Origin of the sequence: Larkinella punicea, assembly GCF_003334855.1 — a bacterium.
Lineage (GTDB): Bacteria > Bacteroidota > Bacteroidia > Cytophagales > Spirosomataceae > Larkinella > Larkinella punicea.
Genome location: NZ_QOWE01000033.1, coordinates 57,672 through 104,909, shown reverse-complemented (window position 1 = coordinate 104,909; position 47,238 = coordinate 57,672). Strand labels below are relative to the sequence as shown.

Annotated in this window: 33 protein-coding genes and 1 pseudogene; 27 read left to right on the top strand and 7 right to left on the bottom strand. The window is 51.4% G+C overall.

What is annotated here, in order from left to right; genetic code table 11:
• Positions 1 to 84: 84 nt before the first annotated feature.
• Complete coding sequence (locus tag DUE52_RS29590; RefSeq protein ID WP_114409725.1) at positions 85 to 684, top strand: alpha/beta fold hydrolase; 600 nt, start codon at positions 85 to 87, stop codon at positions 682 to 684.
• On the opposite strand, the gene DUE52_RS29585 is transcribed toward DUE52_RS29590, so the two are convergent.
• Both DUE52_RS29585 and DUE52_RS29580 read right to left on the bottom strand, forming a co-directional pair.
• Positions 673 to 2,943 carry a response regulator gene (locus DUE52_RS29585; protein ID WP_114409723.1) on the bottom strand — a complete coding sequence of 757 codons (2,271 nt, stop codon included), beginning with the start codon at positions 2,941 to 2,943 and terminating at the stop codon, positions 673 to 675. The genes DUE52_RS29590 and DUE52_RS29585 overlap by 12 nt on opposite strands.
• On the bottom strand, positions 2,930 to 3,580 hold the full coding sequence (locus DUE52_RS29580; RefSeq protein ID WP_114409721.1) for a TlpA family protein disulfide reductase: 651 nt from the start codon (positions 3,578 to 3,580) through the stop codon (positions 2,930 to 2,932). The genes DUE52_RS29585 and DUE52_RS29580 overlap by 14 nt, the downstream gene beginning before the upstream one ends.
• A gap of 277 nt (positions 3,581 to 3,857) precedes the next feature.
• Between DUE52_RS29580 and DUE52_RS29575 the strand changes: the two genes are divergently transcribed.
• The 14 genes and pseudogenes from DUE52_RS29575 (at position 3,858) to DUE52_RS29500 (ending at position 20,667) form a co-directional block, all read left to right on the top strand.
• Positions 3,858 to 6,956, top strand: coding sequence for an RHS repeat domain-containing protein (locus DUE52_RS29575; RefSeq protein ID WP_114409718.1), 3,099 nt, complete (start codon positions 3,858 to 3,860; stop codon positions 6,954 to 6,956).
• A 6-nt stretch (positions 6,957 to 6,962) separates the two neighbouring features.
• On the top strand, positions 6,963 to 7,298 hold the full coding sequence (locus tag DUE52_RS29570) for a hypothetical protein (protein WP_114409716.1): 336 nt from the start codon (positions 6,963 to 6,965) through the stop codon (positions 7,296 to 7,298).
• A gap of 83 nt (positions 7,299 to 7,381) precedes the next feature.
• The gene (locus DUE52_RS29565) at positions 7,382 to 7,600 is read left to right on the top strand and encodes a ParB N-terminal domain-containing protein (protein ID WP_165841059.1); all 219 of its coding nucleotides are present in this window, start codon (positions 7,382 to 7,384) and stop codon (positions 7,598 to 7,600) included.
• A complete protein-coding gene (locus DUE52_RS29560; RefSeq protein ID WP_114409713.1) occupies positions 7,600 to 8,049 on the top strand; it encodes a hypothetical protein in 450 nt (149 codons plus the stop codon). Before DUE52_RS29565 ends, DUE52_RS29560 begins: the two co-directional genes overlap by 1 nt.
• A 192-nt stretch (positions 8,050 to 8,241) precedes the next feature.
• Positions 8,242 to 9,147 carry an RHS repeat domain-containing protein gene (locus tag DUE52_RS32685; protein WP_222930341.1) on the top strand — a complete coding sequence of 302 codons (906 nt, stop codon included), beginning with the start codon at positions 8,242 to 8,244 and terminating at the stop codon, positions 9,145 to 9,147.
• A gap of 23 nt (positions 9,148 to 9,170) precedes the next feature.
• Positions 9,171 to 9,425: a DUF7660 family protein gene (locus tag DUE52_RS29545; RefSeq protein ID WP_114409712.1), complete on the top strand. Its 255-nt coding sequence runs from the start codon at positions 9,171 to 9,173 to the stop codon at positions 9,423 to 9,425.
• A 212-nt stretch (positions 9,426 to 9,637) separates the two neighbouring features.
• Positions 9,638 to 10,549, top strand: a pseudogene (locus tag DUE52_RS29540) (RHS repeat protein); the annotation flags it as partial.
• Positions 10,549 to 11,016, top strand: coding sequence for a hypothetical protein (locus tag DUE52_RS29535; RefSeq protein WP_114409708.1), 468 nt, complete (start codon positions 10,549 to 10,551; stop codon positions 11,014 to 11,016). The pseudogene DUE52_RS29540 and the gene DUE52_RS29535, both read left to right, overlap by 1 nt.
• Positions 11,017 to 11,712: 696 nt before the next feature.
• Positions 11,713 to 12,048, top strand: coding sequence for a DUF6984 family protein (locus DUE52_RS29525; protein WP_114409705.1), 336 nt, complete (start codon positions 11,713 to 11,715; stop codon positions 12,046 to 12,048).
• A 142-nt stretch (positions 12,049 to 12,190) separates the two neighbouring features.
• Positions 12,191 to 12,715, top strand: a complete 525-nt coding sequence (locus DUE52_RS29520) for a hypothetical protein (RefSeq protein WP_114409703.1) — start codon at positions 12,191 to 12,193, stop codon at positions 12,713 to 12,715.
• Between the two features lie 2 nt (positions 12,716 to 12,717).
• Positions 12,718 to 13,008 carry a hypothetical protein gene (locus DUE52_RS29515; protein ID WP_114409702.1) on the top strand — a complete coding sequence of 97 codons (291 nt, stop codon included), beginning with the start codon at positions 12,718 to 12,720 and terminating at the stop codon, positions 13,006 to 13,008.
• Positions 13,009 to 13,169: 161 nt separating this feature from the next.
• The gene (locus DUE52_RS29510; protein ID WP_114409701.1) at positions 13,170 to 15,587 is read left to right on the top strand and encodes an SdrD B-like domain-containing protein; all 2,418 of its coding nucleotides are present in this window, start codon (positions 13,170 to 13,172) and stop codon (positions 15,585 to 15,587) included.
• A gap of 11 nt (positions 15,588 to 15,598) precedes the next feature.
• A complete protein-coding gene (locus tag DUE52_RS29505) occupies positions 15,599 to 16,102 on the top strand; it encodes a hypothetical protein (protein WP_114409699.1) in 504 nt (167 codons plus the stop codon).
• A gap of 11 nt (positions 16,103 to 16,113) precedes the next feature.
• Entirely contained in the window at positions 16,114 to 20,667 is a 4,554-nt protein-coding gene (locus tag DUE52_RS29500; protein WP_114409696.1) for an RICIN domain-containing protein, read from the top strand.
• Between the two features lie 4 nt (positions 20,668 to 20,671).
• Here the strand turns inward: DUE52_RS29500 and DUE52_RS29495 are convergent, their stop codons facing one another.
• A complete protein-coding gene (locus DUE52_RS29495) occupies positions 20,672 to 21,703 on the bottom strand; it encodes a LacI family DNA-binding transcriptional regulator (RefSeq protein ID WP_114409695.1) in 1,032 nt (343 codons plus the stop codon).
• Between the two features lie 394 nt (positions 21,704 to 22,097).
• Between DUE52_RS29495 and DUE52_RS29490 the strand changes: the two genes are divergently transcribed.
• The 5 genes from DUE52_RS29490 (at position 22,098) to DUE52_RS29470 (ending at position 30,830) form a co-directional block, all read left to right on the top strand.
• Complete coding sequence (locus tag DUE52_RS29490) at positions 22,098 to 25,181, top strand: SusC/RagA family TonB-linked outer membrane protein (RefSeq protein ID WP_114409693.1); 3,084 nt, start codon at positions 22,098 to 22,100, stop codon at positions 25,179 to 25,181.
• Between the two features lie 13 nt (positions 25,182 to 25,194).
• Positions 25,195 to 26,610, top strand: a complete 1,416-nt coding sequence (locus DUE52_RS29485) for a RagB/SusD family nutrient uptake outer membrane protein (protein WP_114409691.1) — start codon at positions 25,195 to 25,197, stop codon at positions 26,608 to 26,610.
• 66 nt (positions 26,611 to 26,676) lie between these two features.
• A complete protein-coding gene (locus tag DUE52_RS29480) occupies positions 26,677 to 28,563 on the top strand; it encodes a LamG-like jellyroll fold domain-containing protein (RefSeq protein WP_114409689.1) in 1,887 nt (628 codons plus the stop codon).
• 168 nt (positions 28,564 to 28,731) lie between these two features.
• On the top strand, positions 28,732 to 29,460 hold the full coding sequence (locus tag DUE52_RS29475) for a D-lyxose/D-mannose family sugar isomerase (protein ID WP_114409687.1): 729 nt from the start codon (positions 28,732 to 28,734) through the stop codon (positions 29,458 to 29,460).
• Between the two features lie 11 nt (positions 29,461 to 29,471).
• Positions 29,472 to 30,830 carry a bile acid:sodium symporter family protein gene (locus tag DUE52_RS29470; RefSeq protein WP_114409686.1) on the top strand — a complete coding sequence of 453 codons (1,359 nt, stop codon included), beginning with the start codon at positions 29,472 to 29,474 and terminating at the stop codon, positions 30,828 to 30,830.
• Between the two features lie 58 nt (positions 30,831 to 30,888).
• Here the strand turns inward: DUE52_RS29470 and DUE52_RS29465 are convergent, their stop codons facing one another.
• Positions 30,889 to 31,485 (bottom strand): RNA polymerase sigma-70 factor, encoded by a 597-nt coding sequence (locus tag DUE52_RS29465; protein ID WP_133299982.1) that lies wholly within the window; start codon positions 31,483 to 31,485, stop codon positions 30,889 to 30,891.
• A gap of 149 nt (positions 31,486 to 31,634) precedes the next feature.
• On the opposite strand from DUE52_RS29465, the gene DUE52_RS29460 reads away from it, so the two are divergent.
• The 6 genes from DUE52_RS29460 (at position 31,635) to DUE52_RS29435 (ending at position 43,057) form a co-directional block, all read left to right on the top strand.
• Positions 31,635 to 32,651 (top strand): FecR family protein, encoded by a 1,017-nt coding sequence (locus tag DUE52_RS29460; protein WP_114409684.1) that lies wholly within the window; start codon positions 31,635 to 31,637, stop codon positions 32,649 to 32,651.
• A gap of 202 nt (positions 32,652 to 32,853) precedes the next feature.
• A complete protein-coding gene (locus tag DUE52_RS29455; protein WP_165841058.1) occupies positions 32,854 to 36,264 on the top strand; it encodes a TonB-dependent receptor in 3,411 nt (1,136 codons plus the stop codon).
• 20 nt (positions 36,265 to 36,284) lie between these two features.
• On the top strand, positions 36,285 to 37,793 hold the full coding sequence (locus DUE52_RS29450; protein WP_114409682.1) for a RagB/SusD family nutrient uptake outer membrane protein: 1,509 nt from the start codon (positions 36,285 to 36,287) through the stop codon (positions 37,791 to 37,793).
• A gap of 113 nt (positions 37,794 to 37,906) precedes the next feature.
• The gene (locus tag DUE52_RS29445; protein ID WP_114409681.1) at positions 37,907 to 39,499 is read left to right on the top strand and encodes a 3-keto-alpha-glucoside-1,2-lyase-like domain-containing protein; all 1,593 of its coding nucleotides are present in this window, start codon (positions 37,907 to 37,909) and stop codon (positions 39,497 to 39,499) included.
• Positions 39,500 to 39,570: 71 nt separating this feature from the next.
• Positions 39,571 to 42,567 carry a PVC-type heme-binding CxxCH protein gene (locus tag DUE52_RS29440; RefSeq protein WP_114409680.1) on the top strand — a complete coding sequence of 999 codons (2,997 nt, stop codon included), beginning with the start codon at positions 39,571 to 39,573 and terminating at the stop codon, positions 42,565 to 42,567.
• Positions 42,568 to 42,628: 61 nt separating this feature from the next.
• A complete protein-coding gene (locus DUE52_RS29435) occupies positions 42,629 to 43,057 on the top strand; it encodes an energy transducer TonB (protein WP_114409679.1) in 429 nt (142 codons plus the stop codon).
• 10 nt (positions 43,058 to 43,067) lie between these two features.
• Here the strand turns inward: DUE52_RS29435 and DUE52_RS29430 are convergent, their stop codons facing one another.
• Both DUE52_RS29430 and DUE52_RS29425 read right to left on the bottom strand, forming a co-directional pair.
• A complete protein-coding gene (locus tag DUE52_RS29430) occupies positions 43,068 to 43,904 on the bottom strand; it encodes an ion transporter (protein ID WP_114409678.1) in 837 nt (278 codons plus the stop codon).
• Positions 43,905 to 44,066: 162 nt separating this feature from the next.
• Entirely contained in the window at positions 44,067 to 44,957 is an 891-nt protein-coding gene (locus DUE52_RS29425; protein WP_114409677.1) for a pirin family protein, read from the bottom strand.
• Positions 44,958 to 45,064: 107 nt separating this feature from the next.
• Between DUE52_RS29425 and DUE52_RS29420 the strand changes: the two genes are divergently transcribed.
• Complete coding sequence (locus tag DUE52_RS29420) at positions 45,065 to 45,430, top strand: winged helix-turn-helix transcriptional regulator (protein WP_114409676.1); 366 nt, start codon at positions 45,065 to 45,067, stop codon at positions 45,428 to 45,430.
• A 24-nt stretch (positions 45,431 to 45,454) separates the two neighbouring features.
• On the opposite strand, the gene DUE52_RS29415 is transcribed toward DUE52_RS29420, so the two are convergent.
• Positions 45,455 to 47,125 carry a serine hydrolase domain-containing protein gene (locus DUE52_RS29415; protein ID WP_114409675.1) on the bottom strand — a complete coding sequence of 557 codons (1,671 nt, stop codon included), beginning with the start codon at positions 47,123 to 47,125 and terminating at the stop codon, positions 45,455 to 45,457.
• Positions 47,126 to 47,238 lie beyond the last annotated feature (113 nt).

Sequence of the window (47,238 nt, the reverse complement as noted above, 5' to 3'; positions counted from 1 at the left end):
GAAAACGAACTAAAAAAGAAGAAAAAATAGGGTAATAGTTACCTTTGTCTACTCCTCAATACCACTTATCCACAGTGGCCCAGTTTGCATCGGCGCACACGGCCCAGTATCATCGGTATAGTCACCTATGTCCTGGTTGGGCATTCCATGGGAGGGCTTTATGCCAGAGCGTTTGCGGGTTTCAATCCGAATGACATTGCCGGTTTGGTTTTTATCGATCCAGCCGACTTTACGGAAACAAAAGAAGATTGGAATACCATTTTCAGACGGATCGGGGTTCCTGAAAAGCGAATCGATGAAATGCTATATGCGCGCCTTTATCAGCCAGCAAAGGTTGATTCCGTTCGTTTTGGTCCCTGGAGTGAAGGCCAGGTTTTGGCAGCATTAAGACGAACCGATTTTGCGGAAGTGACCCGGTTACCCGTACCCAATGTTCCCATTTACTTTTTCATAGGGGGCAGATTCGAAGTAGCTCCTGAAAGAAGAAGTACGGATTATGACCATACTAAATTCTTTGAAGTAAGGACCAACGTGAACATAGAAAGGTGGAGAAAGTTCATTTATTCCTCCAGCAAAGGCGGTGCTCTCATCTATCTTTCCAATAGCGGGCATTACTTGCACCGGGACGATGCCAGGGCGGTTATCGGTACGCTAAAAATGCTCCTGGAGAATTTAGGCGGGTAGACCGGTCTGGCGTTGGTACCAATTCTCCAGTTTCGTCATCAACTCTTCCAGTTTGATCGGCTTACCGAGAAAGTCATTCATCCCGGCATCGAGGCATTCCTGCTCGTTTCCTTCCAGGGCATTGGCCGTCAGGGCAATAATAACCGGCTGTTTGACAATCGTTTGCCGAATCAGGCGGGTGGCCTCCAGACCATCCATAACCGGCATCTGCATATCCATCAGGATCAGCCCATATTCTTTCTGGTGGACGGCTTCAAGGGCTTCCTGCCCGTTGTTGGCCAGGTCGGGTTGGTAGCCCAGTTTTTGCAGGATGTGCAGAATTACCTGCCGGTTGATTTGATTATCCTCCGCTACAAGAACATCGAAGGGGTATTTTTTACAAAAATCAATCGATAGCTTTTTCGGGGCAAGCGTCGGCAGACTCGTTGGCTGTTGCTGTTGAAACGCGTTCTGGATGTGTTTGCTGAGAAAATGCTGCCTGATGGGCTTCGTTAGAATCGAAACGAAAAGCTGCCGTTGTTCATCCTTCACTTCTTCTCCGATGGAACTGAGCAGGATAATGGGCATGTGGGCCGAACGCGCCCGGATGTGCCCGGCCAGCATCACCCCATCCATTCCCGGCATCTGCATATCGGTAATGACCAGATCGATGGCGGAGTCGGTAGCCAGCAACTCCAGCGCTTCCTCTCCGGAAGAGGTTAACACCGGCAGCATCTTCCAGGACTCGAACTGGCGTTTCAGGATGGTTCGATTCGTGGCATTGTCGTCCACCACCAGGATTCGTTTGCCCTCCTGGTTTGCCATGTTATAACTGGCGTAGGGTACCGGGCTTTTCGTTCCGGTGCGGGTCTTCATCGTAAAGGAAAAGGTAGAGCCCCGCCCCGGTTCGCTACGAACCAGAATATCCCCCCCCATCAATTGCACCAGTTTCCGGGCGATCACCAGGCCCAGACCCGTGCCGCCGTACTGCCGCGTCGTAGACGAATCCACCTGGGAGAAGGCCTTGAAAAGCCGGCTTACCTTATCAGCCGGAATACCGATTCCCGTGTCCTGCACGTCAAATGCTACATACAGTTGCCCGTCCGCATCTTCTTTTTTCAGCTTCACAAAAATGCAGACTTCGCCCTGTTTGGTAAACTTTATCGCATTTCCAATCAGGTTGATCAGCACCTGCCGCAGCCGCAGCGGGTCGCCCAAGATCTGCCCCGGCACATTTTCATCAATTTCATAAATCAGATCAAGCCCGAGTTTGGTGGCCCGGGTTCCGAACATATCCAGAACATCCTCGATGCACTGACGCAGGTTAAAATCCTCGTTTTCAAGTTCCAGATTACCCGATTCAATTTTTGAAAAATCAAGAATATCGTTGATCACGTTGAGCAACGTATCCCCGCAACTGGCAATAGTCTCGGTAAACATCTGCTGTTCTTCGGACAGGACGGTTTCCTGCAGCAAGCTCACCATGCCGATCACGCCATTCATCGGTGTGCGGATTTCGTGGCTCATCGTGGCCAGGAAAATGCTCTTGGCCCGGTTTGCTTTTTCGGCCTCGTTGCGGGCTCTTTCCAGTTCGAGGTTCGACGCCCGGAGTTGTTCGTTGGTTTTTTTCTGGAGTTCTTCATTGCGTTTTCGCTCCAGCGAAAGGTGGGCTTCCTTTTGCAGTTCCACCATTTCCATTGCCTGGCTGAATTGCAGTTCACTGTATTTCCGGAGCAGATGGGACCACAGGCCGCAAATAAAAAAGATCACGGCAGCCAGCAGAATATGAATGACGAAGGTGGACAGGTCGAAGTAATCCAGCCGGGTAAAATAAATCCCCTCGACCCCGCTGTTCTGTAAGTACCCAAAAACCGCATGATGAACCAGCACAACGATCAGAAACGGGATCTGCAATTTCCATTTCTGGTATGTAATCAACAGCGCACTACCTATAAAGGCAAAAAAATGCATTTCAAACAGCCCATGCATCTGGTAAATAAACTGGGCCATAAAAATCCCGAGCACTGTGCTCAAAACATACTGGTAAAGATCCGACGAAGGCAGAGCTTGTTTAACGGAATAATAGGCCACCAGCGAAAGCCCGCCAACCCCGAAAGCGATCAGCCAGGTGTCGTAAAAACCCGCGAATGCCAGACCAATCAAAAAATAACCGCCTAAAAAATAATTCATCAGGCGGTCGGATCGCTCCTGCACGCCATACAGAAAATCATGAGCAGAACGCCCGGTTGCGACCGGCGTGTGCTGGTTATAATCCATCATCGGTTTTGCAATAAGGCAGACTACAGCCGTAGGCGGTTAAGGCCCGCGGATCGAACGCTTTTGGGAAATCATGCCGCAGCAAGGCGGTCAGGGCCAGTTCGGCGTAGTTGGTTTTCTTGTCCGTACAATACCGGCTCCGGTTGTAATTCCCCCGGTAATAGAGCCGGTGATTTGCATCCAGAATCACGGCCTGAGGGGTAGAATAGACGCCACACCGGGTAGCAACCGACGGATCGACTAAAACCGGGAGATCCAGACCGAATTTTTCCTGAATTTCCTGGGTGGCGTAGACTTTCCTGCTCATGACCACCACGACGAAGTTGACAGCCCGGCCATACTGCCGAACCAGGGTTTTAAAATGGGTCTTGTTAAACCGCGAACACGGGCAATCCGGATTATAGAAATGAAGAAACACCGGTTTGTCAGCCTGCAAGTCCAGCAGTCCATTCAGGGCAATCACCTTTCCGGTCTTTACCGGTTTATACGCTTCGGGGAGCGGAGTTGGTAATTGATAGAGCCAGTCATTGTACCAGAATAAGGCTCCCACGGCTGACATCAGCACCAGCAGCCAGAGCATCACGAAGCTTTTTCTTACCCTATCCTCACTGGGTTTGGTCCGTTTAACGGCAATTCCCATAGCACTAAAAATGAAGTTACGTTCTCGAAAATCCGGTGTGGCAGCTTGATTGCGGGCATTGACCGCCGGGGTGTGGGTAGGGTAATTAGTGCAAAAGCAGTGCCAAGTCGGTTACAAAATGGGCATAAACGTTGACCGTACGCTCGTTTTATGCGGGGTTACGAATACCGCTACCACGGCCTGTTTATCGGGTTATTCTGAAAAACTACATTTTATTTGTATATACAAAAATATAAAATAGATTTGCGTCCTATGATACCTAGCGGTTGCCTCGTATATGATGCGTCAACTTTACCTCATTGGCTGGTTAATTGCCTTATCACATTGGACAACAGCGCAGTCCAACGATCAGAACTATGTCCTGACCCGAACGTATAAAGTTCGGGCGGCTGCCGAAGCGACCGGTATTTCATACAATGGCACGCCCAATCAGGTAGCAACACAGGTGACGTATTTCGATGGTCTGGGGCAACCAACCCAACAAATTGCGGCTTTTGCCGGCAACATTGGCCAGGACCTGATGACCCGCACCGTACACGATGCCTACGGACGCCCCTCGCAAACCTATGCCCCGGTAGCCGCTCCCGGCAACAACGGCGGCTGGGTTAGCAACCCGATCGGAACCTATTACAACTCGGCGGAAGTCTGTTCACCCACGGCCAATTATTATAACCAGTCAGTCTATGAATCTTCGCCCCTCAACCGTCCCACCGAGCAGCGGGCTATCGGCGTAACAACCGGCGTCCGGACTACTTACCAGACCAACACCGCCAATTCCGTGATTCGCTATCAGGTATGGGGGGCCAATTTACGGGACCTGGGCGTGAACGGCTATTACGCAGCCAACACCCTGACGCTGACGGAGGTCAAAGACGAAAACAACACGACGACACAGACGTTTCACGACTCCGAAAAGCGCGTGGTGCTCCGGCGGATGGTGCTGGCAACGGAAAATCTGGATACCTACTACGTCTACGATGAACCCGGCCAACTCCGGTTTGTGTTGCAGCCACAATTTCAGTTGGAAGGTAACCTCGATCGGTTTGCTTTCATGTACCAGTACAACAACCGGGGGCTAGTGATCCGTAAAAAAGTGCCCGGAGCCGGTGAACAAACCATGCTGTATGACAGCCGCGACCGGCTCAGCAGTGTGACCGATGCCCGGGGCATAATTTTTACCCACCAGTACGATGAGTTGAATCGCCCTACCCAGGTGTTGGTTAACAACAACATCCCGATTCAGTACACCTATTACGACAATTACGGTTTTAGCCTCTTTGCCAACGGGGGATTTGTCAATGAATTGGGGCTGACTGCGGCCGATCACTTTGTCAGTAATCCCCAATCCGATTCGCGCAAGGGGCTGATGACGGGCCAATCGGTGCGGCTCCTGAATGCCAGTGGCGGCTACGACAACTGGTACCAAACCGTTTTTTACTACGATAACCGCAACCGGCTCATTCAACAAAACCGGCAATTATTCGGCCTGTCGGGTTCGGCCTATGAACGCATTTCGTACCAGTACGATTTTGCGGGCAAGCGGGTGCTGGAGCGAACGACACAGTATACGGGCAGCATCACCTACCGCATCGACAAGGCCTTTAGCTATGATCAGGCCGACCGGTTGACCCAGGTGCAGCATACGGTTTACGAAAACGGCGTCCTGGTGAAGAGCTACGAACACAGTCGCCAAACCTACAACCAGGTGGGGCTGCTGGCCAGTGAGGAATGGAACACGGGCAACCTGGGTCAGATCTACAAGTACACCGCCCGGGGCTGGCTCTGCGAGCAGCAAAGTACCAAAGGACCCGGTTTTAGCCACACGTTGCAGTACCATCCCAACGGGAACGTCCAGTCGATGAGTGTCAGTACCAACGGCCAGTACAGCGGCTCGCGGAGCTTCACTTACGATCTGGCCAACCGACTGACGGCCACCAGCGGCAGCGGGAGTCTGGGCGGTTTCGACGAAAACAACATCGCCTACGACCGCAACGGCAATATAAAAACGCTAAACCGAACCTGGAACGGTCAGTTGATCGATCAATTGAATTACTTTTACACCGGCAATCAGGTCCACCGCATTGGCGACGGGGGCAACAACGCGCTGGCCGAAAAGGGGTTTGCCAACGCGACCGATTACGACAACGAGCTGCAGTACGATGCCAATGGCAACCTGACCAGCGATGCCAACCGGGCCATCAATGCCATTAGCTACAACGCGCTGAACCTGCCCCGGCAGGTGAATGTCGGCGCCAATTATGTGCAATACGATTACGACGCCCTGGGCCGGAAACGGCGCATGACGGGGCCGGGCGGGGTGGCCACCACCTACGAGGGCGATTTTGAGTACAATGCCAACGGAACGCTGCTGCGGATTGGGCTGGAAGAAGGGCAACTGGTCCGCAGCAATTCAGGCGTCTATGCAGTGCAGTATTACTACCGCGACCACTTAGGCAACGTGCGGCAGGTCGTGAGTGACAACGGGGCGGTCGTCCAGCAAACGGAGTACTACGGTTTTGGTCTGGCGGTAATCCGGCAAGGCGATGTCAACACCAACAAGTACCTCTACAACGGCAAGGAGCAGCAGTTGCAAACGCCCTGGCTGGATTACGGTGCCCGGATGTACGATCCGACAATTGGGCGGTGGAGTGTGGTCGATCCGCTGGCGGAGAACTCCTTGCTGTTATCTCCTTATGCCTATGTAGCCAATAATCCGGCTCGGAATATCGATCCCGATGGGCAGGATTATCTGGACGGCATTCAAGGGCAGTATACCCGCAAGGATGGTTCGGTTGAATCCTATGATGCGGCTGGAAGAACCCAGACAATAACGCGGTTTGAAGGTGGTGGTGGTTCAAACCAATCTGGAGACGGAGATAAAAAGCAGGAAGCACCCATTAGTGGGGCTTATCCCAACGGCACCTTACGTTCTGGGCCTGAACAAAATGCTGTTATTAAAGCTACAGTACCTAAAAAATTTGGCTCGTGGTTTACTCCCGAAGAACAAGCTGCTCAGACGGGTGTTGACATTGGTAGTGCTGTGGAAAGTGGCTTCAGTTTAATAAAAGTCGGAAAGTGGTTAAAATCTTTGTTTGAGTTTAGCAAAATCGCTAAGGGGGGAACAACTGTTTTAGAAGGTGCAGTAAAGAGTAATTATGGTCGGTTTGTAAGTAAAATACCAGCAAATTCTAAAGCCAGTTCATCATTCCAATTATTGGATGACGGTAATTATTTATTTCAAGCGACATCACCAGGTAAAGTACCAGGTTCGAGTGCCTTATATCAGAAATGGGTAAATCCACAAGGCGAAACTTTCAAAATGTTGAAAACAACATTTGCCCCTGATGGAAGTATCATTCATATTAAACCTAAATAATGTGATATGAGAAAAAGGAAAGATATTTTAACAGACTTGATTTGTTTTAACGGAAACTTGACAGAGTTACAAGGTGAATTATCTCAATATTCTTGGGATGTTGAAGAGCCTACTTTGATTATTAGCAAAGCTGATTTTTCTAATGTTATAAAGAAATGCGTTGATGAAAAAATCACTTTTGACGAGTTGGAAAATTGGGCTAATGCAATAGAATGTAGAGATGACTTGGATTTTGAAGTAGAAGAAATGCAGGAAATAATTTTCGAGTTAGCCAGTCCGGAAATCAATGGAGAAATAACGAAGCAACGACTAAAAGAAATTATTAATGAGTTAGCAGAATAACTACTATACCCTGCTAAAAATGGGATGGAAAACGGGAAAAAAGGAGATTTGGAGTTCCCCAACTCCAAATCTCCTTTTTTCCCGTGAAGCAAAGCCTCAATGCTTTTGCAAAGCTTAAAGAGAACATAAAACTTAACGGTGTGCAGGAGTCGATAAAATTTGTTGAAATATTTGTAGTAGATGGCCATCATCGTTTAAGGGCAGCAAAGGAATTAGGAATTCAAAATGTTCCGGTTCAACAAGTAAAATTGCCTTATGCAGGATACAAAACAGTTGAAGATCTAATCTATTCACCTTACTAATGGCTATTTGGCAATATCAACTATTTGTTGTCCCAGAAGAAGAGACCAATTCTTACTTTGGAGATAATTTATTTATCAATAACAATGCATTAAATGAAATTAATTGGTGGAAGTATCGCCAATTAAGCATTGATAATTTCAATAATTTTAAGTCTTTTCTACCATTAAAGCAATCTTGGTCAAGTGACATTATCCTATTTGGAGATGAAAGCTCAAACTGCATTGAACTTTTAATTGACAACAATAGAATTATTGAAATTTCTATAAGAATAGATGTAAGAAATGATTATAAAGAATTCGTATATGCACTTTGTGATTTCGCCCAGACGTATGGCTGTGTATTGTTAAATGATACTTTAAAGGTCCTTAGTTCCACAGTAAAACTGATAGAGCACGACATAATGATCCACCCACTATACAAATTATTTTTAGATAAATTGAATGAATAAATTTTAAAAAAACAACAAAATTCATTCATTCTTATCTTTTTTCGTTAAAAATTTATAAATTAAAGAAAAGCAGGACAAATAGTATTATAAAATATATATATTCACATTACCAAACCGTTCTTTGACATACTGAGATAATGTATTATTTCTGCCGTCGTTTATAAGAAGCGATAACGGGGCGGTGTCCACCAGTTGGCGGTCATCCGGCAAAGCGATGTCAACACCAATAAGTACCTCTACAACGGCAAGGAGCAGCAGTTGCAAACGCCCTGGCTGGATTACGGGGCCCGGATGTATGATCCCACGATTGGGCGATGGAGTGTGGTTGATCCGCTGGCTGATGTGGAACCAAGCTTAACACCGTACCGATATGGCTTCAATAATCCCATCGGGGTAACGGATCCGGATGGGCAGTTTGAGTATTCCGATGGGTATAGCAAACAGGACAGTAAGTATTCGACGGGGTCGATGGAGTTCAGTGGGACTTATCAGGATGGGGATGGCGCCAATAAGGGGGACGGGCCCGGGAAAGGAAAGGGTAGTGAAAGTAAGCCGAAGTTTTCAGACCTAACGGTTAATGAGCAGGCTGCCTGGCAAAAAGCATCGATTGGGGAGCGGTTCCAGGCGTTTGGAGCCGTTGATAAGATTGAACCTTCGTTTGACCTAGAGGCTGCCTTCTTGCCAATAGGCAAGGGAATCAATTTGTTAGGTAAAAGCTTTAAATGGTTAAAATCTTTTCTTAAGACAGGAGCGGATGATATTCTTGTTCTAAGTCCAAAAGAAATCCATTTTATGCAAAGTAGTATAAAAAACGTTACAGGGGAATTTACTGTTTTAGGTAATGCTGAAGCACTAAAAGCAGGAGCCTTAAACCCCAACGTATTAAAAATGAATGTGTGGAAAGACGCTAATGGAAAGATCTGGACACTTGACCATCGACGTTTAGGAGCATTTAGGCTTTCGGGCTTGGAGAAAGCACCAGTTCAGTGGGCTTCTCCAGCACAAGTTCAGAGCCAAATGTGGAAAATGACAACAAAAAATGGTGGCACTTCGGTGAAACTTAAGTTGGGTGATGGAAACAATATAATAATTAAATAACTCTAAATTAAATAATTTAAGGCATGAATGTAGAAGAATTGGTTGAATCAATAAATACCAAAGAGGATTTTATATCCTTTGTTACCGCTTTAATCAATGATTTAAAAAACAATCCTGATACATGGGAAAACAGGACTCTTTTCAACTACCTAGAAGCCCTTCAAAGTTGGACTGAGGATATGGATGGCTATTATTATAATAAGAACATTTCAGTCCCTAAAGATGTTAATTGGAAGTTTTTTGCCAACATACTTATTGCCGCAAAGTCATATGAATAAAATGCTATTGATGCCGATCAATGGCGTATTTAAGTATATTATTTTATCCGGAGTTTACAACTTTTCTAACTTTAAACGACTAATGCGATGTTTACATTCTTTTGAATTTTTGGACTCGAATAAAACGTCAGTAGTGATCCGGGGCTAAAGAATTGTTCTTTGATATAAGTAACAAGCTAACACAATTATAGCAAACGGAGTACTACGGTTTTGGTCTGGCGGTCATCCGGCAAGGCGATGTCAACACCAACAAGTACCTCTACAACGGCAAGGAGCAGCAGTTGCAAACGCCCTGGCTGGATTACTGGGCCCGGATGTATGATCCGACGATTGGGCGGTGGAGTGTGGTCGATCCGCTGGCGGAAAAGATGCCAGCCTGGTCTCCGTATACTTTTTGCTTTGACAACCCCTACAAATATGTTGATAAAGACGGAAAAATACCTTACCCAATTACAATTAGAGCATTTGCACCGTTTAAAGAATTTGGTTTTGGGTTTCATGGCGATGGTCGTGGTTATTCAACAAGTTCAAGTGCAACTGCGAGAATGCACCAAAGAATTAATTTTGATACTGACAAGTCAAGTATTTCTACGAAAGCATGGAGTTCGCCTACATACATGGCATTAGACCCAAGCAATGCCAAAACCGCAACACCATCAGTAGAATTTACAAAAGGCTTTTCAATTAGCGAAAAAGGAGATTCTAAAACTTTTAGATTTGCGACAAGTGCAGCAGCAGCTAATCCAAAAACCCCAGCAGGTACACCCGATATAAACGTATTTTCAGATTTTTCAGTTACGGAAAACAAGAAAGCAGGTACGTTATCTATTAGTGGAAAACTTACAGGCGACAATTTCCCAAGTACAGAAGCATTTGTAACAGACCCAAGTGGTAATAACTTATTTTTAGGAGTTGGGCAAATTGATGCAGGAGTTGGCAGAAATACTGGACCATTTACTGAACTACCGGGAGAAAATAGCACAAATTCAATTACAAACTTTAATCTAACAATTACAACTGATAAAAAGGGAAATTTTACGGGTGTAAAATCTGGTGGCACAACATATAGTATTCCAGATTGGAATAAAAAAATTTCAAATACTCAACCTCAAAGAAAAGAATAATGAAAATATACATAAGTTATTTTTCAACCGCATTTTTTAACTTTTGGCTCATTTCTTTTTATTTAGGGTTTTCAGCAGGCTTTGCCAGTTATATACCAATAGTAGCACTACTAGGAGTTGTTATTTTATTTGTGATAGCTATTCCAATTCTAATTTACTATTTTCGAATTGGTATCATTATAGGATTAATAGCTTGTATAATTCTTTCAGTTCATGGTGTATCCATATTTTGGGGAATTATTGAAGAGGGTTCATTCAATTGGGGCTTATTTATTCTGTCGCCTTTTTTTCTAACTTTAACGAGTATATATTTTTCTCTTAATGCTTTATATGGCACTAAGAAAATATCAAATCTTCCAAAAGATAAAAATATAAAATTAATACTTTCAAGCATTCCAATTATATTATTTACACTCTACCTTATTTTTTATGGAAAATTTTGGAATATAAACGAATTTAAAATATAGTATATGGTAGATCCGCTGGCAAATGTTTATTATGCTTAACACCATATCGGTATTTCGCCAATAATCCGGCTCGGAATATCGATCCCGATGGGCAGGATTATCTGGATGGCATTCAAGGGCAGTATACCCGCAAGGATGGTTCGGTTGAATCCTATGATGCGGCTGGAAGAACCCAGACAATAACGCGGTTTGAGCAAGGAGAAGAGGCTAATAAAAAGCAGGAAGCACCCATTAGTGGGGCCTATCCCAACGGCACCTTACGTTCCGGGCCGGAACAAAATGCGGTTATTAAAGCTACTGTACCTAAAAAGTTTGGTTGGTGGTTTACTCCCGAAGAACAAGCTGCTCAGACGGGTGTTGATATTGGTAGTGCTGTGGAAAGTGGCTTCAGTTTTCTAAAGGTCGGGAGGTGGTTAAAATCTTTGTTTGAGTTTGGACAAGCGATTAAAGGAGAGGCCAAATTTACTATCCAGTTTGGAAAGACAGAAAATCAGATTTATCATGCTTTTCGACATACTGATGCATTAGGTTTGGAAAGAACGATTGTAGAGACAGCGATAAAAAAACACTTTCCGAGCATTGCGTCTAAAATAACCGAAGGAAAGCCTCTAAACTCTATAATAGAAATTGCTGGACAAAGGATACAATATTCAGCGTTCAAGCTTTCAGATGGTACAATAAATATTGGAAGGATCCATGGAGTCAAATAGAAAACCTTCAGTTCAAGAAGAAAGGCTTCTTGAACTATTAGTAAAAAATGCTATAATAGATTTTCCCTTAAACTGGAAGAACAATTTGCTTGTCCGTTCAATGGAGGATGGAAAGATGGGTAGTTTATATTTATATCCAAATGGAGTTTATAATGAGAATAGGAAATTTGATAAGCAAGTTAGTGAATACCAGTTTAAAGATGAAGACAATGTCGAAGTGATAGCTTCTTTATATGTAGACGATAACGGTAATCTACTAGAACTAGATATTTGGAAAACAGATTTTAATCCTTTGATTAATATTCCATATAAACTTGAATAAGTATGAGAAAAATATCTACGACTAAGGAAAATATAGACCTAAAATATGGTTCAGCAAGGCGGAGGATCTGCCCAAATATAGAAAGGTCAATAGAACAGCAAGTATTCGACGGGGTTGATAAAGTTCCGTGGGGCTTATCAGGATGCTGGCGATGGACCAGGCTAGAGATAACCCCGCGAGCAGCAAGAAAAAAGATAAAGTATCCGGACCTTTTCTAAATGAAGCCGGACAACCGATTAATGCCGACGGAAGTGCTTATTTTGATCCAGGTGATCGCACCAATGCCTGGTTGTTTGCTGCCGATAAACGGGATGAAGATGATCCTACCCGGATTATTGATAACTTAATCACCTTATTTAGCCCGACCAAAGTATTAGGGGGATTAGGTCTGTTGAGTAAATCAAATCCTGGTAGTAAGATTGTTGCGGCTAAACAATTAGCTGGAAGGTTAAAATCCATTTCTTCACTTGAAAGCCAAATAGCGAAACATCAATCAAAACTTGATGAGTATATCAAAGATCCAATGAAGTTTGATAACAAAGGTTTTTTAAAAAATGCCCCTAATGATGCTGTGAGACAAAAAATTGTCGAGTCTCGTATAAATCATCTAAAACAGGAGATTCAAATTTTCAAAAACAATATTCAAAAAATAATTAATAACGAGTAATCATGAAAATAAATATTGACAATCTGCAGAAAATAACCTCTATTTTGTTACACGAATTGCAAAAATCTAAGGGAAACGAAATAGAACTAAAAAGCGATTTTTATTGGGATATTTCTTCCGATGAGTTATACAACCCCTATGGTAAGCCTGAAAACCTTTCACTAGGACAATTAACTGATGATCTCGAAGAACTTTCTAGATTAAATATATCTGACGACGCAATTGTCTATGATTTAAAACTTATATCAAATATTTTTAGGGCCTTAAGTATAGAAAATCCAACTGCATTCTGACCATTTGAATATGAGATTATTATAATAAGCTTATAGTAATCTCATTTATTATTTGATTGCACATGCAATAAATTGCAAATTCAAGAACCACAGAACCCGATCTAAATGGTATTTTTCAGCTATCCGCAACACCACAAAACAACATAGAAATCAGATGAACCATGATGAACTATCTATCAACACTGATTTTGCTCCTGTACTCGTCGATCCTATCCGCCCAGATTTCGGGGCGGGTTTGGCAGGACGCCAATGCTCTTAACAAGGCCAAAGGCACAGAACGCCCGGTAAGTTCGGTGGAAGTTAAGGCTTACGGGACTAACGGGCGATTAATCGCCCAAACGACGACGGGGGGCGATGGGACTTACCAATTGGTGGTTCCTCCACACCAGCCGGTACGGTTGGAATTTGGTAATCTGGAAAAAGGCTGGCAACCGGTGGCAAATACACCCCTGGTGCGGTTTGCCACGACACCCGCTGAGGTCAATCTGGTTGTGCAGCACCCTGCCAACCAGTTGGGGGCCAATCCACGGCTGGTTCAGACGGTTTATGTGAACGGCGACTACGGCGATGCGGGTGCCGATTCGCTCACGGCGGTGGTCATAACTGCGGCCTCCGGCGACCCATCCACGCTGAAACGAATCGCCACACCCCGGCAGGTGGGTTCGCTCTGGGGGCTGGCCTATGACCGAACTTCCCAAAGGCTCTATGCGGCCGCCCTGGCGAAACGGCACGCCGGTTTCGGGCCCCTGGGGTCGGGTGGTATCTACCGCCTGTCGCCCGACGACGGAACGGTTTTGCCCTTCATCAATCTCGATGCATTGGGTTTCGCTACGGCTCCGGCTACCCTGAAACGCGATTTGGGCAGTACCATTACGAGTGTCAGCCACGATTCGCTGATGTTCTCCCTGGTGGGCAAGTGCAGCTTGGGGGGGCTGGATGTAACCGACGACGGGCAGATGTTGTTCGTCATGAACCTTTACGACCGTGCCCTGTATGCCCTTCGTTTGCCTGCCGACGGCACATTACCCCAATCCCCGGATGTAAAAAAATTTACACTGCCCCTGACAGCGGGACAATCGGGCGACGCCCGGCCTTTTGCTGTTAAAATATACAACGACCAGGTCTATGTGGGCGTTGTTGAGGATGCCAGCCATTCGAAGCGCGTTGCGGATCTAAGAGCTGTTGTATACCGATTCGATCCGAATGCCAACACGCCTGCTTTTACCGAGGTCTTCAGCACGGCCTTGAATTATCCACGGGGCACGCTCGACTACGGCGTATCCGGGTGGCAACCCTGGACGGATGATTACCGGCAAGCCAGGGTTTCGTCGGCTCCCGACTGGCTCATCCATCCACAGCCTATCCTGGCTGACATTGAATTTGACACCGACGGGTCGATGATTCTCGGCTTGATGGATCGACTCGGACACCAAGCCGGGGATGGACAACTCTTTCGGCCGAATTCGTCCATGCCCTTGATGCCCTACCGGGGTTTGTCAGGAGGAGATATTTTGCGGGTCGCTTTTCGGAATGGTCGCTACGACCTTGAACGAAACGGCGGTGTGGGGGACCAACAGTCGGCTGGCCGTAATAACCGGCAAGGACCCACCGGGGGTGAATTTTACCACGACGATCAGTTTCAGGCTGATGGCATCGTTTGGCACCAGGAAACCGCTACAGGAGGGCTCGCCCTTCTGCCGGAGCAAGGGCAACTGGTCGTAGCCGCCCGCGAACCGGTGCCGGGTCAGTATGTGACGGGCGGTTTTCGCTGGTTTGCCAATCAGACCGGAAGTTTTGTTCGGGGGCAGGCGGTATTTCCGGGCGGGGAGCGGGCCGGTTATTTCTGGAAAACTAACAATGTGGGTGATGTCGAAGTCATCGCGGAAACTCCTCCGCTGACCCTCGGCAACCGGGTCTGGAACGATCGCAACGCCAATGGCCAACAGGATGCCGACGAGCCGGGGCTGCCAGCCATTCAGGTAACGCTCTATCGCGCAGGGAAATTGGCAGGACAAACCCAAACCGATCAAGAGGGGTATTATGCTTTTGATAACCAATCGGCAACCGGTGGTATACAGCCCCTGACGGACTACGAAATCCGCGTACCCCTGCAACAAACCGTTCATTCGGGCCTGAGCTTGCCCGCGCCGGATCGGCGCAAAGCGGTAGCCACCAGCCAGGCTGACCAAATTGACAATGACGCCATTCTGGCCGACCAGACGGCGCTGATCCGGTTTACGACCCCACCAGGGGGCGGGTCAATGCCGGGGTTAGACATCGGGCTTCAGTGTGGTTCCTGTGCTCCCGCCAGCCAGACTGCCGAGCCGGAACGTCTAACGCTCACGCCCAATCCGGCAGGTGTTCAGACGGCCGTACGCTATCGCGGGTATCAGCAAACCGGTGCATTGACGCTCACCGTGTTTGACCTACAGGGCAAGCCCCTGATGACGACTGCCGGCAATTTAACCGATCATCAGTATACACAGACCCTCAACCTGACCAGGCTGACCAGTGGTCATTACGTCGTAACCGTCAGGGAGGGCGATCAGATAACAACCGTTCGTTTCGTGAAACACTAATTTTTATGGGTATGGAACTGCTTTTCAGGAAGGCCAAATACATGGGGCTGGTTATTTTTCTGGCTTTGGTTGGCAGCACGAGCCGATACCGCTCCGGTGATTTTCCCGTGAACCCCGCTCCGTTGGCCAAAGATTGTTTTTCGGGAAAATGGGGCAACGACTTCGTGCTTTGCGATAAGGAACGGAGTGGAAAAAAGGGGAAATCCAATCAAAAGAATCGGCTGGAAGAAGAACTGGTCCTCCAGTTTAAGGGGAAAGACAAAGGGGAACTCAGTTTTTATGATTGCCGGAATACCAAACGAAGTGACCTGTCCATCTCCTTTCATTACGAAGTAGCGAATGAAGTCATTCGCTTCTACTGGGAGGGAAAACCGGATGAGATTGAAACCTACAAAGCTGCTTTCAATTTTCGGGATACGTTTCGTTACGACTGTCGCAAGGATACGCTGGTGTTTACGGACGGTTTTCTGAATAATACGCTTTACCAGGGCAGTACGTATTTTGTGCGCCGTTAATCTTCCCTTCTATGAAACGGTTTCTACTCGTTGCATTGCTGCTGTTTACTACGATCGATGCAGCAAAGGCACAAGGCCAGGTTCCTAATTTACGGCCTTCTTTGTCGCCCCAATCGCCCAATGTAGCATCGCTGGGCCGATTCGGTGAACATCCGGTCAGTTTGAATACGGGAATACCGTCGATCACCGTCCCGGTTTTCGACATCTCGGCGGGCCAGGTGCGGGTTCCGGTCAGTTTCGATTACCATGCCGGAGGGCATAAAGTAACGGATCAGGCGAGTTGGGTTGGCTTGGGCTGGGCTTTAAATACGGGCGGGGTCATTTCACGCAGCGTGACGGGTCGGCCGGATGAACTGTCGGATATTTTGTACTGGCCCGGCGTTCATCCCACCCTGGACCCCAATGTGAGTGGAAATACGGCCTGCGACAACATATTCAATTTCTTTGAACAATATAATAACCGGGTCTACGATTCCGGGTATGATGTGTTTAACCTGACTTTTCCAGGTGGACGGACCCTTAAGTTTGTGCTCATTCCGGACGGTACGGGCAGTGTTGCCACCACCATGCCTTTCGAGCGGGTTAAAATCAACTTTATACAATCCCAAACGGGAACCATCACCGGCTTTACGGTGACCGACGAAGACGGCATCGTCTATACGTTCGACCAGACCGAATCCGTCGCTTTTAACAATGGCAGCGGACAACTCAGCTACACCAGTGCCTGGCAGCTCAGCAAAATTCAGGGAAACCGACCGGATGATCTGGTTCAGTTTTATTATACATCCGTCAGTCATACCAGTACCACCGACATCGTCGATACGCAAACCATTGTGGATCAGACTTCCGGCGATTGCAGTTCTGCCTTTCTGGGCAATCAGAATTTTACTTCTGCTGCGGTCAGTACGTATCATACCACCCGCCAGTTGCAGGAAATCGTTTTTCCGGGCGGGAAACTAACGTTTTCGCCTGAAGTCGCCAATCGGGCCGACATACCCGGTCTAAAGGCGTTGGATTACATTGATGTGTATGGGTTCAACATTATTTCCAACACCTTCCAGCGAATCAAACGGATCGATCTCCAGCAAGGATACTTTCCCGCTACCCAACCTCAGAATTACGGCTATCTGAATGCCCCATTGAAACTCAACGCCGTGTTGATGCAGGATATCAATAATGGGATTATCAGTAAATATCTGTTCGAATACAACATGACCCAGAACCTGCCGGGGACCCAATCGCGCAGCCGGGATGTCTGGGGCTATTTTAACGGAGCCAACAACCCGACCACGCTTATACCGGCCCAAACCGTCAACCTGTACGGTACCGCTGGCTACATGGGTTCGACAACGATCGGTGGAGCCAATCGCTCGTGTAGCGAGCCCCACATGCAGGCCTGGATTCTGAACAAAGTAACCTACCCAACAGGCGGCCATTCCCGTTTTTTCTACGAGTCTAACCGGTATTTTGACCCCGGTACAAACGCAATTCAATTAGCTGGCGGACTTCGGGTGAACCGAATCGAGACCCAGGCATCGGCCAATGACCCGCTTAAAGTCAAAACATACCGCTACGGCTCCGGCGAAAATGGGTACGGAACCCTCAACGTGACCCTGAATAAAAGCAGTTGGTCCAATGTGTATTCCGAACAGCTTCCCCCCGACTGCCGGCAACAAACCCGCGTATTCGGCTCCAATCCCACCTCCAGCATCAGCCCGTTCGACGGCAGCCCGGTTACGTATCCGGAAGTGGCCGAGTATGAAGGCACCTACAACGGTTCGAATGAAAACGGAAAAACCGTCTATACCTTCCGAACCAGTGGTGACGTAACGTTTGGAGTAGGCGGGGGAAATTCCGGACGAACCTATGTCGCCAGTTATCATTGGGACCGGGGCCAACTGCTCACCAGAACGGTTTATAATCAGGCCAACCAGATGCTTCACCGGCAGGTCAATACGTATATGAACCCGATAAAAACAGAACTGGCAAAAGCCGGGGTCCTGATTCTAAAAAACTTGACCTACACGACCGAATGGGCCACCTATTATTCCAATCCCAGAACCCCACCCCCCTGCGACTATCTGCGCAACCAATACGCACCGCCCACCTACTATCCCTGGCCCAAAGGAAACATTCGGCTATTCCGAACCGAGGACTACCAGTACCCTGCGGGCAATGGCAATGCCGTCGCAACCAGTACCGAAACCGTGTACAACGCCGATTACCAACCGGCTCTGCAAACAGTCACAGCCGCTGATGGCAGCATCACTGTCCGGCAGATGCGGTACCCGTTTGACCTCAGTTTCCCAACGCCAGCTTCGGGGCCAACACGTGGCATCCAACTCCTGCGGAATCGGGGACAGCGGAACGTCGTTATTGAAGAATATGCGTACCGCAAAAACTACTCAGCCGATCCAAATCCGTATTTAATCGGGGGTCAATTGAATCTGTTTGAAGAAAACAGCCTCGTTCCGGGGTATGCGCTGCCAAAAGAAACACACCGGCTTCAGGTGATGGATCGTTGCTGTCTGCTGAGCAGCTACGTCCCCTTATCGCTGACAAACAGCACGGCGAACAAAGACAGCCGATACGGGCTGGAGTTGACTTATACGGCCTATGATAGCCGGGCCAATCCGCTGGAATACGTGCTGCGGAATGGTTTGCGTACACGCCTGGAATGGAATGCCTACAATTCTGGACTCGTTCCTTTTTCGGTTTTCACCAGCGAAACGTCCAATTACAATACCGCTGCCAGTTTGACGACCCGCTATGCCTATGACGTTCCGCTCCTGGGTGTAAAAACAACAACCGATCCGAATGGCTTCGCAACCCGGTATGAATACGACTATTTTGGGCGGCTGGATGCCATTCGCGACCACGACCTGAATTTGCTCAAAACCATCGACTACAATTATGCAAACGGCGAACAAAACCCCAAAAAGCTCGCTCCATTTTCAACGGTCAACAGTTCGGTCGGGAGCGGTTGTTTTTTGATTTACAACACCTTGTCCGGCAAAGTATTACAGACGATGAACGACAATACCGTTCAGCAGCAGACGCCGGTCGGCGGGCAAACCAACCAGATCTGGCGATTCGATCAGCAACCCAATGGGTCCTTTAAATTAACGACCCAGAATGGCAGTGGTCAGGCCCTTCAAACGAATTCGGCCAATCAGGGCGAGTTTCTGCGGATTGGGAACTATACCGGCACCACCCTTCAACTGTGGAATTTTAACGAAACCGCAGTCAACTCCCGACAGTACCGGGTCAGTCTGTCGGCGGGTACAACCTGGGACATCGAAGGCGCAGGAGCTGGTCCCAAAGCTCAATTGTACGGTAGCATGACCAATCCCGGCGATTTTCATTACAGCCAGCCCTATCGTTTCTTTCAGCTTTTATCCGTATCCTGTCCGGGCTGTTCGGCGCCAATCCCATCCCTGTCAGCCAACCCCTCGTCTATTTGTCCGGGGCAGACAGCGACCTTAACCGCCAGTGGCTGCACCGGCGGAACCGTCACCTGGTCAACGGGGGCCGTCGGCAACACGCTGCTGGTCAACAACAGTGGTACATATTTAGCGACTTGCACGCTCAATGGCTGCACCAGTGCGGCCGGGCAGGTAACGGTGCAAACCAACGCCAATTGCGCGGGGGGCGATGCCGTCGGAAACGGTTGCTTTGTCATTTCGAGTGTTTATTCCGGCAAAGCCATGCAGGTGATGAGCGACAACACCGTTCAACAGCAAACGCAGGTTGTGGGACAGGCCAACCAAATCTGGAAATTCGAACAACAGGGAAACGGTCAGTATAAACTCACCTCGCAAAACGGGAGCGGTCAGGTGGCGTCCGTCAACGCAGCGGGCAACGGTGAGTTGATTCGTTTGGCTGCTTTTACCAATACGACCCTTCAATTCTGGAATTTTTCCCAAACCGCAGCGGGTAGCGGACAGTACCGGGTGCATCAGTCCGCCGGAAATACCTGGGATTTAAGAAGCCGCGGAGTCGACCCGGAACTTCAATTATGGGGAAGTGTTCAGAACACCTCCGATCCGGACTATGCGGGTACCTATCGAATTTTCAGGCTCACCTCGGTGGGGTGTCCTACCTCCCCGAACTGCTACTCCATTCGCCTGGTGGCCAACGGGAAACGGTTATCCAACGCGAATGGCACCCTCAAAATACAGGATCCGGACGACAGCCAGAACGGGCAAATTTGGAAACTTGACCCTGTAGGTTCTTCCACTAAGCTCACGACCATGACCGGCACGGGCCTGGTTATCGGTGCGGCTGGCGGGAATCAAACGCTGGATACCGAGCTGGTCCTCCAATCGTATACCGGTCAGCCCCATCAGCATTGGACGCAGCAGTTGGTTACTGATGGCAATCCGGGAATAAAATACGGTTTTGTCAGTAACAACGGGAGCTTCGCCTGGTCGAGTGTCTACAATTGGGGGGGAGGAAATCCTTCCGCTCCCGCCGTGAGCGATTTCACGCTGAAACCGGTCGCCGATTTGCTCATCTATGGAGCGATGAAGTGGTTTTTAGACAGTCGAACCTGTCCCTGGTAAATCCTCAAACCGCCTTCAAAACCGGTTGGGTCGATTTGCGAATCACCAGCGTGGTGTCCAGCGTCTGGGTTTCCGGAACAAAATCGGGACCCTCCGCCAGTTGCCGCAACAGAAGCCGGGCGGCCACGCGGCCGATTTCGTTGGTCGGCTGAACGACTGACGTGAGCGGAGGGCTGACAAAGGCGCTGTGGGGCGCGTTGGAAAAACCAACCAGCGAAATATCATCCGGGATCGACAACCCGTTTTCCTGAATGCAAACCAGGGCTTCGATGGCCGTCGGATCGTTGACGGCAAACAACGCATCGGGGCGGTCAGGAAGATTCAATAATTGCTGGGTACAAAACCGGGCTTTCCCTTCCACAAAATCGCAGGGCAAAATGATCGTCTCGTCGATGGGAAACGCGTGGGCTTTCAGCGCGTCGATGTAGCCGTTCAGGCGGTTTCGGCTCATGGTCAGGTTTTCGGGGCCGGCCAGGTGGGCAATCCGTCGGCAACCCGTCTGGATCAGGTGTTCGACCGCCCGGAACGCGCCCCGGTAATCGTCCACCAGCACCTTTGACCCCTGTAATTCATCCACAATTCGGTTGAAAAATACCACCGGCAACCCCTTCCGTTGGGCCGATTGAATGTGTTCGTATTCATTCGTTTCCCGCGTAATCGCCATGATCAGGCCATCTACGCGGCTCGACAGCATGGCCTGCAAATTGTGCTTTTCAATCTCCAGCGACTCGTTCGACTGCCCGATCATGACTTTGTAACCGGCAGCATTGGCGACTTCCTGCACCCCCAGAATCACATTCGGGAAATAGGCGTGAACAAACTCGGGGACCAACACACCAATGATGTCGGTTTTGTTTTTCCGCAAACTGGTTGCAATCGTGTTGGGTTGGTAATCCAGTTCGTGGGCCAGATCCAGAATGGCTTTTTTTGTATCCGGGTTTATATCCGGCGCATTCCGCAACGCCCGGGAAACGGTTGATATTGAGACATTTAATTTAATGGCAATATCCCAGATGGTTGGTTGTTTACTTCTCATACGGACAGGGTCGGCTTCACATACTAAAGATAAAATCTCCGCTACGTTACACAAGACGCCTTCTGTTGTTTTTCTACTACCGCTCCCGCCGGGAAATCTACACGGCAATATGATTTTTTATGGATTCCGAACCAATCCGGACTTTCCTACCCGTCTCAATGCTTTTGAAATCAAGCCCGCCAGTTTCCATTCCGGCAACGTTACCGGAAACGTTTTTTTTGATTCCACTGGAAACTTGACTCCTTTCCGGTTGCTGTTCTCTTTTTACTTCTGTTAAATTCAGAAATAATTCAATAAAAAAGGCTGATTCAGCCCCGGTCGTCGAGATCCCCGTTGCCGGGTTTTCAATAGAAAACGAGTTGACTATTTGAACTATTCCAATCCATGTACCTGTATGAAAATAAATCTAAAAAAGGTTGGCTGGCTGGCACTCCTATTGCTGGCCCCCACCATCCGGCTGCAAGTCCTGGCGCACCATCCGGCTGTATCCACGAATCGTCCGTCGGCCCCAACGGCGGTGTTACAGATCCGGGGGCTGGTCACGTCTGAAACCGGCGAAACCCTGCCGGGTGTTACCATTGCCGTGAAGGGCACCACGATCGGTACCACCACCAACGAATCGGGTCAGTACAGCATCAGCGTTCCCGACGACAAGGCCGTGCTGGTTTTCAGTTCGGTGGGCTACGAAAAACAGGAAATACCGGTCGGCAACCGCAGTACGATCAATGCGGTTTTGAAAGCCGACACCAAAGCCCTGGGCGAAGTCGTCGTAATTGGTTACGGCACCCAGCAGCGCCGGGACCTGACCGGTTCGGTCGCATCCATCAAAGGCAAAGACCTGGAAAACCTGCCCGTTCAGGGGCCGCTCGAAGCCTTGCAGGGCCGGGCCGCCGGGGTAGAAATTGTGCAGAACAGCGGATCACCCGGAGGTAGCCCGACGGTTAAAATCCGGGGTATTACGTCGCTCAACGCCGGCAACAGTCCGCTCTATATCGTTGATGGCGTGCCGATTACGGGCAACATCAACGTGGTCAATCCGAATGACATTCAATCCATGGAAGTGCTGAAAGATGCCTCGGCATCGGCTATTTACGGCGCACGGGGTGCCAACGGGGTTATCATCATCACGACCAAACGCGGCAAGTCGGGCAAAACGGCCATCAACGTCAGCACCTACACCGGTTTTTCGGAAGTCAGAAAGCAGATTCCGATGCTGAATGCCGTGCAGGAACGCGATTACATCCTGAATGCCGTCCAGAATGCGGGCGTTCCGGAAGTACGGCTGGGCCTCGATACGCTGTTCAACGGCAACACGCCGGTGTATGATACCAACTGGCAGAACGAGTTGTTTCGGAACGCTCCGGTTTCCAATTATGAAATATCGCTGCGGGGCGGCAACGACAAAACCACCTATGCGGCCAGTCTGGGACTGTTTGATCAAAAAGGAGTCGTCATCAGTTCGGGCTACAAAACCTACCGCGGCCGGTTCAGCATCGATCACCAGGCCTCTTCGCGCTTCAAAACCGGGGCCAACATTCTGCTCTCAACCGCCAAACGCGACCTGATTCCAGAAGGCGACGACAACAATGCCGTGCTGACCAACGCCCTGCGGATGCTGCCGTTTTCGCCGGTGTATAATCCCGATGGTTCCTACACCTTCGTCGATCAGATCCAGCGTCCGAACCCGGTCGCCCTGGCCACCCAGAGCAGCATCTTTTCCGTTTCGAACCGCCTGCTCGGCAATATTTACGCCGACTATACGATTCTGAAAGACTTGACGCTGCGCTCGACCCTGAACGTCGACTATGCCGGCAACCGGAACGAAAACTTCATTCCCAGCACCATCCAGGGCGGAGCCGCCCGACCGGCCACGGCGTCGTATGGCGACGGTTTTAGCTGGATCAGCGAAAACACCCTGAACTACAGCCGTTCATTCGGTCAACATGCGGTTTCGGGTCTGCTGGGGTATAGCGTGCAGGAGACCCGGACGTTCAACCTGTCGGCAGCGGCCAATCAGGGTGCGACCGACAATATTCCGACCCTGAACGCGGCTGCCACCGCCACGGGTGCTTCGAGCAGCAAATCCGCCTGGGGGCTGGTTTCGTATTACGCCCGGCTCAATTACAGTTTCAACGACAAGTATTTGCTGGCGGCCACCCTGCGCCGGGACGGTTCATCCCGGTTTGGGAAAGACAATCAATATGGCACCTTCCCTTCGGTATCAGCCGGTTGGCGAATCTCACAGGAACCTTTCATGCAGGGCCTGCCTTTCATCAATGACCTGAAATTGCGGGCGAGCATCGGCGTGGTCGGCAACCAGTCCATCAGCGATTACGGGGCGCAGGGATTATACAGCACCGGGCGCAACTACATCGGCAAATCCGGCATTGCGCTGTCGGCAGTTCCCAATCCATCACTTAGCTGGGAATCGACCACGCAGTCGGACGTCGGCATCGATGTGTCGTTTCTGAACGACCGCATCGCTTTTACCGCCGATGCCTACCTGAAAAAAACGAACGATCTGCTGCTGTCTGTGAATCTGCCGACGAGTTCGGGCTTTAGTTCTGCCTTGCAAAACGTGGGCGATACGCAGAACAAAGGACTGGAATTCAGCGTTTCCAGCCAGAATCTGGTGGGCGCTTTTCGGTGGAGCACCAATTTCAATATTTCCTTCAACCGCAACAAAATTGTCCGGCTTTCCAATAACAATGCCGACATCATCCAGGCAAGTGCCGATGCAGTTTTCTTTAGCGACCGTCCCGTCGGCATTGGTCGGGTGGGCGAACCCATCGGCGTGTTCTTCGGCTACGTGTATACGGGTCGGGTGTATGCAACCTCGGAAGAAGCCAAAGCCGCCAACCTGCGGGATGGCAGCAAAACCGGGCCGCTCTATCAGGCCGGTGACATGATTTACGAAGACCTCAACGGCGACGGTGTGATCAATGCCGACGACCGGCGAATCATCGGCAACTCCAACGCCAAACACACCGGTGGTTTAACCAACACCTTCTCCTACAAAGGGTTCGACCTGTCGGTTTTCATGCAGTGGTCGTACGGCAACCAGATTTTCAACCAGACCCGCCAGTCGTCTAACCGGAGTTTCGTTTATAACGCGGCCACGACCGAAGTGCTGCGAAGCTGGCGGAAAGAAGGCGATGTGACCGACGTGCCACGGGGCGCACCCAGCACCATTGGCCGCAACGGTTTTCCTTCATCCCGCTGGGTTGAAGATGGGTCTTATCTCCGCGTCAAAACCGCTACGCTGGGTTACACCTTTCCGTCTGCCGTGCTCAAACGAATCAAAGTCGAAAGCCTGCGGGTATATGCTTCCGGCCAGAACCTGTTCACATTCACGAAATACCTGGGTCTGGACCCGGAAGTGAATTTCCGGAACAGTCTGCCGTTGCTCCAGGGCATCGACTTAGGCACGTATCCGCAGGTTCGCACTTTCACGTTTGGCTTAAATCTGGGCTTCTAACCTGACCTCGACCATGAAAAAATTTAGCTATTTCCTCTTAATCACCGCACTGCTGAGTCTGGCCAGCGGTTGTACCGATGTCCTTGATCAGGTGCCGGTGAGTGCCCTCACGCAGGGTTCCTTTTTCCAGAATGCCGCCGATGCTGAAGCCGCCATTATTGCGGCTTATGACGCCTTGCAGGGTGACGACACGCGCCGGGTGGTTTGGGGCGATGCCCGCGCCGACAACCTGAAAATACCGGTTGAAACGATTGGCGTCACCGATCCGGGCGTGCTGGATTTTCAGAATGACAACATCAGCAACAGCAGCGGTTTTGCGACCTGGGCACCTTTTTATTCGGGCATAAACCGCGTCAACAACGTACTGGCGCAGGTTCCTACCATTCAGAGCCCGACCATCGGCAGCGTCCGCAACCGGATTATGGGCGAAGCGTATTTTCTGCGGGCCTTCAATTATTTCTTCATGGTACGGCTCTGGGGTGCCGTGCCGCTGGTGCTGGAACCGACCAATTCATTGGATAAAGATCTCCAGTTGCCGCGAACACCCGCCGACAAAATTCAGGAGCAAATCATTGCAGACCTGATCGAAGCGGAAAAACTGCTGCCGGTTACCTACGCATCGAACATCGAAACCCGGGGCCGGGCCACGCAGGGAGCCGCGCAGGCCTTGCTGAGTAAGGTCTACCTCTGGCGGAGTTCGTATAACCAGACGAATGAATGGCAACTGGCGGCCGATTATGCCGCCAAAGTCCTCGCCAACCCGACCTACTCGCTGGTTTCCGGAGCCAATTACAGTACGCTTTTTACCGCCAAAAACACGACCGAATCCATTTTCGAGCTTCAGTATAGCAACGCCAATCAGGAAACGAACGGTCTTTCGGCTTACTTCCTGCCCCGCAGCAGCAAGGTGCAAACCGGTGGAAATCAGACGCTGATTCCCACCCCCAAACTGGTGGACGCGTTTGAACCGGGCGATTTGCGGAAAACCGCCAGTTTCTTCCTGAGCAACCCCCAAACCGATCAGTTTGCAAACTTACCCACGGTTGGAAAATACCTGGGAACGGTGGTCGGCAACGCCCGCTTCGGCGACAGCAACTACATCTTTCTGCGGCTGGCCGACGTCATTCTCATGCAGGCCGAGGCTCTGACGCAGTTGGGCAAAACCACCGAAGCCATCGCGCTGGTCAACCGCATCCGCAACCGGGCGGGTTTGGCAAACACGACGGCCACCGCCAAAGACGCGCTTCTGCTGGCCATTGAGCAGGAACGCTTCGTCGAGCTGTGTTTCGAAGGCCACCGCTGGTACGATCTGCTCCGAACCGGGCGCGCCAAAGCGGTTCTGGGCGTCGACAAAAAACCGTTGCTGCCGGTTCCGATTACCGAAATCATGCTCAATCCCAATCTCTTGCCCCAAAATCCGGGGTATTGATCATCTTCCAGCCGCTCATCGGTAGTCCGGCGGAGCGGCTGGCTTTTAGGTAAAACCGTTGAAACTATGCAAGTCAACTTGAAAAGAATCGTTCTGTCGCTGAGTCTCGGTTTCGCCCTGACCGGCGTGCTGGTGGCGCAGGACGCCCGCGATATCAAAACCGGGATGGTGATTCCCGACGAAACGTACAGTGATCAGCCTTACATCGTCAAAACCAACGACGGCGCGTGGCTCTGCGTGTTGACCACCGGAACCGGTCACGAGGGCGCGTCGGGCCAGCATTTGATTTCCCAACGAAGTCTTGATCAGGGAAAAACCTGGATCGATAAACGGGATGTCGAACCGGGCGACGGGCCGGAAGCGTCGTATGCCGTGCTGTTGAAAGCGCCATCGGGCCGGATTTTTGTTTTCTATAATCACAATACCGACAACATCCGCGCGGTGAAAGGCGACAATCCGCCGTATGCCGATGGGCTGGTCAAGCGGGTGGATAGCCAGGGGTATTTTGTCTTTAAATACTCGGACGACAACGGCAAAAGTTGGTCGGCAAACCGGGTAGCGATCCCCATGCGGAATTTTGAAATCGACAAAAAGAACCCGTATCAGGGAAAAATTCAATACTTCTGGAACGTGGGCCGGGCTTTTGCCTACAAGGAATCGGCGTATGTTCCAGTCCACAAAGTAGGCGGTTTTGGCGAAGGCTTTTTCACCAGTAGCGAAGGCGCTTTGTTGCAAAGTCCCGATTTATTCACCGCCACCGATCCCGCCAAGGCGAAGTGGAACACCCTGCCCGACGGCGAAATCGGCCTGCGGACACCGGCCAAAGACGGCGGTCCCATTGCCGAAGAACAAAATTTCGTGGTGTTGAGCGACGGTTCTTTCTTCTGCGTTTACCGGACCATCGACGGTTATCCGGCCTATACCTACAGCCGGGATGCCGGTCATACCTGGGAGCCGCCCCAGTACATGCGGTATGGCAACGGCCAGTTGATGAAGCACCCGCGAGCCGCTAATTTTGTCTGGAAATGCGAGAATGGAAAGTACCTCTACTGGTTTCACAACCACGGCGGGCGGTTTATTCGGGAACACAAAAACCGGCGTAGCATGGCCTACGAAGACCGGAATCCGGCCTGGGTGTCGGGTGGTGTGGAAGTCGATTCGCCCAAAGGGAAAGTCATCAAATGGACGCAGCCCGAGGTTTTGCTGTACGACGAAGACCCGCTGATCCGGATGAGTTACCCCGATCTGGTCGAAGACAAAGGCTCGTATTACATCACAGAAACGCAGAAAGACATTGCCCGCGTCCACAAAATTGACGAAAAGCTGCTGAATCTGGTGTGGAATCAGTTCGACAACCCGAAAAAAGCGCAGGATGGTTTGGTCACCAACTGGTCGTATCAATCAGGAAAATTTCCGCAAACCGTGGCCGCGCCAACCCTGCCCGAATTTTACAAACGCGATACGAAAAAACTGGAACAGCCGGGCATGAACGTACCGAACGGTTTTACGGTCGACCTCAGCTTCACCCTCAGCAACCTGTCTGACAACCAGATTCTGCTCGACGCCCGCGACGCCACCGGAAAAGGCTGGTTTGTACGAACGACCGACAAAAAAACGGTTGAGTTTGCGATGAACGACGGGCGTACGGAATCCACCTGGTCCTGCGACGAAGGCCTGCTGAAAGCCAATCAAAACCACCATGTCAGCATCATCGTCGACGGAGGCCCGCACCTCATCTCCTTCGTGGTCGACGGCAATTTCAACGACGGGGATGACACGCGACAGTTCGGCTGGGGCCGGTTCAATCCGTACCTGAAGTCGGTAGCCGGAGCCGCTCAGATCAGCCTTGGAACGCAACTCAACGGGCGGATTAGCCAGCTTTCGGTCTACAACCGGGCGTTGACGGTGTCGGAAGCCATCGGTAATTACAACGCGCAGAAGAAAATCCCGTAAAGCATTCGATCGGCCCTCCTTACGGGATTATCCAATTCACCAATCCCGTAGGGATGATTCATCTTGTAGCCCCCGGTTTAAACCGGGGGTCGCAGAACCATTTCGCCTTTCCGAAACCATTTTAACGGTTTTACATCCCAAAAAACCAAACACATCACCCTGATTCTCATGAACTTGAAACGATCCGTTGTGAACGCCAGCATCGAAACAGCCAAAGAAGTTATTGCCCATTTCGGAATGTACCTCCCGCCTTTCGCCAACTGGACCCTTGACCAGTGGCTCGACGCCGGGCCGGAATACAACGAAATCCGCGACTGCATGCTGGGCTGGGACGTCACCGACTTTGGCAGCCAGGATTTTCACAACATCGGGCGGACGTTGTTTACCGTTCGCAATGGTCGGCCTAATCAGCCAAATTATCCGAAGCAATACGCCGAAAAATGGCTCATCGACCCGGAAAACCAACGCGCCCCGGCCCACTTCCACCTTTCAAAACGCGAAGACATCATCTGCCGCGCGGGCGGCAATGTGCTGGTGCAACTTACCAAAGCCGACGCCGAAGGCAATCCATCCAAGGAAACTTTTTTGACGCAGGTGGACGGCTGCACCCGGCGGCTGGGACCGGGCGAGATCGTGCGACTGCGGCCCGGCGAAAGCCTGACGATTCATCCGCGCACGATTCACCAGTTCTGGGGCGAAGAAGGCACCGGTTGGCAGATCGACGGCATTGGCTACACGCTCAGTGCCGAGATTTCGAGCGTCTGCGACGACCTGAACGACAACGTTTTCCTGGTCGATTATGGCATCCGGTTTCCCGAAATTGAAGAGGATGAAGCCCGCCGATATTTCCTCTGCCATGAGTATCCCAGGGCTGGTATTGAACTTATTAGCGAATAAACCTAAACCTGATGATGCCACGTCGTTTTTCTATGGTCCTGCTGGTGCTGTCCGGCCTGGCCTTTGCCGGTTCAGGACTCTTGTACGCGTCTGAGAACCTCGCAGCAACCGGCCCGGTGTTGATGCTCGCGCTGGTTTTGCTGGCGCTGGCCTTCCGGGGCTTTGCCCAACTCAAAGGTTTTTCCTACACTGTCTGGATTCTGGCGGCTGTCACAGTCGCGATGTTCTACCCCACCTATTTCTTTACCGTTGGCGATTTTCAACTGAAACGGCTCATCGTTCCTTTCGTACAGCTCACCATGTTCGGCATGGGGTCGCACATGAGTTTTGACGATTTTAAAGGCGTCGTCAAAATGCCAAAGGGCGTTCTGATCGGAATTGGCTGCCACTTTATGGTGATGCCGCTGGTCGGTTTTTCGTTATCCCATCTGTTTGATTTTGAACCCGAAATTGCCGGGGGCGTCATCCTGATCGGCTGCGTTTCCAGCGCGATGGCGTCCAATGTGATGTCATATCTGTCGGGGGCCAACCTGGCGCTGGCCGTCACGATCGGGGCCTGTTCCACCATTCTGTCGCCGTTTATAACACCTTTTCTGATGAAATGGCTGGGTGGGCAGTACGTCGAAATCGACATCGCCCACATGATGATCGACATCACCAACATGATCATCATTCCGATTGTGGCCGGTTTTATTTTCAACCTGTTTTATTTCGGCAACGAAACCAGACGCGCCAGAACCGTTCAGTTGCTGGCTTTTGCCGGCATTATTCTGGTGACGAATCTGGTGATGATGGTTATCACAAAGGCCGACGGCATGGGTTTTCTGATGGCCCTCCTGACCTCGACCTTCTGGTTTTACCTCCTGCCGATGGTGAGCGCGATGCTGCTGAAAAATGCGAAGACCATTGACCGGGCCATGATTGAAAGCAGCCTTTCGTTTGTCGCCATGCTCGGCATTGTGATCAATACCGTCATCATCACGGCGTCGGGGCGCGACAATCTGCTGCAAGTCGGTGGTTTGCTGATCATTACCTGCCTGTTGCACAACCTGATTGGCTTGAGCGTTGGTTATTTCACAGCTTTGCTGTTCGGATTGCCCGAGCGGGACCGCCGGACGATTGCGTTTGAAGTCGGGATGCAAAACGGCGGAGTGGCCACCGGTCTCGCCTTGCAAATGGGGAAAGTGGCGACCTTGGGACTGGCCTCGGCCATCTTCGGGCCGTTGCAGAACGTGACCGGTTCGGCGCTGGCGAACTGGTTTCGGAAACGACCAACGGGAGAAAATACCGCTCCTGAATTCCCAGTTCCATCTGAAAGTCAGAATGTTCCGCAAGCCAGTTTTCGGGAGAACGTTCCGTATAAAAGGTGATATTGTCAAATCCAGCCCACAGTTCAAACCGTGGGCTGTTTTTTAATTCGTATCGAAATCAATTCAGTAACAACAGCGTCGATACAACCCCGACCACGTATAACAACTTGACCCGCAGCACCCGCAGACACTTGCTGATGTGAAATTCGATGGTTTTTTCGGCCAGCCCGAGTTGCTCCGCAATTTCCTTGTTGGCGAGACCGCTGCGGCTGAGTTCGAACACTTCCCGGCTTTTTTCGGGCAGATTTTGCAATTCCCGCAGGTATACTTCCTGAACCTCCCGGACCTGAATCCAGTCCTGAACCACATTGGCCGAGTGCGAAACCTGAACCTCCGAATACACCTCGTCGAGCGAAACCGATTTGTGCAGAATTTGCTTCCGCAAGTAGGAAATGATCCGGTTTTTGAGCGCCGAAAACAGATAGACTTGAATGGTTTTGTCGATGGAAAGAGCTTCCCGCTGCACCCAGAGTGTCACAAATAAATCCTGCACCAGGTCTTCGGAAGCATCCGAATCGCCGGTTTTCCGGTAGGACAATGCGTAGAGCTTTCCGGAAAACCGGGCGTGCAGCTCCGCAAAAGCCGCCGAATCGGCTTTCGTCTTCACCAGTTGCCACAGCGCCTGGGCGTCCATCTCACGGTACGGGTTGTGCATCGATTCTAAAAAACAGGCCCGATGCAATACTACTAAGGTTTCAGATAGTATTTGTTATAAACTTTCTTCAAATCCCACCAGGGTTAGCGGTTTTTTGTGCGTCTTGTCAGTAGAGCAGCCAACCAAGTGGGAGCTGATCAAACGAACCTATGAACCCAAAAGCCATTTCGCCCGACCTGTTGAAGAAATACGTGGAGGGCAAGTGCAACCCGGACGAAGTTGAACAGGTGGAGCAATGGTACGCCAGCCTGAACAATGAAACCGCCGAAATCCGGGAATTTAACCAGCCCCGGCATTTGAAAAAAATTCAGGAACTTATCCGCCACCAAACCGATGACGAAATTCAGCCGGAACAACCGGTCAAAATCCGTCCGCTGGTGCCGAATGTCTGGCGATATGCTGCGGCTGCCGTGGTGCTGCTCATCGCGAGTCTGGGCGTCTACTTCTATCTGAATACGACCCAACCGGTTGTAGATCAGGTCGCCGATGCGGTTTCCATTGTCAACACGCAAAAACAGGTGGTCCGTCACCAGTTGCCCGATGGCAGCAAGGTCTGGCTGAATCCGGCCGCCAAAATTCAGTATACGGCCCGGGCATTTTCCGAAACGTCGCGGACGGTGAGCGTCGAAGGCGAAGCGTTTTTTGAAGTAACCAAAGACCCGGCGCGGCCCTTTTACGTCAAGAGTAATTCGCTGCTGGTGAAAGTGTTGGGAACCAGTTTCAACGTAAAGTCCAACTCCGATCAGTCGTGGTATGAGGTATCGGTCGTAACGGGCAAGGTGTCGGTGTCGGTTCCGGACCGCCAGGGGAAAGAGAAATCGGTGCTGCTATTGCCCCGGCAACAGGCGGTTTTCGAAGTTGCTTCGGGCCTGCTGACGTCCACGGAACTCTCGAAATTCCGGGAAAAGGTCGATACCTGGCAACCCATTTCGCTCACGTTTGAGGACGAAAAATTATCGGAAATTGCGATGCGGCTGCAAAAGAAATACGGGATTAAAATCAAACTCGCCAACCCGAATCTGGCCAATTGCCGCCTGAAAGCCACTTTTGACCACAACCGGCTGGCGGAAATTCTGGAAATAACGACCCAAATGGTGGAAGCTACTTATGAAATGCGGGGCGACAGCATCATAATCGATGGAGAAGGCTGTGGTACCGTAGAATGAACTCGAAAAACCGGAAGACGAAATTTTAATGATAATATCTAAACCCCCTCCTATGCTAAAACGACAACCCCTCTTTTTGCCGGGCTTGTAAAGGAAATCAGGAGTGATTGCGGCACTCCTGACTCTGAACAAGCATTCCTGACTACCATCACTCCGAAGGTGATGATCGGCTTTCTATTGTTCAATTTAACCACCCAAACCTATGCATTTTTTTCTAAAAAACAAGACTGTATATGCCCTTATGCGGTTATCGGTGCTTCAAATTCTGCTCATTGGACTCCTCACGGCGGTTGCCTACGCCCGGGAATCCGACGCGCAGGACCTTCTCAAACGAAACATTAGCCTGAAGGCTGAAAATATATCGCTGCAAAAAGCCCTTTCGGAGATCGAAAGCCGGGCCAACGTGCGGTTTGCTTATAGCCGGAGCATGATTCCGGTCGATGAAAAAGTGAGCATTTCGGCCCTCAACGAACCGCTTTCGGCCGTCCTCGACCGGCTTTTGTCGCCCCTGCAAATCGAATACAAATCCACCAATGAGCAGATCATCCTCAAGCGCAACCGACGAAAAACGTTCTTCCTGAACGCTCCCGAGATTCACCGGGACATTACGCCCCTGCCGATCCAGCCCGAAGCCGACCTGACGATTTCGGGGAAAGTGACCGACGAGAAAAACGAAGCCCTGCCGGGTGTCAGTGTCGTTCTGAAAGGCTCACAGCGCGGAACCACCACCAATGCCGAAGGCCGGTATACACTCGCCGTTCCGAATGAAAATGCGACGCTGGTTTTCTCGTTTGTGGGCTATTTGCCGGAAGAAATGGTCGTTGGCAACCGGTCAACCGTTGATGTTCTGCTCAAAACCGACACCAAAGCCCTGGCCGAGGTGGTTGTGGTCGGCTACGGAACGCAGCAAAAGGAAGACATCACCGGCGCGATTTCCACGATTTCCGAACGGCAGATGAAAGACGCCCCCGTGGCGCAGGTGGGGCAATTGTTGCAGGGAAAACTGAGCGGGGTACGCATCGATCAGGTGTCGGGTCGGCCCGGCGAAGGCATGAACATCAAAATCCGGGGGGCGGTTTCGATCACCGCCGGGTCCGATCCGCTCTATGTGGTGGACGGCATGCCCATTTCCGGCAACATCAACACCATCAACCCTGCTGAAATTGAAAGCATTACGGTTTTGAAAGATGCCGCAGCGTCCTCGCTCTACGGTTCCAGGGCGGCCAACGGCGTGGTGCTGATCCAGACCAAATCGGCGATTCCCGGCAAAACGCAGATCGACTTCGACGCCTATTACGGTTTTGAACAAATTCCGAAATCGCGTCGGCTGACGATGATGAACGCGCAGGAATACGCGCAGTTTCAGAAAGAAATTGCCGAATTGAACGGTCGCCCGGTGAATGCGGCTTTTCAGAATCCCGAACAATACGCCGGAAAAGGCACCGACTGGTACGACGCCATCACCCGAACCGCGCCCATCCAGAGCTACAACCTGACCGTCAACGCGGGCATGAAGAATTTCAGCACCTCGGTCACGGGCGGTTATTTCAGTCAGGAAGGCGTCATTGTTGGAACGGGGTACAAGCGGCTTTCGCTGCGGGTCAACTCGATTTTTACGCCCAGCCCGAAGGTGCGAATCGGCTTCAACATCGCCCCGAATTACGCCACTAACACCAATTTTGCCACCGACGGCGGGCCGTACGGTTCCGAGAACATCGTTTCGGCGGCTCTGGCGACCACCCCGCTGGCGAGTCCCTACAACCCGGACGGTAGCCTGACGCTGACGGCTTCGGACCCGGCCACGTTTGGCAATCCGAACTGGCTGCGGGTGGCCAAAGAGAAAGTGTATGAAGGGAAGAATCTGCAACTGCTGGCAAACGCTTTTGTCGAATACAAAATCCTGAAAGGGCTGACGGCCAAGACGACGGTGAACGTTCAGACCAGCAACTCCAACGTGTTCCAGTTCAATCCGTCGACCATCGGCGTCATGTTTACGCCCCCACCCCGGATTCCGTTCGGTTCAGACAACTCCAGCCGGTCGTATAACTGGGTGAACGAGAACTCGTTGATGTACCAAACCGACTTCAACGGACACAACATCGACGCGCTGGTCGATTTTACGGCGCAGCGGTTTCGGGGTGAAAACACGCTCGTTACGGCCAGCAACTACGCCGACGACAAGATTCAGGCCGTCAGTGCCGCCGGTCGGGTGGTGGTCACCAGCGGGGTTCAGGAGTGGGCCTTGCTGTCGTATCTGGCGCGGCTAAATTACAATTACAAGAGCAAATACCTCTTCACAGCTTCGGTTCGGCGCGACGGTTCATCGCGGTTTGGGCCGGACAACCGCTGGGGAAATTTCCCCTCGGCTTCCGTGGGCTGGATTGTGTCGAAGGAGGATTTCTGGAAATTCAAACCGGTTTCGTTCCTGAAACTCCGCGCCAGCTACGGCACCACGGGCAATTTTGACATCGGGAATTACACGTTTCGCTCGACCATCAGCCCGGTGTATTACGGTTTTAACAACGGGCTGTTTCAGGGCCGGGCCACAACCAACCTGGGCGACAACACCTTGGGCTGGGAACGCAAGAAGCAACTGAACGTGGGCGCCGACATCTACTTCCTGAACGACCGCATTCAGTTGACGTATAATTACTATTCCACGAAATCCAGCGATCTGTTGTTTAACGTTGCGGTTCCCCAATCCTCCGGTTTCAGTAACATCCAGACCAACATCGGCGAGCTGAAACTGTGGGGTCACGAAATCGGGATCAATACCTACAACATCAACACCAGCCGGTTTTCGTGGAATACCAATTTCAATATTTCGTTCGACCGCAACAAAATCGTCAGCCTATCGACCCAATCAACCACGGCCTTGTTCCACGGCATCAGCAGCTACGGTTTTTACAGCCACCGTTCGCAGGTAGGCCGACCCGTCGGGATGTTCTACGGGGCCGTGCAGGATGGGGTGTATAAAAATCAGGAAGACTTCGACAGCTCGCCCAAATACGCGGATTCGCAGGTCGGAACCATCAAATTCCGGGATTTGAACGGCGACGGAAAGATCACGTTCCCGGAAGATTATACGGACATTGGCAACCCCTGGCCGGATTTCATTTTCGGGATGACCAACACATTTACGTACGGGAATTTTGACGGCTCGCTGACCCTCACCGGCACCTACGGCAACCAGATTCTGACGCATTACGAAAACTGGACAACCAATCTTGATGGCGTTTTCAACGTCCTGGCCGAAGTAAAAGATCGCTGGAAATCGCCGGAAAATCCGGGAGCGGGCAAATACGGCAGCACCCAGCAGGGAACGACGTATCTGGAGCGCGACCGCTGGCACACCCGCTACATCAAGGATGGCAGTTTCCTGTCGTTCAAAAACATCACGCTGGGCTACACGCTTCCACTGAAAGCCGGGAGTGTCATCCGCCGGTTGCGGGTTTACGGCAGCGTTCAGAACGCGTTTGTGATCACCCGGTATCCGGGGCCAAATCCGGAAGTAAACACCCGCAATTCCGCCAGCGGCAGTTCGCCGGGCATCGATGAAAATTCGTATCCGGTGCCCCGTACGGTCAGTTTCGGCGTCAACGTCGGTTTCTAAACCCTCCCATTCGACTCACCATGAAAAATAGATTTTTACTCGCGGGACTCCTGCTTTTACTGGTCAGTGCCTGCAAAGATTTTTTAGATGTTGTTCCCGAAACCGTGCTGACACCGGCCAGTTTCTACCAGTCGAAAGCGGATTTTGAACAGGCCGTCGGCGGAATTTACGCCCCCCTGCAACCGCTGTATAACCAGGACTGGATTCTGAACGAGATGCGTTCCGACAACACCCATTTTGTGTTCAACATCGCCCAGCGCGGCCCCAAACCGGAAGAAGATCCCTCGACGTTCACCATCGAAAACAACAACCGCAATACCGCCGGGAAATGGACGAACGATTACCTGATCATCGCCCGCGCCAATCAGGTGCTGAGCACCATCGATGCGGTCGATTTCGATCAGGCATCCAAAGACAATCTGAAAGGGCAGGCGTATTTCCTGCGGGCTTTTGCGTATTTTGATCTGCTGAAAAATTTCGGCGGTGTCCCGGTTTTTCTGGAACCGGCGGGTTCCTACAAAGACACCTTCAAGCCGCGCGCCGACATCGCCGAGGTCTACAAACAGATCATTGCCGACGCCGAACAGGCCACCAAACTGCTGCCCGCCAAAACCTCCCAGGCTGCCGGGCGCGTCGCATCGGGCGCGGCTTACACGCTGCTCGGCGACGTGTATATCAACCAGAAACGCTGGCCCGAAGCGGAAACCGCTTTGAAACTGGTGACAGGACAGGGTTACGCGCTGGTGGCGGAATACGGCGATGTTTTCAAACCGACAAACGAAGGCAATAGCGAAATCATTTTCGATGTGCAGTACGCCGAAGGCACGTCGCAGGCCGTCAGCAATTACATGCCGTATAAGTTTTTGCCGGTGTTGACTGATCCATCGGTGATTACCGGCGTAAAACCGTCGTCGTCGAATACGGATGGCTGCTACAACACGCCAACGCCGGATTTGCTGGCGGCTTACGAGGATACGCTCAGAGACAAACGCTACAAGGCGTCGATTGGGTTTTATTCCGGCACTTCGCCGTTAGTGGGCGTTACGTATAAAAATACGCCGTACATCAAAAAATACCAGTTTCCGCACGCCCGCTACGGCGAAACCGGGGTCAACTGGCCGGTTTACCGGTATGCGGAAGTGCTGCTGATGCTGGCCGAAGCCGCCAACGAACAAGGGCGATTGGGGGATGCGGGCGGTTTTCTGAATCAGGTTCGCACTCGGGCGGGGTTGCCCAATGTCACCGCCACCAACCAGACGACGCTGCGGGATGCCATCCTGCGTGAACGCCGGATCGAGCTGGCTTTTGAGAACAAACGCTGGCATGATCTGGTCCGCAGCGGTCTGGCCGTCAAGACGATGAGCGAGTACGGTGCGCGAATCAAGGCCAATCCGCAGAAATATTATTACCCGCTGGGTAGCGCGCCCGCAGCCGCTGCTTTTAACGTTACCGAGCGGGATTTGCTGTATCCGATTCCCATCGGCGAGATCATCATCAATCCGGATATGAAACAGAATCCGGGGTATTGAGTCCGCCCATGTACCCCTAAATCCCCTGAAGGGGACTTGGACACCGAAACATTCGGATCAAAAGTCCCCTTCAGGGGATTTAGGGGTACAATTCCTAAACCAACAGAAAACGTATGTTATCACCAAAATTCTTTAAAGACGGTTTTCGATCTGCAAACCGCCACCGGTTTCTGCTATTGACTGGAATTCTCTGGATGATCGGCGTAACCACCTGGGCGCAACCCCGCCTGGATAAATCCTTCTTCAACGGGAAAGATTTAGCCGGCTGGTCGGCGACAGACATGAAATACTGGTCGGTGAAAGACGGTGCCATTGTGGGCCGGGCCAACCAGCCAGTTCCCAACAACCGCTTCCTTTGGTCGTCAGTCAAAGTGAGCGATTTTTATTTGAGCATCGACGTCAAACTCGAACCGGACGACCGCAATGCCGGCATTCAGTTTCGCTCCAAACAGGCCGACGCAACGGGGCAGGCCCTGGGCTATCAGGCGGATATGGGGAAGGACGTCTGGGGGCGACTGTACCACGAACATGGTCGGCAGAAACTGGACTGGGGCGACCGGGGCGAGAAAGCCGTCAAACGCGGGCAGTGGAATCACTACGAAATTCTGGCCGTAGGCGACCGGATCTGGACGGCCATCAATGGCAAACTGGCGGTGGCGATCAAAGACCCCGGCGGAGATGCCTCGGGGCAGATTGCCCTCCAGATCCACAGCGGTGATCCCCAAACCGTTACCTACAAAATCAACAAGCTGGTTCATAATCCGAAAGTCGAACTGGCGGGAATGACCGAAGTACAGTTGAACGACCAACTAAAACGCCCGGAAGACAAACGTCAGAGCAGTTTGCCGCTGAAATTTAACCCGGACGATGTCATCGCGTTTGCCGGGGGAACCAACATCGCCACGATGCGCAAAGACGGTATTCTGGAAACGCTGCTTATGGCCGCTCACCCCACCACAAAACTCCACCTCTGGAACCTGGGCTGGGATGGCGACACGGTGTATGAGCAATTCCGGGATGTCGGTTTCGGGAGCTGGAGCAAGAATCTGGACAGCCTGGGCGCCGATGTGGTGTTTGTGCAGTTCGGGCAAATGGAGTCGCTGGACGGCGAAAAAGCCCTTCCCAAATTCATTGCTGCGTACCAAAAACTACTGAATGAAATCCGGAAAACCGACCGGCGCATTGTGCTGCTTTCGCCAATTCCGTTTGAACCCGCCCGTTCGCACCTGACCCCGGAAGGGAAATCGACTAATCGGTTGACGACCGCGCCCGTTGAGCAATACACGTATGAGATCAAAAAGCTGGCGGAATCCGAAGGATATAGTTTTGTCGATCTGTTTCACCCGGTTCAGTCGTCGGCTGCTTTTGGGTCTTTGACGACCAACGGGATGCACCTCAACACGAACGGCCAACAGTTGGTAGCAGAATTGATTATGAAAGCCTTGTATCAACCACAGGAATTTTCCAATCAACTCGCTCCGCTTCGAAAGGAAATTCTGACGAAAAACGTCCTCTGGTTCAACTACTGGCGACCGAGCAACTGGGCGTTTCTGAACGGCGACCGGATCACACAACCCTTTAGCCACGACTGGAAAGACAAAAACCGGCGGATTTTTCCGGAAGAAATGAAAGCGTTCGAACCGCTGATCCGGGAAGCCGAACAGCGGATTGCAGACGAACAACGCAAGCTGGCTCCGGTGCGATGAGGTGATTTAGTCAATTCCCAAAACCCAGCCCACGCCCAATTTTATACATTCCTGAAACCTGACTATCCCTCATGTCTTTTGTCAATACCACCGTTTTGCGTAAAATACCAACCGGAATTGCGCTCCTATTGAGCCTGTTCCTTTCTCTCAGCGGTTTTGGCCAAATCAATCCGATGTCGGTTTCGCCGGCCGAAACCGACAATTCGGTGGCCGCCGAACTCAAATCGTTTCAGTTGGCCAAAGGCTACAAAATCGAGTTGTTCGCTTCCGAAGACCTCGGCATTGCCGACCCCTGCGCCATGCGGTGGGACGAAAAAGGGCGACTCTGGGTGCTGACCATTCCGTCGTATCCGCAACTGGAACCCGGCAAAAAACCGGTCGATAAGCTCACCGTTCTGGAAGACCGCAACGGCGACGGGAAAGCCGATACGTCCTGGGTTTTTGCCGACGGGCTCATGATGCCGCTCGGTTTTGAACTCGGCCACGGCGGGGTGTATCTGGGCGAACAAACCGAGCTGGTGTTTTTGAAAGATACCAACAGCGACGGAAAAGCCGACACGCGGCAGGTGCTGATGTCGGGTTTTGGCACGCACGATTCGCACCAGACCCTCAATTCGTTTATCTGGAGTCCGGGGGGTGAGTTGTTTTTTTCGCAGGGACATAGCATTTACAGCCGCGTCGAAACCGCCTGGGGCATTGAAAAAGCCGACCGGGCCGCCATCTGGCGGTATCGGCCCCTGCGCCGTCAGCTCGATAATTTTCTGGATGGCTCAATGGCCAGCGTCAATCCGTGGGGCATGAACTTCGGCGAGTGGGGCGAAATGTTCCACAAAGCCAACGACCCCGAATTGTTTTACACCGTTCCCGGTCTGGTCAAAACCGCCCAGCGCGCCCTGCTCCCACCCATTGGCAAGCTCGTTATCAAAGGTTCCATCATCGAAATTATTCGGACCAAACACTTACCGGACGATTTGAAGGGTGACTTTGTGATTGCCGGGTATTACAACAACAAAATTGAGCGGATGCGGGTCGCCAACGATTCGTCCGGGTATTCGGCCCGGCTGCTCGACCCGATCCTGAGTTCGAGCAGCCGCAGTTTCCGGCCCATCGACGTGAAAGTTGGCCCCGACGGCGCATTGTACATCATGGATTGGTACAACCCGATTATTGGACATTACCAGGCTTCCATGCGGCACCCGGATCGCGACAAAACCCACGGACGAATCTGGCGGATTACGGCCACCGACCGACCGCTGGTTCAGCCGCCGAAGCTGGCCGGGCAGCCGGTCCCGGTTTTGCTGGATCATCTGAAATCCGATGAACACTGGGTGCGGTATCAGGTAAAAAGGCTGTTGGCCGAAAAACCGATGCACGAAGTGCGACCGAAGTTAACGGAATGGGTGGCAAAACTAGACGCGAAAGACCCGAATTACGAGCACCATCTGATGGAAGCCCTCGGCGTGTTTGAAAGCCACGAGCTGGTCCACGAAGCCCTGCTCCGGCAACTCGCCAAAGGAAAAGAACCGGGGGCGCGGGCCTATGCCGCCCACGTAGCGGGTCGCTGGTCCGACCGGCTGGCTGATCCGCTGGCGGTGCTGGAACCGTTGATCAACGACAACCATGCTCGGGTTCGGCTCGAAGCCCTGGTAGCGGTCAGTTCGGTTCATCGCCCCGAAGCGATGGTGCTGGCAACTCAGGTGCTGGACCAGCCCATGGACAAATTTCTAACGTATGCGCTGAACAAAACCGCCTATGCCTTGCAGGATGCGTGGGAACCGGCTTTGCAAAGCGGGAAGCTGGCGTTCAAAAAACCGGCGCACCTGGCCTGGCTTGTGAGCGTTTTACCACCATCGTGGTATTTGCCGGATCAATACCGGAAGCTGATCGGCACCGAAAACCTAACGCCGGAGGTCCGGCGGAATCTGCTGCTCAGTCTGGCGAAAACCGGAAAAGCCGCCGATATAGAGTTTGTGTTGAGTCAACCGTCGGCGCAAACCGATGCGGTTTTGCTCGAAAACCTGAGCAAGCTGGACGTCCGGCCGGTCTCTCCTATTGCGGCTACTTCGCTCAAAAACAGCCTATTGCCGTCAAAAACCGCCGAAGTCAACATGGCCGCGATCCACCTGGCGCGGGCCTGGAAAATCAGTTCAACAGCGGCAACAATCAATAATTTGGCGATGAACAACCAGATCGATCAGCGGGTCCGGGCCGAAGGTTTGAAGGCATTGGTCGAACTGCGCGGCCGGGCGGCTTTGCCGTTGCTGCAAAAGCTGGTCGGTTCTGCCGAAACGCCCCGCGTAATCCGGCTGGCGTCGTTGAAGGGTCTCAGCGAACTCGACGTCGCGCTGGCGGCCCGGGCAACCGTGGCCGAAATGCAGCGTTCCGGGGCTTCGGTCGACGCCATGCGGGAAGCCATCGCGCCCCTGATCGATCAGCGTTCCGGGATTAAAGCCCTCACGGCGGAACTGGAAAAAACCGCCCTGTCCAAACCGCAGGCCCGGCTGGCGCTGGAAGCCCTGGCCACCAAAGGGATCAACGCGCCCGAACTCAGCGCCCGGCTGAATGCGCTGGCCGAAGAACGGACGATTGTAGCCCGGAAATACAGTTCAGATTACGTGGAAAAACTGGCGAAAGCCATTCAGGAACAGGGCAATGCGAAACGCGGTGAGTTGATTTATCAGGCCAACCCAAGCTGTTCGGCCTGTCATTCGCTGAACGGTAAAGGCGGCACCATTGGTCCGAACCTGTCGGCCATTGGCCGCGGCCTTTCCTCCCGCGAAATCATCACAGAAGTGTTGTGGCCCAACCAGAACATCAAGGAAGGCTATAATCAGGTGCAGGTGGAAACGAAAAAAGGCGAAATCATTCAGGGTATCAAGGTCTTTGAAACCGCCGAGGTGATTCACATCAAAACGACGGCTTCCACCAAAAACCGGGTCATCAACAAAAAGGAACTGGCGAGCCAGACCGAAAGCGGTTCGCTGATGCCGACGGGACTGATGGATGCGTATTCGGAGGAAGATGTGCGGGATTTGATCCGGTATTTAAGCGAATTGGGGAGCAAGTAACGGCAGAAATTAGTACGTTTGCTTATTCAGGTTATTCGGTTGTCCACACAACAGAAACTCCATGAGCCGACAATCTTTCCTTACCATACTTTCACTACTGGGGACGCTCTGGCTTCTGGCCCAATGCCAGCCCAAAAACCTCGATTCAACGTCCACATTCGACCGCCCGGTTTATTTAGTTGTCGACGATTCACCCACTTTTCCAGGAGGAATGAGCAAGTTAGGCGAGTATATTGGGAAGAATCTTCGCTACCCCGAAACCGCCCGGAAAGCCGGACAGGAAGGCAAGGTGTTCGTTACCTTTATCGTCAGCGAGCAGGGCCGGATCGAGAAGGCGGAAATTTTAAAAGGTTTGGGTTCAGAACTGGATGCGGAGGCCATTCGACTCATCGAAAATATGCCTGCCTGGACACCGGCGAAACAAGGGGGACAGGTGGTGGCTTGTCGGTATAACCTGCCGATCAATTTTAGCATCCACGGGAGCCGGTAAAGTGAAACCATTACAAGTGCGTTCCGCAGTATTTGCAGAAAACCGCATCGAAGTCGTGCCCTTCCGCCCCGCACGACGGACACGATTGGGATGAAACGGCTTGCTTTAGCTTTAGAGCTGCCTGCGAAAGTTCGACGGTGACGATGCCGGTGGGAACGGCAATGATGCCATAGCCCATGATCATGACGAGTGACGCCAGTGCCTTGCCCAGGGGCGTTTGGGGGGAAAGGTCGCCGTAGCCCACGGTCGTCAGGGTCACAATGGCCCAGTAAATGCTCGTTGGAATGCTGTCGAAGCCGTTTTCTTCCCCCTCGATGATGTACATCAGTGACCCCAGCACAACCACCAGCGACAGAACCGTCAGGATAAACACGCTGATTTTGCGACGGCTGGCCCGCAACGCACTGGTTAGAATGGTGGCTTCCGAGAGGTATGCCGACAGCTTCAGAATGCGGAAAATACGGAGCAGCCGCAGAATACGGATCGTGAACAGATACTGGGTGCCGGGAACGAACAAACTCAGATAGGTCGGCAAAATGGCCAGAATATCGACGATGCCGAAGAAGCTCCCCGCATACCGCAGCGGTCGCTTCACGCTGATGAGCCGGAGGAGGTATTCAACAGTAAACAGCACTGTAAAAAACAACTCCGCAAGGTGCAGTTCATCCCCATACACCGCTCTGACCCGGCCGATGCTTTCCAGCATGACGATGATGACACTCACCAGAATGCTCCCGATCAGAATAATATCGAACGCCTTCCCGGCGGGCGTATCGGCTTCGAAAATGATCTCGTGCAGACGAAGCCGCCAGTGCGTGGAAGGCGGTTTGGGGGTAGACAGGGACATAGGCGCGGTGGTTTACGGGACAATCCACCTGCTTAACACCGTTTGTTGAAGTCCGGTTTAAAAGGGGCAGTTCGTCCTTCCAATTCCCGAAGCGAATTCTGAATGACGAACTACCCATTTCCAGCCTTCTTTTCTTTCTAAATCAGAGACGAATACCGTGGTTTAATACCGAAACTTCTGATTTTCCGGCAAAACCGACACATGCTCCATTTTACCCTGCCGAAACGCCTGGTATAATCCCTTGATGTCGCTTTCAGTGTCGCCAATGAAAGGCCCGTAGGAAACAATCGGATCGTGCTGAGGCTGTCCGGCATACAAAATAACCCGTCCTCCCGTTTCCCCGGCGGTTAGTTCAAGGTCGCTGAGCGCATCTCCGGGAAATTTGTCCAGCCAGCCTACCTGATTTTCTTTTAACAACTTACCTTCTTCCCCAATTTCAACACTTCCGCCAACTACATACAAAAAGGTGTTAAAAGAAGCCGGTAGCTGTTGGGTGGTGCTAACACCGGGTTGTAACTGAATATCGGCAATAATAACCGGAACATGATTTTGAACCGGTGAGGTAATCCCCGCAAGCGAACCGCTGTAGAGCCGAATTTCCAGACCGGTTTCAGACACGCGGGGAACCGTCTCTACCGTCAAATCCTGAACGCGGGGCATAGTCCAGCGGTCTTTTTTAGGCAGATTGAGCCATAATTGCAAAAGCCGCATCCTCGTTTTCCGGTCGATGGTTTCCGTATGAACAATACCGCTTCCTGCGGTCATCATCTGAAAATCGCCCGCTTTCATTCGGTGATCAGAATCCCCCAGTTCGCCTTCCAGGATCAGCGTAACCGTTTCAAAACCGGCGTGGGGATGCGGTCCGCCCACCGGCTCACCACCCTTTTTATCGAGCACGTCATCCATCAACAGGATAAAAGGATCGCTTTCTGCAAAGCTCTTATGAATAACCGCCCGGGCCGTGTGGTCGGGCCCCAGAAATCCCGGCTGAGCGGGTGGCGTATATACGTTGACCAGCTTGCGCCGGATCGTCACGTCTTGCTGCGTTTCCATGTTTGCATTCTTTTTATTTCGTAAACAAATTTACCTATATTTACTATTCATTTGTAAGTACTATACTTTTTAATAGCTATATCCTTTTGGATAGTGAACCGGAAATTATGGAAAAGCCCGTCGAATTGAACCACTCGGAGTGCATGGGAATTTTACGACCCATCCGCGACGCCCTGGATGTGCTGAACGGCAAGTGGAAATTACCCATCATCGTGGCATTATCGTTTGGGGAGAAGCGTTTCACCGAAATAGCCCGGGAGGTTCACGGCATTACCGACCGCGTATTATCCAAGGAGTTACAGGATCTGACGATGAACGGACTGGTGAAACGGACGGTGGAAGACACCTTCCCGGTGAAGGTTACCTACGCCCTGACACCCCACAGCAAATCGCTGGATGAAGTGATTGAAGCCCTGCGGAAATGGGGCGTTTTGCACCGGGAAATCATCCTGAAAGGATCGTCAGACGAGTAACACCAGACCATCCGACGACCTTTTTTACCGCTTTTCAAACCAGATGTTTTTAACCCGGCCACCCGACAGCCGGAATCCGGTTATTTTTTTCTGTCCCTTCTTCACAAACTGGATGCTTCCGATTTTGCCGCTGAACTGATCGACTCCGGTTGGGTCAGCGCCGAGATCGAAATCGCCAATCCGCATGTGGTGCATTTTTAACTTCCCATCGACCACGTCGATTTTGTATTCCGATGCCAGTTCGGGGCTGTAATACGTACCCGCAAATACCGGCAACTCGCTGGGGTTCGGCACCCAGGGCGTGATTCGTTTGGCCTGAATGGTACGGTATTTTAGCAAATTAACCGCGCCGTTTTTATCCGGCACAAACGTCATGGAAGCACCATAAGCCTCAATCCAGATCACTGAATCCGATTTGGCCTCGGTCGGAAACCTGGCTTCTCCATTGGCCTGCGTCATCAGCCGGTCTGCCTCCAGCGTAAGCGTTACCGCCCAGCCCGGTCCCAACTGGTATACGCCAGCGTATTTTTTGGCCAATGACGGGTCCAGTTGAATGGTTGGCGCATCCTTTACGTTGATCGCTGATTTGCCTTCTGATTTGAATTTATCTTTCAGAAAAACGCTGGCCACCTCGGACGAATGGGAGGTCACGTTAAAATCACTGGCATTGCTCAGGATGATAATCGACAGCTTTTCATCCGGATAATTGGTGATGATGGTCCGGTAACCCGCCCAACTGCCGGTATGAGAAACGGTTTTTAATCCCCGGTCTTTTCCGCTTGCCAGGCCGTAGCCATACGGTACTTTTTCGCCCGTATTCAGTGTTCCTTCGGTCAGCATCGCCGTATAGATGGGATTTTTCAACAAAAGCTGCTGGTCAAAATGACGGACCCACTTGCTTAAATCCTGCACCGTCGTAAACAACGAACTGGAACCATAGGCGGTTAAAGCGCCCGGTGATTTCACAAATTCACGATCCCGGAAGGCGTACGAATACGCCAGATTTTTGATGAGCCGGGTGTAATCATCCTGAAACCGGGATGAATTCATTTGAAGCGGTTTGAAAATGTGTTCCTGCGTCCAATTTGTGAACGACTGACCGCTCACTTTTTCGACAATCGCAGCCAGCAGATTATAGCCGGTATTCGAATACGAATAGCGTGCTCCGGGATCGAAATCAAGGTCTTTCTGATTCCGCACCATGCGCATAATGTCTTCAAACGAAAAAACTTCATCCCAGCGCCAGCCCGCCGAATTCAGGGTCTGCGGCCAGTCCCGCAAGCCACTCGTATGATGAACGAGGTGTCGGACAGTAATGGTTTTGTTGAACTTCGGCACATCAGGCAGGTAGTTTCGAATATCGTCGTCCAGTTTAATTTTCCCTTCCTGCACCAGTGTCGAAACCGCCAGTCCGGCAAACTGTTTGGAAACCGAAGCAATGTCGAAAACCGTCGCTGATTTAATCGGAATGTCGTATTCCAGATTAGCCATGCCGTATCCCTTTTCGAAGATGACGGTCCCATCCCGGATAATTCCCACCGCACAACCCGGACCATTCAAACGGTTGTAGGCCTTAAAAATGGCATCCATTTTCAGGCTCAGCGAATCTTCTTTGCTTTGCGCCAATCCGTGGGTAGAAACCAGAATGCACAGGATTGCTTTCAAAAAAGAAGCGGGGAGAGAAAGAGTTCGCATAAGCCGGTGGTAGCGGTCAATGGGTCACTGACCAGCTAAATTAGTATATACCAGCAATTTATGCAGGATAACGTAAAGGAAATGAAATTTAACAGTTCTTATGAATATAGGAC

Coding starts and splice junctions, on each gene's coding strand:
- DUE52_RS29510 (WP_114409701.1), top strand. CDS start 13,170: ATGATGAACTATCTATCAACACTGATTTTGCTCCTGTACTCGTCGATC.
- DUE52_RS29465 (WP_133299982.1), bottom strand. CDS start 31,485: ATGCACAACCCGTACCGTGAGATGGACGCCCAGGCGCTGTGGCAACTG.
- DUE52_RS29440 (WP_114409680.1), top strand. CDS start 39,571: ATGTCTTTTGTCAATACCACCGTTTTGCGTAAAATACCAACCGGAATT.
- DUE52_RS29520 (WP_114409703.1), top strand. CDS start 12,191: ATGCTGGCGATGGACCAGGCTAGAGATAACCCCGCGAGCAGCAAGAAA.
- DUE52_RS29455 (WP_165841058.1), top strand. CDS start 32,854: ATGCATTTTTTTCTAAAAAACAAGACTGTATATGCCCTTATGCGGTTA.
- DUE52_RS29560 (WP_114409713.1), top strand. CDS start 7,600: ATGGCTATTTGGCAATATCAACTATTTGTTGTCCCAGAAGAAGAGACC.
- DUE52_RS29450 (WP_114409682.1), top strand. CDS start 36,285: ATGAAAAATAGATTTTTACTCGCGGGACTCCTGCTTTTACTGGTCAGT.
- DUE52_RS29460 (WP_114409684.1), top strand. CDS start 31,635: ATGAACCCAAAAGCCATTTCGCCCGACCTGTTGAAGAAATACGTGGAG.
- DUE52_RS29490 (WP_114409693.1), top strand. CDS start 22,098: ATGAAAATAAATCTAAAAAAGGTTGGCTGGCTGGCACTCCTATTGCTG.
- DUE52_RS29505 (WP_114409699.1), top strand. CDS start 15,599: ATGGAACTGCTTTTCAGGAAGGCCAAATACATGGGGCTGGTTATTTTT.
- DUE52_RS29545 (WP_114409712.1), top strand. CDS start 9,171: ATGAATGTAGAAGAATTGGTTGAATCAATAAATACCAAAGAGGATTTT.
- DUE52_RS29515 (WP_114409702.1), top strand. CDS start 12,718: ATGAAAATAAATATTGACAATCTGCAGAAAATAACCTCTATTTTGTTA.
- DUE52_RS29480 (WP_114409689.1), top strand. CDS start 26,677: ATGCAAGTCAACTTGAAAAGAATCGTTCTGTCGCTGAGTCTCGGTTTC.
- DUE52_RS29535 (WP_114409708.1), top strand. CDS start 10,549: ATGAAAATATACATAAGTTATTTTTCAACCGCATTTTTTAACTTTTGG.
- DUE52_RS29475 (WP_114409687.1), top strand. CDS start 28,732: ATGAACTTGAAACGATCCGTTGTGAACGCCAGCATCGAAACAGCCAAA.
- DUE52_RS29525 (WP_114409705.1), top strand. CDS start 11,713: ATGGAGTCAAATAGAAAACCTTCAGTTCAAGAAGAAAGGCTTCTTGAA.
- DUE52_RS29585 (WP_114409723.1), bottom strand. CDS start 2,943: ATGATGGATTATAACCAGCACACGCCGGTCGCAACCGGGCGTTCTGCT.
- DUE52_RS29425 (WP_114409677.1), bottom strand. CDS start 44,957: ATGGAAACGCAGCAAGACGTGACGATCCGGCGCAAGCTGGTCAACGTA.
- DUE52_RS29430 (WP_114409678.1), bottom strand. CDS start 43,904: ATGTCCCTGTCTACCCCCAAACCGCCTTCCACGCACTGGCGGCTTCGT.
- DUE52_RS29415 (WP_114409675.1), bottom strand. CDS start 47,125: ATGCGAACTCTTTCTCTCCCCGCTTCTTTTTTGAAAGCAATCCTGTGC.
- DUE52_RS29570 (WP_114409716.1), top strand. CDS start 6,963: ATGAGAAAAAGGAAAGATATTTTAACAGACTTGATTTGTTTTAACGGA.
- DUE52_RS29495 (WP_114409695.1), bottom strand. CDS start 21,703: ATGAGAAGTAAACAACCAACCATCTGGGATATTGCCATTAAATTAAAT.
- DUE52_RS29420 (WP_114409676.1), top strand. CDS start 45,065: ATGGAAAAGCCCGTCGAATTGAACCACTCGGAGTGCATGGGAATTTTA.
- DUE52_RS29435 (WP_114409679.1), top strand. CDS start 42,629: ATGAGCCGACAATCTTTCCTTACCATACTTTCACTACTGGGGACGCTC.
- DUE52_RS29470 (WP_114409686.1), top strand. CDS start 29,472: ATGATGCCACGTCGTTTTTCTATGGTCCTGCTGGTGCTGTCCGGCCTG.
- DUE52_RS29445 (WP_114409681.1), top strand. CDS start 37,907: ATGTTATCACCAAAATTCTTTAAAGACGGTTTTCGATCTGCAAACCGC.
- DUE52_RS29500 (WP_114409696.1), top strand. CDS start 16,114: ATGAAACGGTTTCTACTCGTTGCATTGCTGCTGTTTACTACGATCGAT.
- DUE52_RS29485 (WP_114409691.1), top strand. CDS start 25,195: ATGAAAAAATTTAGCTATTTCCTCTTAATCACCGCACTGCTGAGTCTG.
- DUE52_RS29580 (WP_114409721.1), bottom strand. CDS start 3,580: ATGGGAATTGCCGTTAAACGGACCAAACCCAGTGAGGATAGGGTAAGA.
- DUE52_RS29575 (WP_114409718.1), top strand. CDS start 3,858: ATGATGCGTCAACTTTACCTCATTGGCTGGTTAATTGCCTTATCACAT.